Source organism: Lederbergia lenta NBRC 16444, from assembly GCF_001591545.1.
GTDB classification, from domain to species: domain Bacteria; phylum Bacillota; class Bacilli; order Bacillales; family Bacillaceae_C; genus Lederbergia; species Lederbergia lenta.
On sequence record NZ_BCVC01000012.1, the window covers coordinates 1 to 57,671 of the forward strand.

The window sequence follows — 57,671 nt, forward strand, 5'->3', positions numbered from 1 at the left end:
AATATGTATTAATGTGCAATATATAAAACCATTTCCTTCATTTTAAATTCTAATTGAAGATGTTTTTTGCTTTTAAAAGAATATTTACTTGAAAAGTTTATTCAAAGAATGTATACTAATGTAAGTAAGACCAACACATAATTGTGTATGTCTGGTGATGATTGCGAAGAGGTCACACCCGTTCCCATCTCGAACACGGCAGTTAAGCTCTTCAGCGCCGATGGTAGTTGGGGGTTCTCCCCCTGCAAGAGCAGGACATTGCCGGGCACATAAAATAACACGATAAGGTGATTCACCTAGTCGTGTTATTTTTTTATATTCTCCGAGCAAAAATAAAATATAGATTAATTTATTTTATTCCCTTTAGAGGTGAGATATTCGAGAATCAGATACGGTCCTTTTTCCTCTGTGATTGTTAGAAATGTTTCAATGAAAGGAAAATCCGTATTCGGCGTAGTTTTTAGTAATTCGAACCACCATTCTGTTTCATAGCGCGATATCATGCTTAAGTTATACAGAAGCAGGTAATGAATGATTAAGTCATGAAGATGGGTAAAGGATTGCAGTGATACAGGCAAACAGGGCTTTTGTTTAAAAAGATGATATCTAAAAGGTGGTTCGAGAGACACATTGCTATCAAAGCTAATTGTATTGTCGATCTTATCGAGCCAAGTAATAGGCCCTTGGTGTTTTGTTTCTAAATATTGCCGTAATCTACTTTTATCCATAAAATATGATTCATGCACTTTGTCAGGGATATGCCAAAGATTGGATTTACCTTTTTCAAGGAAAATCATGTTAGTACTATTTTTAATAAAAATGAAGGCATCATCTAGCTCAGCAATTAAGGAGAATAAATCTTGCATAATAAATTTTTCTCCTTCTAAATGTTTCACGTGAAACATTTGTTCTGAAAAGTGAGTGCACAGGCCAAACTTCTGTACTTTTACTTCATCATGGTAAAATTGGTAATGACGCTTTTTTCTTTTTCTAGCTGAAACACCGTGAGCAAGCACGGAAGTTGTACTTGGATAAAAAGGGTCGACAGTGAGCAAACATGCCTTAATCAAATGTACTAATCCATAAAAGAGCAATACTGGTTTAATGGACAAAGGAGAGATGTTTGCCTGTTTATAGAAATTTTTACCTTGTTCTAAGTAGTAAATAAAGGGATAAGAATTTTCATAGCTTTTTAATGATGGATCTTCCAATGTTAGTTTTTGATAACAATTATTCAAGTATTTTTGGGAAGTTTCTGCTGAATGAAAGTAAATAAACTGCTTCCATATTGGGTCTTTTCTATACAATTATTACCACCTCCAAGTTATTTGAAAAATGGAACTTAACTACATATCCTTGACAGTATTTTAACCAATTGATAACCTACTAATAATATTTTCGGGCAGGAGGAAGAATAAATGTGGGATTCTAAGTTTGTAAAAGAGGGCTTAACCTTTGATGATGTACTATTAATACCAGCTAAATCAGATGTTTTACCAAAAGAAGTGGATTTAAGTTTGGAGCTAACAAAAACGCTCAAGTTGAATATCCCTATCATTAGTGCAGGGATGGATACTGTAACAGAGTCTAAAATGGCTATTTCTATGGCTAGGCAGGGCGGGTTAGGCATTATCCACAAAAACATGAGTATAGAACAACAAGCCGAAAAGGTTGATAAGGTAAAACGCTCGGAGAGTGGTGTTATTACAGACCCATTCTTTTTAACTCCGGAGCATAAAGTTTATGACGCTGAACATCTAATGGGGAAATACCGCATTTCTGGTGTTCCAATTGTGAATAACATTGAGGATAAAATCCTTGTAGGTATTATTACGAATCGTGATATGCGTTTTATTCAAGATTACTCTCTATTAATTACAGATGTAATGACGAAAGAGAACTTGGTAACAGCATCAGTTGGAACGACGCTTGCTGAAGCAGAGAAAATCTTACAACAGCATCGAATTGAAAAGTTGCCATTAATTGATGAAAATGGCGTATTAAAAGGTTTAATTACGATCAAAGATATTGAGAAGGTAATTGAGTTTCCTCGGTCTGCAAAAGATCAACAAGGACGCTTACTTGTTGGAGCCGCAGTTGGAGTAACGGGAGATACGATGAAACGTGTCGAATTGTTAGTGAAATCTCAAGTAGACGTGATTGTTATTGATACCGCTCATGGTCACTCAGCAGGTGTATTAACGACTATAAGAGAAATTAGGGATCAATATCCGAATTTAAATATTATTGCTGGTAACGTAGCTACAGCGGAAGCTACACGAGCATTGATTGAAGCTGGTGCAGATGTAGTGAAGGTTGGTATTGGGCCAGGATCTATTTGTACAACTAGAGTGGTTGCTGGTGTCGGTGTCCCACAAATTACTGCTGTCTATGACTGTGCTACAGAAGCAAGAAAATTAGGGAAAGCCATCATTGCAGATGGCGGCATTAAATATTCTGGTGATATCGTAAAGGCGCTTGCAGCAGGTGGACATGCAGTGATGCTTGGTAGTCTGTTAGCTGGTACATCTGAAAGCCCAGGAGAAACTGAAATCTTTCAAGGACGCCGTTTTAAGGTGTATCGTGGAATGGGTTCTGAAGGTGCAATGGAAAAAGGCTCTAAGGATCGCTATTTCCAAGAGGATGCGAAGAAATTTGTGCCAGAAGGAATCGAAGGTCGTTTGCCATATAAAGGTCCTTTAGCAGATACACTTTATCAACTAATAGGTGGACTGCGTGCGGGTATGGGTTACTGTGGCGCCGCTGATTTACAATATTTCCGTGAAAATGCACAATTTATTAAGATGACAGGAGCTGGATTACGCGAAAGTCACCCTCATGATGTTCAAATTACGAAGGAAGCGCCGAACTACTCTCTTTCATAATGCGGGGAGATTGGCTGGGCAGGACCATGTACACATACGTTCATGGGTTTCTGCCTTTTTTTGTGCTTAATTATTACGTTTGTCACCTACTCAATCATTCATAACTATGATAAAATGCAAAAGTGTACATATAATGTTGGAGGGTTTACATGTGAAAAAATCACCAAAAGTGCTAGTTTCTTTATCTATAGCAATATTGATGCTATTAAGTTTGATTCAAATACCTGATCGTACCTATGCCAAGGATTCTTTAAATATAAATGCTGATGCAGCTATTGTAGTAGAAGCAAGTACGGGTAAAATTTTATATGCAAAAAATGAAGATACGGCGCTGGGTATTGCGTCAATGACGAAAATGATGACAGAGTATCTCATGTTCGAGGCTATTAAGGAAAAGAAAATTACATGGGACCAAGAACAGATAATAAGTGAGTATGTTCATCAAGTTTCTAAAGATACAGCATTATCGAATGTAGGGCTTGAAGTTGGAAAGCCATACACAATAAGGGAATTATACGAAGCATTAGCAATCTACTCCGCAAATGGGGCAACTATTGCCATTGCAGAGGCGATTGCTGGTTCAGAAACAAAGTTTGTGAAGATGATGAATGAAAAGGCAAAAGAACTAGGATTAGATAATTATAATTTTGTTAATTCAACTGGATTGAATAATCAAAGTTTAAATGGTCAGCATCCTGAAGGGACAGGACCAGAGGATGAGAGCGTCATGTCTGCCCGGTCAACGGCCAAACTTGCTGCTCAATTGATGAAAGACTATCCGGAAGTTCTGGAAACATCTAGTGTACCAACAATGAAATTTCGTGATTTGATTGGCGAAATGACTAACTGGAACAAAATGCTACCTGGACTAGATTATGAATATCCAGGTGTTGATGGATTAAAGACTGGTACCACCGATTTTGCTGGACGCAGCTTTACGGGAACAGCTATGCGAGATGGAATGCGGGTCATTACTGTTGTAATGAATGCGAAGGATTCAGATGGCAATAGCAGTGATAAAGGAAGATTTGGCGAAACAAAAAAATTGATGGATTATGCTTTTACTAATTTTTCAATGAAAGAAATATTTCCTAAGGGCTATGAAATAAAAGGACATAAATCCTTACCTGTGACAAAGGGTAAAGAAAAATCAGTCAAAATTCATACGGACGAACCGTTAAAAATGCTCATTAAAAATGGAGATGAAAAGTCATTTAAGCCTGTATTTACAATTGATAAAAAGAAAATGAACAAAGATGGAATGTTAACAGCTCCCCTAAAGAAGGGTGAACAAATAGGTACTCTTGGGGCAGTCCAAGAAGGAAATGAAGACTTTGGCTTCCTAGAGAAGGACTATACTCAAACAGTAAAAGTTGTAACAACTGAGAAAGTAGAAAAGGCAAATTGGTTTGTCCTCATGATGCGTGGTGTAGGCAGCTTTTTCTCTGATGTTTGGGGAAGTGTAACGGATATGGTCAAAGGCTGGTTCTAAAAGAACTATAAGTGTCGCTTTGGAATTTTGTTTAATGAGTCGTTTTTTGCCCAAAGATATTTTATACATATCTTTTGTGGCTGGATAAGGACTTGTAAATTTCTTATCCCTCCCTGTATTGACAGGGGGGGATTTTTATAGTTTACTAAATGGTATCGTATTATTCCGATAGTTTAAATAAGACAGAAAAAAAAGCATCATTTAACTTTAAAGGGGCGACTGGAAATGAGAACTGGAACAGATCGAGTAAAACGCGGCATGGCAGAAATGCAAAAAGGCGGCGTAATCATGGATGTTATTAACGCAGAGCAAGCAAAATTAGCAGAAGAGGCTGGAGCTGTAGCGGTCATGGCGCTAGAGCGTGTTCCTTCTGATATTCGAGCTGCAGGCGGTGTAGCAAGAATGGCTGATCCAACTATTGTAGAGGAAGTAATGGCAGCTGTTTCTATTCCAGTAATGGCGAAAGCCCGCATTGGTCATATTGTAGAAGCTCGTGTGTTAGAAGCAATGGGTGTTGATTATATAGATGAGAGTGAAGTATTAACTCCTGCTGATGAAGAGTTCCATTTAAATAAAAAAGAATACACAGTACCATTTGTTTGTGGTTGCCGTGATCTAGGAGAAGCAACTCGAAGAATCGGTGAAGGTGCTTCTATGCTTAGAACAAAAGGTGAGCCGGGAACTGGAAATATTGTTGAGGCTGTTAGACATATTAGAAAAGTAAATGCACAAGTACGCAAAGTTTCTTATATGAATGAAGATGAATTAATGACAGAAGCTAAACTACTTGGTGCACCATATGAACTTTTATTGGAAATTAAACGAACAGGTCGTTTGCCAGTTGTTAACTTTGCAGCGGGCGGTGTAGCGACGCCGGCTGACGCTGCGTTAATGATGCAACTAGGTGCTGATGGTGTGTTTGTTGGATCTGGTATTTTTAAATCAGAGAATCCTGAGAAATTTGCTCGTGCAATTGTAGAAGCGACTACGCATTATCAAGATTATGCAAAAATTGCAGAACTTTCAAAAGGACTGGGCACACCAATGAAGGGGCTTGAAATCTCTACACTAGCGCCAGAACAGCGGATGCAAGAGCGCGGGTGGTAAAGTGAAAGATTTACTCAAGGTTGGTATACTAGGGCTTCAAGGGGCAATACAAGAGCATGTACAAGCTGTTGAAGAATGCGGAGTACAGGCAGTTATCATAAAAAATGTAGAACAACTTGTTGATCTAGATGGGCTAATTCTTCCAGGTGGAGAAAGTACGACGATGCGAAGACTACTTGATCAGTATCACTTTGTGGAGCCAATTCAGGCATTTGCACAAAGTGGGAAGCCGATATTTGGAACGTGTGCGGGTTTAATATTGCTTGCTAAGAAAATAAATGGAACCGATGAAGTTCATTTAGGATTAATGGATGTCGTTGTAGAACGCAACTCATTTGGTCGCCAGCGCGATAGTTTTGAAGCTGATATAGCAATTGCTGGATTAACTAATTCAATGACTGCTGTGTTTATAAGAGCTCCTCATATTACTGAAGCTGGTGAAAATGTGGAAGTATTAGCAAAGTATGATGGTAGAATTGTTGCAGTAAAAGAAGGTTCATTACTTGCCTGCTCATTCCATCCAGAATTAACTGATGATCATAGTTTGACAAATTACTTTATTGAAATGATTAGAAAAACGCAAAGTGCCCGCCAGATGTGAAAAATGCAGTTGGGACATTTGGAACAATGTAGGATATACAGATAAAAAATTTGCAATTAGCTATACTATATAGTATAGTATGAGCAAATTTATAAGAGCTAACATGTTGAGAGGAAATAGTAACAGATATGCAGTCTTCAGAGAGTCGATGGCGGGTGTGAATCGACGGCGCTTCCTGTGAATCCATCCTTGAGTAAGATGCCGAAAGCCATAGGCCTGTAAGCATTTTCGGTTCAAAGCCGTTATCTTATTAAGAGGAAAGCACAATGCTTTCAATTTGGGTGGCAACGCGGGTAACTCTCGTCCCTTTTGGGGATGGGAGTTTTTGTTTTGTGTAAAATAATTTTAACAATATGTAAGGAGGATTATCATGCTTGATATAAAGCTTTTGCGTGGAAATTTTGAAGAAATAAAGAATAAGTTGCAACATCGTGGAGAAGATCTAACTGATCTGGATAAATTCGGTGAATTAGATCAACGGAGACGGGAAGCGATTGTAAAGGCGGAACAACTAAAAAGCAAGCGCAACGAGGTTTCACAGCAAATTGCTGAAATGAAAAAGAATAAAGAAAACGCCGATCAATTAATTGTGGAAATGCGTGCAGTAGGCGATGAAATTAAAGGGTTGGATAATGAAATTCGGAAAGTTGAAGAAGAGCTTGAACAATTGCTATTATCTATTCCAAATATTCCTCATGAAAGTGTACCTATCGGTGAAACAGAGGATGATAATGTGGAGATTAGAAATTGGGGAGAGGTTCGCCAATTTGACTTTGAACCAAAGCCACATTGGGATATAGCAAGTAATCTTGGAATTGTAGATTTTGAAAGAGCTGCTAAAGTAACTGGTAGTCGCTTTGTATTTTATAAAGGATTAGGTGCGCGCTTAGAACGGGCTCTGATTAGCTTTATGTTAGATCTCCATGTGGAGGAACATGGTTACGAAGAAATGATCCCACCATATATGGTAAATAGAACAAGCATGACTGGAACAGGCCAGTTGCCAAAATTTGAGGAAGATGCTTTCTTAATTGAAGAAGAAGATTACTTTTTGATACCGACTGCAGAAGTTCCTGTTACAAATTATCACCGTGATGAAATTTTAGATGCGGCACAACTTCCAATTAATTATGCGGCATACAGTGCCTGTTTCCGTTCTGAAGCGGGTTCTGCTGGGCGTGATACACGTGGATTGATACGTCAGCATCAATTTAATAAGGTTGAATTAGTGAAATTTGTTAAGCCAGAAGATTCCTATGCTCAATTAGAGATTCTAACAGGTCAGGCTGAAAAAGTATTGAAGCTACTTCAATTACCGTATCGCGTCATGAGTATGTGTACAGCTGATCTTGGCTTCACTGCAGCTAAAAAATATGATATTGAAGTATGGATCCCGAGCTATGGAACATATCGAGAAATATCTTCATGTTCAAACTTCGAAGATTATCAAGCGAGACGTGCTAATATTCGCTTCCGCCCAGAACCTAAGGCAAAACCACAACATCTTCATACTTTAAATGGCTCAGGTTTGGCTATTGGTAGAACGGTAGCTGCTATTTTGGAAAATTACCAACAAGAAGATGGTACAGTAGAAATTCCAGAAGTATTACGTCCATATATGAGAAATAAAGAGATAATTAATTAATTTAAAATGGCTCATAAAAAAATAATTTATGAGCCATTTTAAAGTGTTGACATCTATTTAAAATACTGCTATTATTATTTTTGTTGCCACGGAGGTATACCCAAGTCTGGCTGAAGGGATCGGTCTTGAAAACCGACAGGGGAGTCAAATCCCGCGGGGGTTCGAATCCCTCTACCTCCTCCATTAACATAGCGCATAAATATTGGAGAATAACAAACCCGCTGCATCTTTGCAGCGGGTTTTATTGTGTGCTTTACTTCATATTCCTCTATACTATTTTTTTACTATGTGAAAGTTATCAGTAATTAGCAGCCAGTTTTGTGGAAAAGAGAGACCAAGTTTCCAATAGCTGACCCCACGTAGGTTTAATTCTTTCACAAGATCAAATTTGGCCTGAATCGATCTAGCATCTTCGAACCATACTTCATGTTTTTTTCCATCGTTGTCCGTGTAATTGAAAAATGGCGCTTGAGATGTTTCGTCATATTGAATAGCGACTTGGTTGGTAACTGCAATTTGAATAGCTTGTTGAGGGCTGATAGCTTTTGCAGTTGTACCTTGAACGAATGGAAGCGTCCAGTCATATCCGTACAAATTTTGCCCCATCAAAATTTTGTTTGCAGGTATTTCAGATAATGCATATTCAAGTACATTACGGACAGGTCCGATTGGTGAGACTGCCATCGCTGGGCCGCCGCTATATCCCCATTCATATGTCATTATCACTGTATAATCGACGATTTCACCATGTGCTTTGTAATCATGACCTTCATACCATTCTCCTGTTTGTGTCGCACTGGTTTTTGGAGCTAATGCGGTAGAAATCATTAAGCCTTCAGCATGCAAACGATCGCGGGCAACCCGTAAAAATTGGTTATAAGCTTCACGATCAGTTGGAAGAATACGTTCCAAGTCAAAATGGACATCGCCAAAGCCAACTCGTTTTGCTTCGTTAATAATATTTGTCAAAAACGTATTCTGTACTTGGTTATCCGTAAGAAGAACATGAACGAGTTCTGTACTGAATTGCCCGCTTTCTTGATTAGCCACCACCATAACGAGTAAATTATTATTGGACTGGGCAATGGCGGGAAAATTATTCAGTGGGGGTGCGGAAAGTGAGCCATCTCGCTTGGCCAAGTATGCAAATGGAGATAGATAAGTTAAATAAGGAGCGGCTTTACGAGCACTTAATTCAAGGGCTTCTGAGACTGTTCCTCCAAAAGGTTCAACATAAGCATTAAATTCACGATCTGACTTTTGCCTAGGGGGAATATAGAGCCGCATACCAATCATGAGCGGTTGATTGATAGTTATACCATTTATACGGGCGAGCTCCTGATATGGAACACCGAATTTTATACCAATGGACCAGAAGCTATCCCCACTCTCCACCCAGTAAAAGCTACCTATTATGGGGATGACAAGAGCTTGCCCAACGACCAACTGATTGGGATTAGGCAGCTCATTAGCATCTGCAATCACATCTGGAGTGACGCTATAGCGGGCCGCAATGGAACTCAATGTCTGAGTGGGTTCGACAATATGAATTTGCATGTGATTCCTCCTTAACCAATGAATAGCTGACACTAGTGTATGAACCAAATTATTTGGTTAGACGCATCTAAGGAAAAAAAGATAAATTATTGATAATATAGTAAGATGAAATCCTAAATAAGGAGACTAATTATGACGCATCAAAACGATGAATATTATATGCGACTTGCTATAGATGAGGCTAAAAAAGCTGAGAAAATTAATGAAGTTCCAATCGGAGCTATTGTTGTTCTTAATGGTGAGGTTATTTCCAGCGCATATAATCTTCGAGAAACAGAGCAAAATGCTATAGCGCATGCAGAGCTTTTAGCCATAGATAGGGCGTGTAAAAAACTAGGTACGTGGAGACTTGAAGATGCAGAGCTGTATGTGACGCTAGAGCCATGTCCGATGTGTAGTGGAGCTATTCTTTTATCGAGAGTTAAAAAAGTGGTTTACGGAGCTCCAGATTCAAAGGGAGGCTGTGCAGGTACATTAATGAATTTACTTACGGATCATCGTTTCAATCATCAGAGTGAAGTGAAAACAGGAGTGCTTGAAAGGGAATGTGGAGATTTATTAAGTAATTTCTTTCGCCGTATACGTGAAGAAAAGAAACGAAGAAAATTGAAGGAGTCGGAAATTAGAACTACAAAGCGGATTGATGTTGACTTGTCGTAGTAAGAATCCTGAAATTTGTTCATTTCCGAACACAATTGATTTTCAGGACCTTGTAAGAAATTAATTTAACCTCATGAGTCCAACCATTGATTTATTTAATAAAAAGGAGTATAATCAGAGATACCGTGCTAGATGGGGAAATAGCGGAGCCTTGTAACCCGCAATCCGCTCCAGCGGGGTTGAATCCCTTCTAGAGGCTGATGTTCTGTAAGGTCTGCCTTAAGTAAGTGGTGTTGACACTCGGGTCTTGCGCAATGGGAATCCATGAACCATGTCAGGTCCGGAAGGAAGCAGCATTAAGTGGAACCTCTCATGTGCCGCAGGGTAGCCTGAGTCGAGCTAACTGCTTAAGTAACGCTTGTGGAGCACAGTCGAAGGAAGGTGCACGGTATTTAATTTATGATATAAACCCATCCAACTCGGATGGGTTTTTTGCATGAAGTACAATCCTCATTATTAAGTAAATAACAAGTATATGGGGATGATAGAGGATAGATAAAAAAAGGGATTTTGTAATAAAGCTTTATATTTTTTCGAAAGACAATTCCCCGGGAAATATTGTAGAAGAAAATTGTAGAAATATCCCGATAAATAGTGAATGAAGTAGAAATTACAATGAAATTGACGAGAGATGGAAATCCATATATAGTACGGCCAAATGGTGAATAGAACAATCTGTCTTATATGTATTGTTTCACCTTATAGAATAGCAGCTTCTGGGGTTCCTATTTATGTGTGAAAATCCGCAGAATAACTTGTTACATAAAAAGTCAGCTTCATTTTGAAATAATCGGCTTTAATAAGGTATAATGGAGGGAGTGAATAATATTTCGGGTAAAGAAAAATGGAGGAGGAGAATATGAGCTATCAAGCATTATATAGAGTATGGCGTCCACAATCATTTGCAGACGTTGTAGGTCAAGAACATGTAACAAGAACATTGCAAAATGCTCTCCTCCAGCAAAAGACATCCCATGCCTATTTATTTTCTGGACCGCGTGGAACAGGGAAAACGAGCGCAGCCAAAATTTTGGCCAAAGCGGTAAATTGCGAAAAGATGCCTATATCTGAACCTTGTAATGAATGTGCAGCATGTTTAGGCATTATGGATGGATCTAATCAAGATGTGATTGAATTTGACGCTGCTTCTAATAGTAGAGTAGAGGAAATGCGGGATGTGCTTGATAAGGTAAACTTCGCTCCCAACTCAGTACCTTACAAAGTATATATTATTGATGAAGTGCATATGCTCTCCATTAGTGCTTTTAACGCATTACTGAAAACTTTAGAAGAGCCGCCACAGCATGTCATTTTTATTTTAGCTACAACGGAGCCACATAAAATTCCTTTGACAATCATATCTCGTTGTCAGCGTTTTGATTTTAAACGAATTACAGCGCAAGATATTGTCGGGCGGATGACTCACATTGCCACAGAATCAGGTCTTCAATTTGATGAAAAGGCGCTTCATGTTATTGCCAGAGCCGCTGAAGGTGGAATGAGGGATGCACTGAGTCTACTTGATCAAGCTGTTTCATTTAGTGAAAATGGCGTAACAGTGGAAGACGCCTTAGCTGTCACTGGTTCAGTTGCGCAAAGTTACTTAAATCAATTGGGACAAGCGATGTATGAAAAGGATATCCCAAAAGCATTAGAGGCGCTTGAAGAGTTAATGCGTCAAGGTAAAGATCCGGCCCGTTTTGTTGAAGACTTGATTTTGTATTTTCGTGACATGCTTTTATACAAAACAGCTCCCAATCTAGAAGAGTCATTGGAACGTGCAATGCTTGATGAGGAATTTACAACACTATCAAAAGTGATTCTGCCTGAACAGATATACGAATACATTGATATACTGAACAAAACTCAGCAAGAAATGAGATTTTCTAATCATGCTCGAATTTATTTAGAAGTGTGTTTGGTAAAACTTTGCCAAATGGAGAATAAAGCAAGTGTTGCAAATGATTCAAGCGTACAGGAGTTGTTCGCTAAAATTGATATACTTGAAAAAGAAATATCTTCATTGAAGAAAAATAGACCAACTGGCGAAGAGGTAGCAAAAAGCCAGCCGTCTAAAAAACCAGCTCGTTCAACGATGAAATACCGTGCAAATACTAGAATGATTAAAGAGGTATTGAAGGAAGCAACCAGAGAAGATTTAAATACCATCAAAAGTCGCTGGGGAGATCTTCTTGACATGTTGAATAGTAGACAAATGCGTTCTCAGTCTGCTCTTTTAAATGATGCAGAGCCAGCAGCTGCTTCTCCGGATGCATTTGTGTTAAAATTCAAGTATGAAATTCATTGTCAAATGGCAGTGGAGAATCATAAGCTCATTGAAACAATATCAGAGTTTTTAAAGGAAATGTCGGGAAAGGAATATCGTTTTGTTGGTGTTCCCGAAGAGCAATGGTCTGAGATTAGGGAAGAATTTTTACAAACGCAAACAGAAAATGGAGATCATGGAGAAGAAGAGAATGAAGATCCACTAATTGCAGAAGCAATGAAACTAGTTGGTGCTGATTTGATTGAAATAAAAAATTAAATTTAAATGGAGGTACGGAAATTATGCGTGGAATGGGAAATATGCAAGGTATGATGAAACAGATGCAAAAGATGCAGAAGAAAATGGCGGAGGCTCAAGAAGAGCTTGGAGAGAAGCGAATCGAAGGAACAGCTGGCGGCGGTATGGTAACAGTTGTAGTATCAGGCCATAAAGAAATATTAGAAGTTAACATTAAAGAAGAAGTAGTTGATCCAGAAGATATTGAAATGCTTCAAGACCTTGTGCTGGCTGCTACAAATGATGCGTTGAAACAAGCAGAAGACCTAACAAGCCAAACGATGGGGCAATTCACTAAAGGAATCAACCTTCCTGGAATGTAGGAGGTTTTAAATATGCATTATCCAGAACCAATATCAAAGCTGATTGATAGCTTTATGAAATTGCCGGGAATCGGGCCAAAAACTGCTGCCCGCCTGGCTTTTTTCGTTCTTAATATGAAAGAAGATACGGTGCTTGAGTTTGCAAAGGCGCTCGTAAATGCAAAGCGTGACCTTGGATTTTGTTCTGTTTGCGGACATATTACAGATCAAGACCCCTGCTATATTTGTAAAGATGAGCGGCGGAATCGTACAGTGATTTGTGTTGTTCAAGAACCTAAAGATGTGATAGCAATGGAAAAGATGAAGGAATATAATGGGCTATACCATGTATTACATGGCTCCATTTCCCCAATGGAGGGAATTGGACCGGAGGATATTAATATTCCTGATTTATTAAAAAGACTACAGGATGATACTGTCCAAGAAGTAATTTTGGCAACAAATCCAAATATTGAAGGTGAAGCAACGGCGATGTACATCAGTAGGCTCTTGAAGCCATCTGGGATTACAGTTACTCGGATTGCTCACGGTTTGCCAGTTGGAGGAGACCTTGAATACGCGGATGAAGTCACCCTCTCTAAAGCAATGGAAGGTAGAAGAGAATTATAATTACGAAGGGGTGCATTGTTTGTTTCGTAAAAAGAAGCTTCGTAAAGAATATGATCAGAAATTAATAGATGTAATGGAAATGACAAGGGAAGATTGGCTTCGTCAAAGGCATTTAGAGAACTTAAGCTATGAACAAAGTGAAGATCTACGTTGTGGAACGTTACTTGCGCAGGCAAAGTATTTTTTTCTATTCCGTGAAGCAAAAATTAGAAAGATTTCTATGAAAAAATAATGTGAGTATCTAACTCTGTTCTTTTCGGACAAACCTTTCATACACTAGAATGAGAGGTCAAACAGTTACGGGAGGGATAGTGCTTGGAGCCAATAATAATTATTTTAGGGATATGTGGTTTGATTATGTTCTTTCTATTGGTGAGCATGCCAGGGAAAGCACTGAAATGGACTGGTCAAGCTATTATGAAAGTGATGATAGGTGCCATATTCTTATTTTTTTTGAATGCCGTTGGAAATCAATTTGGCATCTTCGTCCCAATTAATTTGATTACTTCTGTTGTTTCTGGTTTCCTAGGCTTGCCAGGAGTTGCCGCACTAACTGTGATTCAATTATGGATAATATAAACATCCGCTATCAAGAAGCGGATGTTTTTACTTTTTTAATTAATAAATGTGGAAGTGTATTTACAGGTGTATCTCCTTTATTAACTAAACTGCATCACTGCTAACTTAATAGAATATAATCAAGTATGGAAAAAGAGAATGTAAATTTAATTAAGGTCTGGAACCTTAAAAGTTATCTATAACCATGATAAATATATTGCAGACAAACACGGCGAAGGAATCATTAGCATATGATGATTGTGAACATGTATTTAGTTAATGTTAGCAATTGTGTATACAACTAAGAGGATTGGGTAAAATATTATGTATGGAGGTGGGGTTATGGAGAAATGCATCGTGTGCGATGAAGCGCAGAAATATGGTATTCATCTTTATACATCTTTTATTTGTACAGATTGCGAGAAAGCTATGATTAATACAGATCCAACCGATCCAACATACAAGTATTTTATCAATCAATTAAAAGTTGTTACAGAATCGAAAATCATGTCATAAACCAGGCCACTTAAGCAGCCTGGTTTTTATAATGCATACAGGTTAAACAAGAATGTTATACATAAATATGATATTATCGTTTCAATGGTTATTGATAGAGAGGGTTAAAATCATGGATCAAAATCAAATACCACTCTTTAATAAGTTAATGGAACATAAAATGAAAAAGACCATTTCATTTCATGTTCCTGGTCATAAAAGTGGAATATTACTTAATGGATTAGACGAGGCCTTTACCAACTTTATGGAATTTGACGTAACGGAGCTATCAGGGCTCGATGATTTGCATGAACCTGACGAAGCAATTTTCGAAGCCCAGCAACTTTTGTCTAATGTATATAGAACAAAAAAAAGTTATTTTCTCGTTAATGGCAGCACGGTAGGTAATCTAGCAATGATTTTGGCGTGTTGTAAGGAAGGAGATGCCGTTTTAGTTCAACGTAATTGTCATAAATCTATATTAAACGGTCTTATGATGGCCAATGTGAAGCCGATCTTTATTACCCCGGAAATACAAAGTGATTTATCGTTGACTTCAAAAGTAAACCCAACGTATGTAAAGCAAGCATTTGAACAGTATCCTAATATAAAGGCATGCATATTTACATATCCTGATTATTACGGAAAAACATACAATCTTAAAAGGATTATTGAAATAGCACATCTACATGATTCGGTTGTTTTAATAGATGAAGCTCATGGGCCGCACTTCCAGCTTGGAGGACCCTTCCCACCATCGGCTCTTACATTAGGTGCCGATATTGTTGTTCACTCCGCTCATAAAATGTTGCCTGCAATGACAATGGGGTCTTACTTACATGTTAACAGTGAACGCATAGTTCAAGAGAAAGTTGAATTCTATTTGTCAGCTTTACAATCGAGTAGTCCATCATACCCAATTATGGCCTCGCTTGATATTGCACGCGCCTATTTAGCCAATTTTTCAGAGGAAGATGTTATATATACGCTGGCAAAGAGAAAAAATTTCTTAAATGAACTCGTAAACAAACCTAAATTGTATGTTCATCCGCTTGAAGAGGGACAGGATCCACTAAAAATGCTGATCTCACATGAAGACTTAACTGGTTATGAATTGCAGACAGTTTTTGAGAATCAACATATTTATCCTGAGATGGCAGATCCTTTTCAAGTGCTTTTTACCTTACCTCTTTTAAAAAGGCATATGGAATTTCCGTATGAAGAAGCAGCTAAAAAAATAAATATGATGCATTGGGAGAAAACAAATAGTCTTCGTCCAATTAACAGCTCTCCTATAAATAAAGACAAAAAAATAAGCACATTATTTTTTTCATATAAGGAAATGTTAGATAAAACGACAGAGATAATAGCAATGAATAAAGCAGTCGGAAGAATAGCGGCTAAAATGGTCATTCCCTATCCGCCAGGCATACCATTATTATTACCAGGTGAAATAATTACTATTGAACATATAGAACAATTGAGAGAATTAATACGAACAAATACTCATTTTCAAGGTGGGGGAGAATTATTGAAAGTAGAGAAGGTGGAAGTCTTTATCTACTAAGCTTCAAGTAGCCAATGGTATACTAAAACTAGAAGTTTACACAATGGAGGATGCAGTATGCGAGGTTTATTTATTACGTTTGAGGGTCCTGAAGGTGCAGGGAAAACAACAATTATTCAAAAAGTGGCAAAGGAAATGGAAAATGGCGGAATCGACGTTGTGTTAACGAGAGAACCTGGTGGTATCCAAATTTCCGAACAAATAAGACAAGTTATTCTAGATCCAGCAAACACAGCAATGGATGCAAGAACAGAGGCTTTATTATATGCAGCTGCAAGGCGTCAACATTTAGTGGAGAAGGTAATTCCAGCTCTAAAAAAAGGAGCAATAGTACTTTGTGATCGATTTATTGATAGTTCACTTGCTTACCAAGGACATGCAAGAGGATTGGGAATGGATGAAGTACTTTCAATCAACCAATTTGCTATTCAGGAATTAATGCCTGATAAAACATTATACTTTGATATTGAACCAGAAATTGGTTTGAAGAGGATTGAAGCCCATACGGGACGTGAGGTTAATCGCTTAGATTTAGAAAAAGTCACCTTCCATCACAAGGTAAGAGAAGGCTATAAAATTCTATTAGAGAGATTTCCAGAAAGAATTACTTCCATTGATGCAAGCGCATCTCTGCATACGGTATATGAAGAGACAGTGGCTATAATAGAAAAATTGCTTGTTAAGAAGGCAAATTAGACTGGGTTAATTTAAATAAAATATTTTTTTATGAATATTTGATTTCCGATGTATCATATAGGGATTGCTGATATAATAAATATAAAAGTATACGATGAAACTAAATGGAGGGGTGATTGACAAATGAAATTAATTATGGCAGTTGTGCAGGATCAAGATAGTAATAGATTAATGAGCGCATTAGTTGATAATAATTTTAGAGCGACAAAGTTGGCTACCACTGGTGGATTTCTTAAATCAGGTAATACGACATTTATGATTGGTACCGAGGATGCAAGAGTAGCTAAAGCACTTCAAGTAATAAGAGAAAATTGTAAAACGCGTGAGCAACTAATGGCACCTGTATCGCCTATGGGTGGCAACGCCGATTCTTATATCCCTTATCCAGTAGAGGTAGCGGTGGGCGGCGCCACTGTTTTTGTTCTTCCAATTGAGCAATTTCATCAGTTTTAATAAAATATTTCAAAATACGCATACTGGAAATATATAGATTTCTAAATAAATTTTATATCAAGAAGGCAATCTATGGAGTCTATCTTGAAGGATTGCTCCTTAATTTATAAAGGTTAGCGAGTGAATGCATGTGTCCATATCTTGGAGCGAATTTGAGCAAGCTCAGCCATTTGCAGCTAAAATGATGAGAAGCAGTATAAACAAAAACCGCGTTGCTCATGCATATTTATTTGAAGGAGAGCGGGGGACAGGCAAGCGGGATGTAAGCACGCTAATGGCTGAGAGCCTTTTTTGTGAAAGGCCAGAAAACATCCTCCCTTGTGGCAGTTGTATTAACTGTAAACGAATTAAGAATGGTAATCATCCAGATGTCCATGTAGTTGAGCCAGATGGATTATCGATTAAAATAGATCAAATACGATCATTACGTACAGAATTTAGTAAATCTGGCGTAGAATCGAAGAAAAAGCTATATGTAATCATAGAAGCAGAAAAGATGACAATTTCAGCAGCTAATAGTTTGTTGAAATTTTTAGAAGAGCCGCATTCGGAAACTACAGCTATTTTAATAACTGAACAACCACAGCAAATATTACCAACGATATTATCTCGTTGCCAAATGATTTCTTTTAAATCATTACCTGCTGTCTACTTTAGTGAAAAGCTTCAAAAAGCAGGTGTTCACCCAGTAAAGGCACCACTTTTAGCATCTATAACAAATAATTTGCAGGAAGCATTAGAGCTAAATGACGATGATTGGTTTGCACAAGCCAGAAAAATAGTGTTAAAATTATATGAAGTCTTGAAAAAGAATCCGTTATACGCGTTAACCGCTCTTCAAGATGAATGGATTGTTCACTTTAAAGAAAAAGCTCAGATAGATATGGGATTAAATCTTTTATTACTCATATATAAAGACGTGCTCTATATACAAATGGGGAAAGATCAGCAACTTGTATATGCAGATCAAAGGAACATATTTGAAACGGATGCTTTACAGATCTCTTCAAGACGGCTGTCTGAACAAATGACGGCCATTTTAGAAGCTAAACGGAAATTAAACGCAAATATGAATCCTCAGCTGTTGATGGAACAGCTTGTGCTAAATTTGCAGGGGGGACCTTCTTTTGTATAATGTGATAGGTGTCCGGTTTAAAAAGGCCGGTAAAATATATTATTTTGACCCAGGAGAGTTTCCAATAAGTAAAAGTGATTACGTCATTGTGGAAACAGCTCGGGGTATCGAGTATGGGAAAGCTGTTACTGATAAGAAACAGGTAAATGAACATGACGTTGTATTGCCACTTAAAAAGGTAGTACGTTTGGCTGACCAGAAAGACCAAATGAATGTGGAAGAAAATAAGCAAGCAGCAGAACAGGCTTTTGAAGTCTGTTGCGATAAAGTACTAGAACATCAACTAGATATGAAATTAGTAGATGTGGAATATACGTTTGACCGAAACAAAGTAATATTTTACTTTACGGCTGACGGAAGGGTGGACTTCCGGGACCTTGTTAAGGACTTAGCTTCCATCTTTCGTACAAGAATTGAGCTCAGACAAATTGGAGTGAGAGATGAAGCAAAAATGCTTGGGGGAATCGGACCTTGTGGTCGGATGCTTTGTTGCTCTACATTCCTTGGAGATTTTGAGCCGGTTTCTATTAAGATGGCTAAAGATCAGAATCTTTCCTTGAATCCTACTAAAATTTCAGGTTTGTGCGGCCGCTTAATGTGCTGTTTAAAATACGAGAATGATGAATATGAAGAAGCCAAGGCAGAATTACCTGATTTAGGTGAGTCGATCAAAACGCCTGATGGTCCTGGAAAAGTTATTGGTTTAAATTTATTAGAGCGTGTAATTCAAGTGAATTTAACAGGGCAGGAACGCGTTTTAGACTATACTTTGGAAGAGATCTTGAGTGAAAGTGCAGTTCCGGCCAGAGAATAACGAGGTGTAAAAGTATGGATAAAAAGGAGTTCTTCGATTCTGTCAGCAGCATGGAGATGCAGATTGGCCATTTGTATCAACAGCTTGGGGAGATCAAGCAGTATCTTGCTGAGTTGATAGAGGAAAACCATGCCTTGAGACTGGAAAATACACATTTACGTAATCATATGGAACAAGAGCCAGAGCCGAAAAGTATGTCATCCGCTTCCGAAGGAAAACCGAAGGAAAGTGTATACGATAAAATGTCGGAGATTGGCGAAGGTTATGATAACCTTGCTCGCCTATACCAAGAGGGCTTCCATATTTGTAACGTCCATTTCGGCAGTCCTCGCCGTGATGAAGATTGTCTGTTTTGTCTTTCCTTTTTGAATAAGAAATAAATTGGTTTGACAGAATTTCCATATAGAGCAGAATTGGCCATAAAATATGAGGCAGCCTTCCTTTTTAAAAAAGGAAGGCTCTTTTAAAGAGAAAAATAAACTATAAACTTTTTATAAAAGTGGTTTCTATATGCGTAGTCTAAGCGGCAAGTTGCAGGGAGAGCCAAATCATAAGTCCCTAACCGAGTGCCTACGCTTTTCCTATGAGGTGAATAAATGGATATACTTTATGATGATGAAAGGCTGGATTATTTACTAGCTGAAAATTTACGAATTATACAAAGTCCGTCTGTCTTTGCTTTTTCGCTTGATGCAGTTTTACTTGCGCGTTTTGCATATTTGCCAATTCAAAAAGGCAATATCATTGATTTATGCAGTGGAAATGGAGTAGTTCCCCTGCTTATAAGTGGCCAAACGAAAGCGAATATTACTGGAGTGGAAATACAGAAACGGCTATACGATATGGCTGTTCGAAGTATTACTTATAATAATTTGGAAGAACGATTGAAAATGATCCATGGAGATATAAAAGAGATGCCCGATCTCCTTGGATTTGGAAAGTACGATGTTGTGACATGTAACCCTCCTTATTTTACATCACCTTCCCCTGAAGTGATAAATGCAAATGAGCATTTGGCAATAGCTCGTCATGAAATCCTATGTAACCTAGAAGATGTTATTCGTGTGAGCAGTCAGTTACTTCGACAGGGAGGAAAGGCGGCATTCGTTCATCGTCCCGAGAGACTACTGGATATATTAACATTGATGCGACAATATCAGTTAGAACCTAAACGTTTACGTTTTATTTATCCGAGAGATGGAAAAGAAGCTAATACAATTCTCGTAGAAGGGATTAAAAATGGGAATGCCGGATTAAAGGTTTTACCGCCACTATTTGTTTATAATCAGGATAATGAGTACACATTAGAAGTGAGAGAGATATTGTATGGGAAAGAAAAATAAGCACTTTTTTTACGTTTTAGAATGCAGTGATGGTTCCTTCTATGGTGGCTACACTATTGATCCCATTCGTAGACTTGCGCAGCATAATAATGGTAAAGGTGCAAAATATACTCGTATGAAGGCACCTGTAAAAATGATTTACACTGCCGAATATGATGATAAAACAGCAGCAATGAGAGCTGAATATGCCTTTAAGCAGTTGCCACGCTTAAAGAAAGAACAATTTTTAAGAGAAGCGGGGGAATGGGATGAGAATTCAAAGGAGCTTTGATGCTACAGAGAATAAAGGAATTCTCTATTTAGTGCCAACGCCGATCGGTAATCTGGAAGATATGACATTTCGTGCTATCCGTATCATGAAAGAAGCAAATATTATTGCTGCTGAGGATACGCGTAATACAAAGAGGTTATGTAATTACTTTGAGATTGATACACCACTAGTAAGCTATCATGAACATAATAAAGCAATAAGCGGTCAACAATTATTTACAAGGCTAGCACTGGGTGAACATGTGGCACTAGTTAGTGATGCAGGCATGCCTTGTATTTCTGATCCAGGATATGAACTAGTCGCGATGGCAATCGATTCGGGATATACGGTTGTACCATTACCAGGTGCAAATGCTGCATTGACTGCTCTCATTGCATCTGGAATAAATCCACAACCTTTCTTTTTCTTTGGATTTTTATCAAGAGGGAAAAAAGAGAGGAAAATGGAATTAGAAGTACTGAAAAGGCAAACTGATACGATCATTTTCTACGAGGCACCTCATCGATTAAAGGAAACTTTGAAAGCAATGCTAGCCATATTGGGGGATCGAAAAATTGTTCTTTGTCGTGAACTAACGAAAAAGTTCGAGGAATTTATGCGTGGGACAATAGAGGAAGCGTTACAGTGGACAGAACAATCAGAAATACGTGGAGAATTTTGTCTTATTGTAGAGGGAAGTAATATTGAATCCAAAGATGAGGAAGTATTATGGTGGAATGATTTACAAATAAAAGAACATGTTCAATATTATGTCGATGACAAAGAACTATCGTCTAAAGAAGCAATTAAACAGACTGCACTGGATCGTAAATTAGCTAAAAGAGAAGTTTATCAAGCATATCATATAGAGAATGAGTGAGGAAACCCGCCAGAAAGCTTGGCGGGTTTTTTATTGCTTTTTTATGTAACAAATGCTAAATTAAATAATATACTAATCCCGAGTAATTTTATATGAAAAAGGGGGTATTGGGGATGGCCCAAGATTTTAATTCTTTATTTGATGAATGGTCTAGTACTTATGATGAAACAGTAGCAGGAGATGATCCTGAATATATAGAGGTTTTTAGAAATTATAAAAATATATTGGAAGAAGTAGCAATGAAAGCCTCGGGGAATGTGATTGAATTTGGTGTTGGCACAGGAAACTTAACAAAAAGATTAATAAAATATGGAAATGCTGTATACGGTTTTGAACCATCAGATGGGATGAGAAAGATGGCTAAGGAAAAATTACCAAACATAGAGTTAATAAAAGGAGACTTTCTTACCTTTCCCATTCCACCCAAAACAATAGAATCGATTGTTAGTACGTATGCTTTTCATCATTTAACGGATATAGAAAAAGAAATAGCGATAAAACACTACAAGGATATACTCCATAGTGGTGGAAAAATAATTTTTGCGGATACAGTATTTACTAATGAAGAAGCGAAAACGGATATGATTAAAGAAGTAGAAAGGAAAGGTTTCCATCGATTGGCTAATGATTTAAAGACGGAGTATTATACAACCATTCCAGTGTTGCATAAGATATTCGAATCCAATAACTTTTCAAGTACATTTACAAAGAAAAATGATTTTGTATGGTTAATCGAAGCCACGAAAGAGGAGGAGACATAAATGTCTGAACCAAAAGCAATGAATGTAGAAAGTTTTAATTTAGACCATACCAAGGTAAAAGCACCTTACGTAAGGCTTGCTGGAATAAAGGAAGGTTTAAATGGGGATGTAATTCATAAATATGACCTTCGTTTTACGCAGCCAAACAAGGAACATATGGAGATGCCTGCAATTCATTCGTTAGAACATATGATGGCTGAGTTTAGTAGAAATCACTCAGATAAAATTGTGGATATTAGTCCAATGGGCTGTCAAACAGGCTATTATCTGTCATTGATCAATCATGATGATTATGCTGAAGTGTTAACTATTATAGAAAAAACATTAACAGATGTTATGTCAGCTACAGAAGTGCCAGCTTGTAATGAAGTCCAATGTGGATGGGCTGCTAGTCATAGTTTAGAAGGAGCGAAAGGACTTGCACAAAAAATGCTATCGCATCGTGATAAATGGACAGAAGTCTTTTCTTAAAAGTTAAAAGTAGAAAATATTATAAGCTATATTTCGAATAAGGTTATTCAATGTCTAGCTCAAGTGCTAAAGTTCAAAATCATAAGAAGATCTGCCAAGTAGATCAAGACTGATTTTTTAGCCATCTTGTCTTACGCTTCTCATGGCTTACCGTGTTTCCTTTATCTCTTATTCAAAAGGACCCTCGACTAAAATCGCCACTACCAGTGGTACTTCAAGGGACTCACATTATACGAATTTGGTTTGTACGTCACTAAACGACGTCTTGCGCAATTCTAATAAAAGAGGTATGAAAAATGAAATATGTAAAGAAAATTCAAGATCTAATTGGTCATACACCGCTACTTGAGATTACTGCATTTTCGCTTCCAGTAGGCGTGAGATTGTTCGCCAAGCTTGAGTACTTTAACCCGGGCGGCAGTATAAAGGATAGGCTTGGTATGTATCTGCTCAAGCAGGCGCTTGAAAGTGGCCAACTGAAAAAAGGTGGAACGATTATTGAGCCTACGGCCGGAAATACTGGCATCGGTCTAGCGCTTGCTGCCCTTGAATATGAAGTAAATGCTATTTTTGTAACCCCTAAGAAGTTTAGTAGAGAAAAGCAAACATTAATGCGAGCACTTGGGGCGAAGGTGATTAATACACCAACACAATTGGGAATGGAAGGTGCTATCCAAAAAGCAAAAGAATTGATAAAATGCATGCCAGATGCATTTTATCCAGGGCAATTCCAAAATAAAGATAACCCAGAGACATATTATGAAAGTCTAGGACCTGAATTATATGAATCCCTTGATGGGGAGATTGATATTTTCGTCGCTGGAGCGGGTTCTGGAGGTACCTTCATGGGGACATCACGCTTTCTAAAAGAGAAAAACAAGCAGGTGAAATGCGTAATTGTTGAACCTGAAGGATCAATTTTAAATGGCGGCGAACCAGGAAGTCATCGAACAGAAGGGATTGGTATGGAATTCATGCCAGCCTTTATGGATCTATCCTATATTGATAATATTTATACAATTCCTGATGAAAAGGCCTTTTATTATTTAAAGGAATTAGCGTTAAGACAGGGATTATTAGTAGGGAGTTCTTCGGGAGCCGCTATGGCGGCAAGTTTGGCAGAAGCCGAGAAAGCTGCACCAAATACAAATATAGTCACCATTTTTCCTGATAGCAGTGAACGTTATATTAGTAGTGATATATACGATGAGGTGAATGAATGATGAAGAAGAAAACAAGGCTAATTCATGGTGGTGTAAGTCGGGATCCACATACAGGAGCGGTTTCTATTCCTGTTCATCATGCTAGTACATTTAAACAAAATGGTGTTGGGAATTTTGAGTACGAATATGGCAGGACCGGAAATCCTACGAGAGAGGCGCTTGAGAAGCTGATTGCAGATATAGAAGGCGGGGCACGGGGTTTTGCGTTTGCATCAGGGATGGCGGCGATTACGGCTATCGTGCAGCTATTCTCTAAAGGTGATCATTTTATTTTTACAGATGATGTGTACGGTGGAACGTTTCGATTGATGACTAGAGTATTTAACAAGTTTGGTATCGAAGTGACATTTGTTGATACGACTGATTTAGATAAGGTAAAAAGTGCCATTCGTAAAAATACTAAAGCAATTTATGTAGAGACACCGACAAACCCTTTGCTGAAAATTACAGATCTTAAGATGATTAGCTCGATTGCAAAAGAACATCAATTAAAGTTAATCGTTGATAATACATTTAGTACACCATATTGGCAAGCACCGATTGCATTTGGGGCAGATATCGTATTGCACAGTGCTACAAAGTATTTAGGCGGCCATAGTGATGTGGTGTCAGGGCTTGTTGTAGTTGCGAATGAGGAGCTCGGTGAAGAGGTGCACTTCATTCAAAATTCTACAGGTGGGGTACTTGGCCCACAGGATAGCTGGTTGTTGATGAAAGGTATTAAAACGCTTGGAATCAGAATGGAAGAAATTGAATTGAATACTAAAGCAATTGCTGAATTTTTAGTCGATCATCCAGCTGTAGAAAAAGTTTTTTATCCAGGACTTGAATCCCATCCAGGTCATTCTGTTCATAAAAAACAAGCTGCTGGATTTGGAGGGATGATTTCCTTTACCGTAAAAAGTGAAGAAAAGGCATTATCGTTAGTAAATAAGGTGAAGTATTTTACTCTAGCTGAGAGCTTAGGAGCAGTGGAAAGCTTAATTTCTGTTCCACCTTTAATGACCCATGCATCAATTCCACGTGAGAGAAGGATAGAACTAGGAATAGAAGATGGCCTTGTCCGTGTCTCTGTAGGATTAGAGGATGTAGAAGATTTATTAGAAGATCTTGAACAAGCTTTAGAATAGCGAAAGCACTCATTCAAGTGGTTTTTGATTTTACCCCATAGTAACTATATAGTTAGTAGACAATAAGAAAAGACTTAGCGGTATGGAAACTGTATCCACAAGATATGGCGATTTCGTCAAGGTCTATGAAAATAACATACTATCCCGTGTATTAAAAAAGCAGATTTTGTATTGTAACTACAAAATCTGCTTTTTATATTAATTTTCTCTTGTATTAAATGCATCTTGGATTTCTTTTATTAGTTGGTCTGCACCTTCACGACTAAGTACTAGTTTACCACCAGCTAGTAATGCATTATCATCTGATACATCACCAGTAATATGGCAAGTCATGCTTGGTTTATATTTTTTTAAAATGATTTTATCATCATCTACGTAGATTTCTAGAGCGTCCTTTTCTTCTATACCTAATGTACGGCGAAGTTCTATAGGGATTACTACCCGACCTAACTCATCAACTTTACGTACAATTCCTGTAGATTTCATTTTATTTCCTCCTACAATTCAAAAAAGATAAATACTAGAATTATCGTCAAAATTCGACAATATTCACCACTTTTTTATCGTACCATTCTTTCCCATTAACGTCAATTATTAAAAGAAAAAAATTAAAACATAAAAAGAGGGGATTACTGGAATCTTATTATTTTAGGCGCTTGCCTATTATTAAATAGTAGCAGAAGCTTCTTTAAGGTCTCTAAAAAAAGGTTATATATAATTAAATATTTTGTATAATGAGGGAAAAAGCCAAGCTAACAGAGTGCTCAAGTTGCGAAATTAGCTAATTTCACGTATATTTTGAAGATATAAGAGGTTAAGATGCCAATGAGGATTTTTAGTAATGGAGGGCTAATGATGAAAGAGAAATTAAACACATTTTACCTAACGACGCCGATTTATTATCCTAGTGGAAATTTACATATAGGTCATGCGTATACGACTGTTGCGGGTGATGCGATGGCGCGTTATAAAAGGCTACGCGGCTTTGATGTTATGTATTTAACGGGTACAGATGAACATGGACAAAAAATTCAGAAAAAGGCTGAAGAGAATGGATTATCTCCACAGGCGTACGTAGATGATATCGTTAGTGGAATTCAAGAATTGTGGAGAAAGCTAGATATTTCATACGATGATTTCATTCGCACAACAGAAACTCGTCACAAACAAGTAGTTGAAAAAATATTTCACCGTCTTCTTGAACAAGGAGATATTTATCTTGATGAATATGAAGGTTGGTATTGTACACCTTGTGAATCCTTCTTTACAGAAATCCAATTGGAAAATGGAAATTGCCCAGACTGTGGCCGTCCGGTTGAAAAAGTGAAAGAAGAATCATATTTCTTTAAAATGAGTAAGTATGTGGACCGCCTTCTTCAATATTATGAAGAAAATCCAGAGTTCATCCAACCAGAATCAAGGAAAAATGAAATGATTAATAATTTTCTAAAGCCTGGGCTGGAAGATTTAGCTGTGTCAAGAACAACATTTGATTGGGGAATTAAAGTTCCTGGGAATCCAAAGCATGTAATTTATGTATGGATAGATGCTTTGACAAACTATATTACAGCACTAGGGTATGGATCGGACAACGATGCCAATTATGCAAAATATTGGCCAGCAGATGTTCATCTTGTTGGAAAGGAAATTGTTCGTTTCCATACTATTTATTGGCCGATTATGCTAATGGCGTTGGATTTACCACTACCTAAGAAAGTTTTTGCGCATGGCTGGTTGTTAATGAAGGATGGAAAGATGTCCAAATCGAAAGGTAATGTTGTAGATCCTGTTACTTTGATTGATCGCTATGGACTTGATGCACTTCGCTATTATTTATTACGGGAAGTACCATTTGGCTCAGATGGCGTTTTTACTCCTGAAGGGTTTGTAGAAAGAATTAATTTTGATCTAGCGAATGATCTCGGTAACCTGTTGAACAGAACAATTGCCATGATAAATAAATACTTTGATGGAAAAATTCCAACATACGAAGGTTCGGTTACAGACTATGATAATAATTTATTAGCAGTGAATGAGGAAACGGTAAAACAATATGAAGATGCCATGGAAAAAATGGAGTTTTCAGTAGCATTGACTTCTGTTTGGCAACTAGTCAGTAGAACTAATAAGTATATTGATGAAACACAACCATGGATTTTAGCTAAGGAAGAGTCTAAGCGTAAAGAGCTTGGAAGTGTTATGGTACACTTGGCTGACTCATTAAGACGGATTGCTATACTATTACAACCATTCTTAACACAAACACCAGGGAAAATATTTGAACAGCTAAACATAGAAGAAGAACAGTATAAATCTTGGGATAGTCTTGAGGCATTTGGCAATATTCCAAATGATACGATTGTAGTGAAAAAAGGTGAACCAATTTTTCCGCGTTTAGAAATGGAAGATGAAATAACGTATATAAAGGCTCAAATGCAAGGATCATCTCCAGTACAAGAAGAGAAGAAAGAGGAAGAAAAGCCTGAGTCAGTTCCGGAAATTTCTATTGATGACTTTATGAAAGTAGAACTAAGAGTGGCGGAAGTGATTCACTGTGAACCTGTAAAAAAGACGGATAAATTGTTAAAACTTCAATTAGATCTAGGTTATGAAAAAAGACAAGTTATTTCTGGGATTGCTAACTATTACAAACCAGACGATTTAATTGGGAGAAAAGTAATCGTTGTAGCAAATTTAAAGCCGGTGAAATTAAGAGGAGAATTATCCCAAGGAATGATTCTTGCTGGAGAGAAAAATGGAATGCTCGCTTTAGCAAATGTAGATCAATCACTTGAAAATGGAGCAATTGTAAAGTAGTTTTAATAGTACTGATTATTCAAAATACTTACAAGTATAGACAACATAGGGATTAACGGGGTTTATAGGCCATTTTAACGATTCTCTCTATGTTGTTTGATTGTAATATAAATGTTAGTTTACTGTGATAAAGTTGATAGAACTTTGGCGTATACTCTACTAAGAGAGGGATTTGACTATGCTCTTTGATACACACGTACATTTAAATGACGAACAATTTAATAATGACCTGGAAGAAGTAATAAACCGAGCTAAAGATGCTGGTGTCGAGTACATGGTTGTGGTGGGCTTTGATCGAAAGACGATCACACGGGCGATGCAACTCATTGAGAAATATGAATTTTTGTATGCGAGTATAGGTTGGCACCCAGTAGATGCCATTGATATGACAGAAGAAGATTTGATTTGGATTGAAGAAACTGCAGAACATCCGAAAGTTGTAGCTCTAGGTGAGATGGGTTTAGATTATCATTGGGATAAATCACCTAAGCATATCCAACAAGATGTGTTTCGGAAACAAATTAGACTTGCAAAGAAACTTAAAATGCCCATTGTCATACATAATAGGGATGCCACTCAAGATATCATTCAAATAATGAAACAAGAAAATGCACACGAAGTTGGCGGGATCATGCACTGTTTTAGCGGAAGTGCAGAAATTGCAAAGGAGTGTGTGGATTTAAACTTTTATATATCTCTAGGTGGTCCAGTTACATTTAAAAATGCAAAGAAACCTAAAGAAGTGGCTGTCCATATACCGATTAATCGTTTACTAATTGAAACTGATTGTCCGTATTTAGCACCACATCCATACAGGGGCAAACGAAATGAACCAGCCTTTGTAAAACTTGTTGCGGAAGAAATTGCAGAATTAAAGGGTCTTTCACTAGAGGAAGTAGCGCAGACAACGACAGCGAATGCAAAAAAAGTATTCGGCATTGAATGACAAAAAATATGCTAATGTGTGATAGTGGATGCCTTCTGGTAGTTGCTTTGCAGTAAATTCTACAAAACTTTACCTCTCCAAAGATTAATTTTGTCGTTAACTAATTCTTTTCTTTTTGGTAATCCATCTGCATAATGAGGCGTAACTTACCAAAAAGGGATAGGGGTTGACAAATGGCGAATAGTCTATATATAATCTCTCGGAGAAGAAGGAGGCGTGTTTTGTGAACACAAAACCCACGAAAAGGTTATTGTTTACCGCGATGAGCCGAAAGAAAATAGGAATTTTCGTTGCTAGTTTCATAGTGTTTATTGCCACGTTAAGCATCTTGACATATGAAGGAACTAAGGCTACGGTGGCACTCACGATTGATGGAGACAAAGTAGTTGTAAAAACACATGCTAAAACGATTGGTGAGATCTTAAAGGATCTTGATATAAATATAAAAGAAGATGACTTTTTATCTCATTCTCAGGACACATTGGTTAAAAATAAACTAAATGTAGTATGGGAGCCTGCTAAGTTAATCGCTTTTCACGATGGAGAAGATGAGAAGTATTTTTGGACGACAGCAAAAACTGTTCAAGAGTTTTTGAATGATAAGAACATCACAATGGAAAAACATGATCAAATGAACTTTCTACCTGAAGATGAAATTTCTGAAAATATGAAACTGAAAATAGAACGTTCTTTCCCTCTAGTATTAAAAAACGGAAATAAAGAGGAGAAAGTCTGGTCCACTTCGACTACTGTCGCTGATTTTTTAATACAACAAGATGTTACGCTTGGCAGCTTGGATCGCGTAGAACCAAGTCCAGACAAAAAAGTGAAGCCGAATGACGTCGTTAACGTTATTCGCGTAGAAAAGGTCACCGATGTAGTGGAAGAACCGATTGATTATGCGATTGTAACTAAAAAAGATTCAACTATAACCCAAGGCGCTGAAAAGGTAGTTCAAGAAGGCGAGGAAGGTTTGTTAAAAAAAGAATTTGAAATCACGAAAGAAAATGGAAAAGAAGTTGCTCGAAAACAAATTGCTGAAAATAAAGTAAAAGATAGTAAAGATAAGATTGTTGCCGTTGGAACAAAAGTAATTGTAGCGCAAGCCTCGCGCGGAGAATCTAAAACAACTCAAGTAGCGAGTAAGCCTAGTTCTGAAACAACTGCTGCATCTTCAAATGATGGAAAAGAGATGTATGTAAGTGCTACTGCTTATACAGCTCAATGTAATGGATGTTCTGGAATCACAGCTACAGGTATTAACTTAAATGCTAATCCTAATCTTAAGGTGATTGCTGTAGATCCTAATGTAATACCATTGGGTTCCAAGGTTTGGGTAGAAGGTTATGGCCATGCGGTAGCAGGTGATACAGGTGGAGCGATTAAAGGCAATAAAATTGATTTATTTGTTTCATCAAAGGAACAGGCCTATCGATATGGTAAGAAACAGGTAAAAATCAGGGTGTTAAACTAAATATAATGAATATGCAGGGGGAGGTAACTTCCTCTGCTTTTTGCATTTTCCTGTTTTAGGTTATAATAGACAGCAAAGGAATGGTGGTTAAGTGCACCGCATCGTATATCAGCGTCATTATGACCACATCGTGCGTATATTTGAATGGGGAAAACAGTAACTATTAAAACAGTCATAGAAAAGCTTCTCACTATATTAGACGTATAACAGGTGAAAAGAGTTTCAATTTTTGGAGGAAAAATGAAAATAAAAGAAATTATTGTGGTAGAAGGTAAAGACGATACAAGGGCTATTCAAAGAGCTGTGAATGCAGACACGATTGAAACAAATGGATCAGCTATTTCTCAGGAAACGATTGAAAAAATTAAACTCGCCCAACGAGTAAGAGGTGTGATTGTTTTCACAGATCCTGACTTTCCAGGAGAAAAAATCCGTAAATATATTGTTGAGCATGTTCCTGATTGCAAACATGCGTTTATTGATAAAAAGCATGCCCTTCCATCACATGGACGTGGATTAGGAGTGGAACATGCATCACCAAAGGTAATTCAAGAGGCATTGAGAGATGCTCAACAGATGGAGGCTTATGGGGAGGAATGGATTTCTAAAGATGAATTGATAGATGCTGGTTTAATTGGAGGACCGAAGGCAAAAGGTCGCAGGGAGCGAATGGGCGAAATATTAAAAATTGGATATACGAACGGAAAACAGCTTCATAAACGTATAATGATGTTTCAAATTTCTAAAGAGGAATTTACTAAAGCTTTAAAGATCGTTTTACAGGAGGAGCAAGACTAATGCAAAAAGATATTGCAACACCAATACGCACAAAGGAAATTTTAAAAAAGTATGGATTTTCTTTCAAAAAAAGCCTGGGGCAAAATTTCTTAATTGATCCCAATATTTTGCGCAATATTACTCATTTTGCACAATTGACGAACGAATCTGGAGCAATTGAGATCGGCCCGGGGATAGGCGCGTTAACAGAACATTTAGCAAGAACAAGTAAAAAGGTTGTAGCATTTGAAATAGACCAACGTTTATTTCCTATCTTAGAAGATACATTGTCTCCTTATAATAATATTAGCTTGATTCATCAAGATATATTAGATGCGGATTTGCAAAAAGTGATTACAGAAGAATTCAAAGATGTAAAAGATGTCATGGTTGTCGCGAATCTCCCGTATTACGTGACTACACCTATTATTCTGAAATTACTTGAGGCAAACCTCCCGTTGCGTGGAATTGTAGTTATGTTACAAAAGGAGGTAGCGGACAGGATAGCTGCTAAGCCGGGTACGAAGGAATATGGATCACTATCAATTGCGATTCAATATTATACAATTGCTGAAACGGTGATGATTGTTCCGAATACCGTTTTTATGCCACAACCAAATGTGGACTCTGCGGTCATTCGGTTAATGAAACGAACCGAACCGGCAGTTGTAGTTAAAGATGAAGGATTTTTCTTTGGAGTTGTTAGAATGTCTTTTGCTCAGCGACGAAAAACAATTTTAAACAATTTAACAAATGGTCTCCCTAATGGTAAGGAGAAAAAGGCAGATATTATCAAGGCGCTTGAAACAGTTGGTATTGATCCAAAGAGAAGAGGAGAAACACTTTCTATTCCTGAATTCGGTGCTCTAAGTGATGAATTATGGGATGCTTTTCATTCAATTTGACACATCAACTTAACTAGTAGCATAGCCTGTGACAGAGGAAGGTATTTATCCTGATGTTCATTGGAGTTGGTGACTGTGATCGAAACGAATATGATTGTTGGCCGTCTTTCCTATCAATGTGATATTTTATTCAGAGTCATCGATGTGAAGGAGATAGACGGCCGAGAAATGGCCATTCTATCGGGAAAAGATTATCGGCTTGTAGCAGATGCCCCGATGGAAGACTTAATTCTCATTTCTGAAAGTGACCGTTTGAAGAAGACAACAGAAGTACGCTCACTTGAAGAACAATCATTTGAACTATTTAGGCAAGACATTGATCTTATTCATCTTGCGCAAGAATATAAAGAGACATCTAGGTATAGAAGAGAGCATGATTATTTTCAAATGCCCGGACGTGTCCTACATCTTGATGGAGATCCATTTTATCTGAAGAAATGCCTAGATTTATATGAAAAGCTTGGGGTAACTGTAAATGGTGTTCATTGTGATGAAAAAGAGATGCATTTGCGTATTGCATCTTTAATTGAACAGTATCGTCCAGATATACTTGTTATTACTGGTCATGATGCTTATTCGAAAGCAAAGGGAAAGAAAATTGATTTAAATGCATATCGTCACTCTAAATATTTTGTTGAAACAGTAAAAGAAGCAAGAAGGAAAGTACCAAATTTAGATCAACTCGTCATATTTGCTGGTGCATGCCAATCCCACTTTGAGTCCCTCATTTTTGCCGGGGCTAACTTTGCAAGTTCTCCTCTACGTGTAAATATACATGCGCTTGACCCAGTTTATATCGTAGCTAAAATAAGTTTTACCCCTTTTATGGATAGGATAAATGTGTGGGATGTGCTGCGCAACACTCTCACAGGAGAAAAGGGCCTGGGAGGCATAGAAACTAAAGGTGTTCTTCGTACGGGTATGCCCTTCGAACCATCCACACTTGAAGAATAGAAGGAATTAAAAGCATTGGGAAGCAAAACCAGTGCTTTTAATTTGAATAAAAATATGAAATCTCCAATTCTCAAAAATAAGATACATAAAAATCTGCGAATGGAATATAATAAACATGTTGTAAAATTAGTGAAATTGTTGATAAAAAAACATTGACAACTGGATGGTTTCATTGGTAAAATTAATGATTTATTTGACATTTTCAAAGCACTGTGTTACAATAAAAACAGTGAGGTGGAGCGATATGCCAAAAACATTAGCAAGCATTAAAAAATCCCTTGATTCCAACTTGGGTAGGAGATTAATGTTAAAAGCCAATGGAGGCCGCAGAAAAACGATTGAACGTTCTGGGGTTTTGGCAGAAACTTATCCATCGGTTTTTGTCATCGAATTAGATCAAGAGGAAAATGCTTTTGAGCGTGTTTCCTATAGCTATGCAGATGTACTAACGGAAACGGTTGAATTAACTTTCTACGAAGATACAGCAGGTAATTTAGTACTAGGACAACAGTAAACATTCATTTGTTTACTGTTGTTTTTTATTTCCTGCTGTAATTATAGAGTAATTGCTCAAAATAAGAGGGCGGGTATTAAAGGGGGAATTTATTTTGGGTAGAAGAAGAGGCGTAATGTCAGACCAGTTGAAAGAAGAATTGGCAAAAGAGCTAGGCTTTCATGATGTTGTCCAAAAGGAAGGTTGGGGCGGCATTAGAGCAAGAGATGCAGGCAATATGGTTAAGCGTGCTATTGAAATGGCGGAAAGACAGCTAGCCGAAAAGAACAATGAATGACAAAGTGCTCTCAACCTAAAAATAATGAACATACACTTACCCGTAAAAAAGTCGAAGCTACTCTCTGCTTCGGCTTTTTTTATTGTAAATGGAGATAATAGTTAGCATATATAGCGACTAAATTAATGAATAATACAACATATGTCTATATTGGTTAACTAAGAATACAGATGCTTTACTATAATATGTTTCGGTAGTGGATGATTTCATGGTAAAATGAAAAAAATGAAGAGACGGAAGACAAGCAGGTGAAAACAATGAAACTTTTAATGAAGGCTCCAGCTAAAATTAATTTATCTTTAGACGTTCTTAAAAAACGCGAAGATGGTTATCACGAAGTGGAGATGGTGATGACGACAATTGATTTAGCAGACCGAATTGAACTAGCTGCAATGAATGAAGATAAGATAAAGATTATATCTCATAACCGTTTTGTTCCTGATGATCAACGGAATCTTGCCTATCAAGCAGCAAAGCTTTTGAAAGACAGATATGCAGTCAAAGAAGGTGTTACCATCTCCATTGACAAAATAATTCCAGTAGCTGCCGGATTAGCCGGAGGAAGCAGTGATGCAGCTGCTACATTAAGAGGGTTAAACACTTTATGGGACCTAAGGTTAACTGTAGAGGAATTAGCGCATATTGGTTCAGAAATTGGGTCTGATGTAGCCTTTTGTGTTCATGGAGGTACAGCATTAGCAAAAGGACGCGGGGAAAAAATTACCAAACTACCTGCTCCGCCCAATTGTTGGGTAATTTTAGCGAAGCCCTCTATTGGCGTCTCCACAGCAGATATATATAAAAATCTAGACATACCGAGCATTCAGCACCCTGATATGAATGCGATGGTACAAGCTGTGAAGGACCAAAGCTATGATGAAATCTGTTCTCATATGGGCAACGCACTTGAAGCTGTCACATTAAAACTTCATCCCGAAGTACTCCACATTAAAGAGCAGATGGAACGTTTTGGAGCAGATGCAGTGATGATGAGTGGAAGTGGCCCCACTGTATTTGGTTTAGTGCAGCACGATTCACGGCTGCAACGAATTTACAATGGCCTACGCGGATTTTGTGCCCAAGTTTTTGCAGTGCGCATGCTTGGGGATGATTAACAAAAAATATCTACAGTTGTATAGTAGATGAGGCAAGATTTAAAGGGAGTCGATCCTAATCCCCGTTTGTATAAAAGTGTAGAGCGTACTAGTTATTATAGAAAAAGATTTTCCTTTGTTATTGAATAAAATGGAGTAAATCTTGCTAATAACCGTACGTTAATGTATATTTACATTAATAATGTTCGTATTTTGGTTTATGCAGGAGGTTATATCATGAAATTCCGCCGTAGCGAGCGTCTTGTGGACATGACACATTACTTAATGAATCATCCTAGAAAGCTTGTTTCTCTCACTTATTTTTCTCAAAAATACTTATCAGCTAAGTCATCTATTAGTGAGGATTTGGTAATCATAAAAGAAACATTTGAAAATCAGGGGATTGGCACATTACAGACACTACCAGGTGCAGCTGGGGGAGTTAAATATATTCCTAAGGTAAAAAAAGAACAAGCTGAGGAATTTGCAAATCAACTTTGCGCTTCTATTGCGGATTCGGAGCGTTTACTACCCGGCGGCTATTTATTTATGACAGATTTGCTTGGCGATTCTCAAGTATTGAATGAAGTCGGTAAGCATTTGGCGTCTGCCTTCTCAGATCGTGATATAGATGTGATTATGACTGTAGCAACAAAAGGGATACCAATAGCACAGGCGGTAGCCCATCATTTAAATGTTCCTTTTGTTGTCGTACGTCGCGATAGTTTGGTAACGGAAGGGTCTACTGTTAGTATAAATTATGTTTCAGGCTCATCTAAACGGCTTCAAACAATGTCCCTTTCGAAAAGAAGCTTAAAAGAAGGAGCCAAGGTGCTAATTGTCGACGACTTTATGAAGGCGGGTGGGACAGTAAACGGTATGGTTAATCTTTTAGCTGAGTTTAATGCTTCTGTAGCCGGGATTGCTGTTCTAGTTGAATCGGAATTTCAGGAAGAACGCTTAGTTGAAGATTATGTATCACTAATTAAGTTGTCAGATGTTGATGTAAAAGGGAAAAAGATTAACGTAGTAAAAGGAAACTTTTTTTTCGGGAAAACGGAATTTTTATAAGGGAGTGAGTTATATGAGATCAGTATCCACAAATAAAGCACCAGCAGCTATTGGCCCATATTCACAAGGAATTATTGTTAATAATATGTTTTACAGCTCAGGGCAAATTCCGTTAACAACAGAAGGAAATGTTGTTTCAGACGATGTTTTCGAGCAAGCGCATCAAGTTTTTCGTAACCTTCAAGCTGTATTAGAAGAAGCGAATGCTTCATTTGATACTGTAGTAAAAGCAACTGTATTTATAAAAAATATGGATGATTTTGCACTTATTAATGAGGTATATGCTGAATATTTCCCTGTGCATAAGCCAGCACGTTCTTGTGTGGAAGTAGCACGTTTACCTAAAGATGTTCTTCTAGAGATAGAAGTTATTGCACTTGTTCGCTAAAAAGTGATTTATAAAGTATAAGAAAGGACTATTAACCGTACTGTTTATAGTCCTTTTAAGCTTTCAAAAAACATTGCATGATTTATATACAGAAAATTATAGAAGACAAAAAAACATTTAAAGTAAATTTTTAAAAAAATTACAATTAAAAGAAGGAGATAAGTAATTTGTGTTGAATACATACTTATGCTTATATCTAGGTGCAGAAGGTGGTGAACACAATGGAAGTAACAGATGTGAGATTACGCCGTGTCAACACAGAAGGTAGAATGAGAGCGATTGCATCCATTACGCTGGATAACGAATTTGTTGTTCACGACATTCGCGTGATTGACGGAAATAATGGTTTGTTTGTAGCAATGCCAAGCAAGCGTACTCCAGATGGAGAGTTTCGTGATATTGCTCATCCGATCAATTCAAACACTCGTAGCAAAATCCAAGATGTTGTATTGGCAGAATACCATCGTATGGGAGAAATTGAAGAGCCAGAGCTTGAAGAAGCGGGCGCTTCCTAATTATACAACTGCAAGAAGAACCTAACCGTTGAGTTAGGTTCTTTTTATTTTTTTGAAAGTATAAGAGAAGTTCGTCCGACTAAAACGGCCACGTCCTATGGAGCCGTCGATGCACACACATCCTGTTGGTACAGTTTGTACGTCGATGTCCAAGGCGTCTTCGCTTTTCTTATTTTCGACAAATTTCATGGTAACTTTATGCTTATCTCATGGTTTTCTTGAAAAAACATGCTAATTAAGATATATTCATAATGGAAAATAGATATTGGAGGACCGTTTATGACAAAAAGATTCGCTGTAATATTGGCTGCGGGGCAAGGTACTAGAATGAAGTCTAAGCTATACAAAGTGCTTCATCCGGTTTGTGGGAAGCCAATGGTCGAGCATGTGGTCGACAATATTTCAAAACTTAATGTTGAACAAACAGTTACAGTAGTCGGACATGGGGCAGAAACTGTTAAGATACATCTAGAAGGAAAGAGTGACTTTGTCCTCCAAGAGGAGCAGTTAGGAACGGCTCACGCGGTTAAACAAGCGAAGGAAACATTGGACGGGAAAAAGGGAACAACTCTCGTTATTTGCGGAGATACACCACTTATTAAGGCAGAGACGATGGAATCTTTACTGGAGTATCACGAAGCGCAGAATGCTAAAGCTACAGTTTTGACTGCTTTTACAGATCAGCCGGATGGATACGGACGAATTATTCGCAATTCGGAAGGTATAGTAGAAAGAATTGTGGAACATAAAGATGCAAATGAAACAGAAAGAAATGTGAAAGAAATTAATACAGGGACATACTGTTTTGATAATGAAGTGTTATTTCATGTTCTTGACCAAGTATCAAATGAAAATACTCAAGGAGAGTATTATCTTCCTGATGTAATTGAAATATTAAAAGCTACAAATCAGCATGTTACAGCATATCAAACCCCTGACTTTGAAGAAACTTTAGGAGTGAATGATCGAGTTGCTCTAGCAGAAGCTGAGAAAATTTTAACAAAAAGAATAAATGAGCAACATATGCGCAATGGGGTAACATTTAAGGATCCAGCAAATACATACATTGATGCAGATGTTGTAATAGGGTCTGATACAATTATTCTCCCTGGAACATTTATTCAAGGAAAGACAGTGATTGGGGAAAATTGCGTCATAGGACCTCATAGTGAATTGAACAATGCCTATGTTGCTGATCACACGGAAATTCGCCAGTCTGTTGTACATGATAGTTCAATTGGAAAGAATGTTCATATTGGACCGTTTGCTCATATTCGTCCAGAATCTAAGATTCATGACGATGTAAAGGTTGGAAATTTTGTTGAAGTGAAAAAATCAGAAATTGGTGTAAGCAGTAAAGTCTCCCATTTAAGTTATATAGGTGATGCGGAAATTGGGTCAGAAGTAAATGTTGGATGCGGGTCAATAACTGTGAACTATGATGGAAAAAACAAATATTTAACGAAAATTGAAGACAATGTATTTGTAGGATGCAATTCAAATCTTGTTGCACCAGTTACAATTGGCAAAGGTGCGTTTGTTGCAGCGGGTTCAACGATTACAAAGGATGTTCCTGGAGAAGCCCTTTCAATTGGACGTGCTAAGCAAGTGAATAAAGAGAATTATGTCAAGAAACTAAATTTGAATAATTAATATGATGGAGGTTCAACATGTCAAATCAATATCTTGACCCAAGTTTAAAAATATTTTCATTAAGTTCAAACCGTGCTTTGGCGCAAGAAATTGCAAATGTAATAGGTCTAGAACTTGGTAAGTGCTCGGTAAATCAATTTAGTGACGGAGAAATTCAAATCAATATAGAAGAAAGTATCCGTGGATGTGATGTATATGTGGTTCAATCAACAAATGAGCCTGTCAATCACCATTTGATGGAATTACTCATTATGATTGACGCATTAAAACGAGCGTCAGCAAAAACAATTAATCTTGTTATGCCTTACTACGGTTATGCACGTCAAGATCGTAAAGCAAGAGCGCGTGAACCAATTACAGCTAAACTCGTTGCGAACTTAATTGAAACCGCTGGTGCAACTCGTATGATCAACTTAGACCTCCATGCTCCCCAGATTCAAGGTTTCTTTGACATCCCTAATGACCACTTAATGGGTGTACCCATTTTAGGAGATTATTATAAAGAGAAAAACTTTAATAAAGAAGATATCGTTATCGTCTCTCCTGATCATGGCGGTGTTACAAGAGCAAGAAGACTTGCGGATCGCTTAAAGGCACCTATCGCTATAATCGACAAACGTCGCCCGCGTCCGAATGTGGCTGAAGTGATGAATATTGTTGGTAATGTAGAAGGTAAAATTGCCATTTTGATTGACGATATCATAGATACAGCAGGAACGATTACTTTGGCAGCAAGCGCACTGAAGGAAAATGGAGCAAAAGAAGTCTATGCTTGTTGTACGCACCCGGTATTGTCGGGACCGGCAATTGAGCGAATTGAGAACTCTGAAATTAAAGAACTCATTGTAACAAATTCTATTGCTCTTCCAGAAGAAAAGAAAATTAGCAAAATTAAAGAACTTTCAGTAGCTGCTTTACTAGGTGAAGCGATTATTCGTGTGCATGAGAACCAATCAGTAAGTACGTTATTTGATTAAACCATATAGACAAAAGCTATAAGCATATAAAACGTTGGCGATAAGATAACGGCTAGATATGACAGTTTCTGTGGTATCGCCGTTGTTATTCGCATCATTTGAATCTCCTGCAACAATGCCAACATGATTTGAAAGTCAATAGTGCAGCAATTTCATAAAAATAGATGTTTATTCATTATTGTGATAGGGTAAAGATAGGGATAATCATATTTTTTTATATAACAGGAGAGTGAGTGGTAGAGATGAGTACAGTTTTAAAAGCGCAAACACGTACAAATGAACAACATTCGCAATTAAATGAACTACGCAAACAAGGGAATGTCCCCGCTATAGTTTACGGATATAATGTAGAAAATACGCCAATTTCTGTAGAAAGCAAAAGCTTCTTAAAAGTAATGCGTGAAGTAGGAAGAAACGGTGTTATTTCACTGGATCTAGAAGGAAAAAAATTAAATGTTATTTTACATGAGTATCAAGAGGATTCACTTCGTAGAGAAGTTACACATGCAGATTTTCTTGCTGTTGACATGATGGTGGAAATCGATGCGAACGTGCTTATCGAATTATCTAATGATGCTCCTGGTGTGAAATCTGGTGGAGTGTTACAACATATCCTTCACGAGCTTTCAATTACAGCAAAACCCGATGATATACCTGAAGAAATTAAAGTCGATATTTCAGGCTTAGAAATTGGGGACAGTATAACGGTCGGCGATATTCGTGGAAACTATTCCGTTGTCATCAACCATGAAGATGAGGAATCAATTGCTTCAGTACAACCACCTAGAGAAGAAGAAGAAGCGACAGAAGAAGCTTCCGAATCGACAGAAGATCAAGCTGACGAAAAATAAAGTTCTCATTTCAAATCGAGCGCAGCCCCAGTGTGGCTGCGCTTTGTTCTTGTTGCATTAAAAGAACGATAGCAGCTGAGAATAGAACAGATCTTGCATAAAATGGGAACGGTTTTGAATAATTTGTTTGTGTGGTTTATACTTTTCTGTATAATAAAAGGTAACTCGGTTGGAAGAGTACATGTATACTGGAGTGTATTTAATGAAATTAATTGTAGGGTTAGGGAATCCAGGTTCAGCATATAGTAAAACAAGGCATAATATTGGCTTTGAAGTGATCGAGGAGTTGGCTCAGCGATCCGGTATGCCGGTGAATCAAAATAAATTTAATGGTGTTTTTTCTCTTGTCCACCAAGGTGGGGAAAAGATGATTTTATTAAAACCATTAACATATATGAATTTATCTGGAAAGAGCATACGTCCAATCATGGAGTACTATGATATTGATATAGAGAATTTACTCGTTATTTATGATGATTTAGATTTACCCGTTGGTAAAATTAGACTTCGGCAAAAAGGTAGTGCAGGCGGGCATAATGGTATAAAATCAACCATTGCACATCTTGGAACACAAAACTTTAATAGAATTAGAATCGGGATTGATCGACCACCACTCGGGATGAAGGTTCCTGACTATGTGTTAGGTAAGTTTGGAAAAGATGAGTGGCAAGAAATGCAACCGGTTATACAAACATGTGCAGATGCATGCGAAAAGTGGATAAATACCCCTTTTATCGAAGTGATGAATCAGTTTAATGCAAAAGGATGAATAACTCTTGGCGATGGCGACCATAATATAAAGGACATGTTTGTATTAGGAGGAAGTCGATGCTTATTCATTATCAATGTCGCCATTGTGCGGCAAAGATGGGTACGATTGAGAGTGATTCATTAAAAATAGAACAACTTGGGATCCACATGTTAACGAATGAAGAAAGACAAGAAATGGTTGCTTATAGTTCGAATGGAGATATTCATATTCAAGCAATTTGTGAAGACTGTCATGAGACACTTCTTAAAAACCCTGATTTGCATCAATATGATTATCTAATTCACTAAAAGCTTTGGATTGGAAATCCAAAGCATTTTTCTATTTTTATATATAAGGAAAATTTTAGCGAGAATTATTAAATCGCTTTTTACTAAAAAACTGGTGTTTATTCACTAAAGTATCGTTACTTATAGCGGTTTTGTTTTTGTATATTTTGAAAAGAGGAGATAGACATGCACGGTTTGCAAAAGATATTGCTACAACAAAGCGAAATAAAGTCAATTATATCTGGAGCGGAAGAAAATCTAGCAGAACAGTTAATTGCAGGATTATCAGGCTCTACGAGGGCTATTTTTATTGCTGCAGCAGTAGAACAGACGGGGAAATCAATTGTTATTGTAACTCATAATCTTTTACAGGCACAGAAGTTACATGAAGATTTGACACAATTTATAGATGAATCTCAGTTGTTCTTATATCCAACAAATGAATTAATTGCAGCAGAATTAAGTACCGCGAGCCCCGAATTACGTGCCCAACGAATTGAAACCCTTAATTACATGGCGTCAGGACGACGCGGTGTTTTTGTCGTTCCTATGGCAGGTTTAAGAAAGATGATGCCATCTCCAACTGAATGGAAACAATATCAGCTCCATTTTGAAGTAGGAAAAGATCTAGATATGGAAAAGGATATGCTTACACTTGTGCAAATGGGTTATAGCAGATCTGATATGGTAAGCGCACCAGGTGAATTTAGTGTTCGTGGGGGAATTGTAGATATATATCCACTTACAGAAACAGATCCTATTAGAATTGAATTATTTGATACAGAAATAGATTCTATTCGCGCCTTCTCTATTGATGATCAACGTTCTAAAGAAAAAAGAGACAAGGTTGTTATCGGACCAGCGACGGAGACTCCAATAGATACAAGTAAATTTCCTGAAATTTCAACGAAGCTAGAAGCAGATCTCGCACGTTCATTAAAAAAGTTAAAAAGTGAAAAAGCCAAAGAACGAATGGCAGAAAACATTGGTCAAGATTTGGAGCAATTTCGGAATGGACAAAAGCCAGAGAATTTTTTCAAATATTTATCTTATGCTTATCAACCCGCTTCAAGTTTACTAGACTATGTGTCTAGTGATGCCTTACTTATTTTTGATGAAATGAGTCGTATTCAAGAAATGAATGAAAGACTGGAAAAAGAGGAAGCTGAATGGTACACGGCGCTGCTAGAACAAGGAACAATTGTCCATGATGTTGCTGTGTCTCATAAATTTGCACAGTTGATTTCTAGTCATAAGTTTCCGCGTATTTATTTATCCTTGTTCCTAAGGCATATCCCAAATACAAGCCCACAGAACATTGCGAATGTTTCGTGTAAGATTATGCAGAATTTTCATGGTCAAATGCATTTATTAAAAACAGAAGTAGAACGTTGGCGTAAAAATGACTACTCTATTATTTTTCTAGCACCAGATATGCAAAGAGCAAAGAAAATGCAAACAGTTTTACTTGATTATGATATCGAAGCGGCTTTGGTCAAAGATACGAAGGTACTGTCGGGAATTCAAATAGCAGAAGGATCATTACAAACTGGTTTTGAACTTCCAACTTCGAAAATGGTTGTGATTACGGAACAGGAAATTTTTAATAAGAAGACACGCAAATCTAAACAGCGGCAAAAGCTTTCTAATGCAGAAAGAATAAAAAGTTACTCCGAATTAAAAATTGGTGATCATGTTGTTCATGTGAACCATGGTATAGGTAAGTACTTGGGGATTGAGACACTTCTTATTAACGGTATCCATAAAGATTATCTACACATAAAGTACCAGGCTGATGATAAATTATACGTTCCTGTAGAACAAATCGATCTTGTACAAAAATACGTAGGATCGGAAGGAAAGGATCCTAAAGTATACAAACTTGGTGGCAGTGATTGGAAACGAGTGAAGAAAAAGGTAGAATCTTCTGTTAAAGATATAGCGGATGATCTTATTAAGCTCTATGCCGAAAGAGAAGCGGCTAAAGGGTACGCATTTTCTCCTGACGGTGATATGCAACGTGAGTTTGAGACTTCCTTCCCATATCAAGAAACAGACGATCAACTTAGGTCTGCATTAGAAATTAAACGGGATATGGAACGAGAGCGTCCGATGGATCGACTTTTATGCGGAGATGTAGGGTACGGGAAAACAGAAGTGGCGATTCGGGCTGCTTTTAAAGCAATCGTTGATGGGAAGCAGGTCGCAATCCTAGTACCTACAACTATTTTGGCACAACAACATTTTGAAACCATTAAAGAGAGATTTCAAGACCATCCTATTAATATTGGATTATTAAGTAGGTTTCGTTCAAAGAAACAGCAAACAGAAACAATTAAGGGCTTGAAGAATGGGACAATAGATATTGTTATAGGTACCCATAGATTATTATCAAAAGATCTTCACTTTGCGGATCTTGGTTTGCTCATTGTTGATGAGGAACAACGATTTGGCGTTACTCATAAAGAAAAAATAAAGAAATTAAAGGCGAATATTGATGTATTGACACTAACAGCCACTCCAATTCCTCGGACACTTCATATGTCCATGCTTGGGGTTCGCGATTTATCGGTTATTGAGACGCCACCAGAAAATCGTTTTCCAGTTCAAACTTATGTGATGGAATACAATGGAATGCTTGCGAAAGAAGCAATTGAACGTGAACTTGCAAGAGATGGTCAAGTATACTTTCTATATAATCGTGTAGAAGATATAGAGAGAAAGGCAGAGGAGATTTCCTTACTCGTGCCAGATGCAAGAGTTGCATTTGCTCATGGGCAAATGCCTGAGGCGGAGCTTGAGTCGGTTATATTAAGCTTTCTAGATGGAGAATTTGATGTGTTAGTGACAACAACTATTATTGAAACAGGTGTCGATATCCCCAATGTAAATACATTGATCATTCATGATGCTGATAGAATGGGCCTCTCACAGCTATATCAATTGAGAGGTCGGGTTGGACGCTCGAATCGAGTTGCATATGCGTATTTTACTTATAGAAGGAATAAAGTATTGACAGAAGTAGCAGAGAAAAGACTTCAAGCGATTAAGGAATTTACTGAATTAGGTTCTGGTTTTAAAATTGCTATGCGTGACTTATCTATCAGAGGAGCAGGGAACTTGTTAGGTGCCCAGCAGCATGGATTTATTGAATCAGTTGGTTTTGATCTGTATTCGCAAATGTTAAAAGAGGCAATTGATGCACGTAAAGATGGTGGTCAGGTAAAATCGGCTCCTGCCTTTGAGGTCGAACTTGAGCTTGATGCATATATACCTGATACCTATATAAGCGATGGCCAACAAAAAATTGAAATGTATAAGCGGTTTAGAAATATCGATTCACTTGATGAATTGGAAGAATTGCGTGAGGAGATGGTTGATCGCTTCGGCGATTATCCGAAGCAAGTAGAATATTTACTGACGGTTGCAGAAATGAAAGTATACGCCCGAAAGGTAAAGCTCGAATCCATTAAACAATCTAAGACGGATATAGTACTCTTTATGTCACCTGAAGGAACAGCTGAAATAGATGGAAAAAAAGTGTTTGATATATGTAGTCGACATGGACGAAATGTTGGATTAGGTATGGATGGAGACAGGTTAAAAATTAGTATTAAGGTAAATCGAATGAATACAGATGAATGGTTGAAAGTTTCTAAGGAATTGATGAAGGGATTGGAAGAAGCAAAAAAATAATTCCATAAAAGTTGCCCAATTTAGTTGAGTAATCATTACTATCAGATAAGGTGAATAAAGGATAATTTGAAAATACTAGCCAATAAATGAACTTATTATGTATAGAACTTTCCATATGAAAGATACTAAATTCAATAGCTGATAGTAATGAACTGGATAGATCGGAAGCTAGCTAAACAATAAAGCTGTGAGTTTCCGAAAAATCACCTGATGAAAGAGAGGCAACTAAGATGAAAGCAACTGGAATTGTTCGTCGTATTGATGATCTAGGAAGGGTGGTCATCCCAAAGGAAATTCGTAGAACACTTCGAATTAGAGAGGGAGATCCATTGGAAATCTTCGTTGATCGTGATGGCGAAGTCATATTAAAAAAATACTCTCCAATAAACGAACTGGGCGATTTCTCTAGAGAATATGCAGAGGCTTTATACGATAGTTTAGGAAGTACTGTTCTGATTTGTGATAGGGATGAGATTATTGCGGTAGCAGGCAGTTCTAAAAAGGACTATATGAATAAAAGCAATGGCGAAGTGATTGAAAAGGCGATTATGGAACGCGCAGGTCATTTAGAACAGAGCGCAGGAAAAGTCTCCTTAGTAGATGGGTATGAAGAGGATCTCCATTCCTATTGTATAGCTCCAGTCATTGCAAGTGGGGATCCTATTGGTGCAGTAGTGATCTTTTCAAAAGACCAAAGTCTCGGAGAAGTAGAACAAAAATCTGTGGAAACTGCTGCAAACTTTCTAGCAAGACAAATGGAAACGTAATAAGAAATCGGTAAGACGTCTAGTTGGTGTGCCATGTAGCTAGACAATAGGAACAAAGAAAAAGCGTATATCATTGTGACTCACTTCGTGTGGGGTTAAAAGGACTAAGCGTCGTGCTTGGTCCTTTTAATATGCTATAATACACTCAATTATTACTACAATTCCGATTAGAAGGGCGAGGGGAGTTTGCTTTATAAGGGATCGAATGAATTTATCAAAAGTGCGCTCATCCTATCAGCTGCTGGCTTTGCTGTTAAAATAATGAGCGCTGCCTACCGTGTACCTTTTCAAAATATAGTAGGTGATATTGGGTTTTATATATATCAGCAAATATATCCGATTTATGGGATTGCTGCTATCTTGGCAACGTCTGGTTTTCCTGTCGTTATATCCAAATTAGTTGCAGAACATAAACATGGTAACCAAAAGCAACTTATTTATCAACTACAGGCAGCCTTTTTTACGTTGCTTTTTATAGGAATTAGCTTATTCGTAGTTTTTTACTTTGGGGCTAATATGATTGCTGACTGGATGGGGGATTTACTTCTAGCTCCTCTCATTAAAACAATATCTTTCATCTTTTTATTTCTCCCCTTTTTATCAATGTGGAGAGGCTATTTTCAAGGTGAAGGAGATATGAAACCAACAGCGGTAAGTCAAGTGGTCGAACAACTGGCTAGAGTAATGGCTATTCTACTATTAGCTTCGATTCTCGTCTCAAAGGGTTACTCTTTATATACTGCTGGACGTGGAGCCCTCGCTGGTTCATTAATAGGAGCTAGTATAGGTGTAAGTTTATTAACCTATTTTGCAGCACGCAAGAAGCTAATAAAAACATTTTTCATAAAAGGCCTGTCATTAAATCAAATGTACAAAACGGCACACACTGTGTTTCTTCATGGGACAGCGATCTGTGTAAGTGGGATGGTACTTGTCCTATTTCAATTGATAGACTCTTTAAGTTTATATTCAATCCTTACAAAAACAGGTGTCGCTGTGGATTATGCTAAAAGCTTAAAAGGTGTCTTTGACCGAGGGCAACCACTTATTCAATTGGGAGCTGTAACTGCAGCTTCGTTCTCCTTGGTGCTAGTTCCGCTTGTAACTACTGCTTGGAATCGAAAAGAAACAGTATTTGTACGTGAAAAAACGCAAAGTGCAGTTAAATTAACCATTATTATTGGGGCAGGAGCAGCGGTGGGACTGGCAAATATAATTCAACCGACTAATGTGATGTTATTTAAAACGGCTACAGGTTCGACTGCTCTGTCTATTTTAGCTATGTCCATTTTTTTTAGCTCGCTAATATTGGTCTGTGCAGGTGTGTTACAGGGGGTGGGGCATGTCTTCGCGCCAATGAAATATATTCTTCTTGGCTTCATATTTAAATTTGTATGCAATTATCTGTTGATACCAATAATCGGTATCAAGGGAGCAGCTTTAGCAACAATTATTGGGCTGGCACTCATTGCGTTTCTTCTAGTAAAAAAATTACACGAGAAGGTTACCATTCTACCGGTTATCATATCAACTCTTCCGATACTCCTTTTATCCGTCGGAATAATGACAGTTAGCCTGCAATTTTGGCAACTCATATTATCATTTACAGGATATTCAGGCAGAATGTATAACGCGATTGTTGCAATCTCTAGTGTAATGATAGGATCGCTTGTATATGTAACTTTTATATTACGCCGAGGATTATTAACGGAAGAAGAAATGAGTATTTTACCATTTGGATCTAAATTAGGTCGACTGATGAAAACGAGGAGGAGAAAATTATAATGGGGGAAATATTAGTGATAGGGCTTGGTGCAGGAGATATCGACCAGCTGCCCTTAGGTGTTTATAAACAATTGAAGCATGCCAGTCATCTATATTTAAGAACTAAAGAGCACCCTGTAGTAGAGGGATTTTCAGAAGAAAATATTTCGTATGTTTCCTTTGACGCCATATATGAAAAGCATGATAATTTCCCTGCGGTTTATGAGGAAATAACAGAAACTTTATTAGCGAAGGCTGTTGAGGAAAATATTATTTATGCCGTACCTGGACACCCAATGATTGCGGAGAAAACAGTTCAACTACTGCTTGAGCGAGGAGAAGGGAGAAGTATTCCTGTAAGGATAGGTGGTGGGCAAAGTTTCCTTGATAGTTTGTTTGCAGCGGTCAAAGTAGATCCTGTCGAAGGCTTTCAATTATTAGACGGTACATCTCTACATAAAAATGATATTATGGTCCACCAACATATTATTATTGCTCAAGTGTACGATGCTTTTGTCGCATCTGAAGTAAAACTAACCTTGATGGAAAAGTATCCTGATGAGTACGAGGTCCAGATTGTTACAGAGGCAGGAAGTGAATCGGAGACGCTTAAGGCCATTCCGCTTTATGAATTAGACCGTCATGCTGAGCTTAACAATCTAACGAGTGTTTATGTCCCGCCGATCCCTTCAGAGGAAATGGCTTTTAAGGAATTCGCGACGTTACGAACGATTATTGCTGATTTAAGAGGTCCGAATGGATGTCCTTGGGATAAAAAGCAAACACATTTATCTTTGAAAAAATACTTAATTGAAGAAGCATACGAGTTATTAGAGGCAATTGATCGAGATGATATTGATAATATGATCGAAGAACTTGGGGATGTAATGCTACAAGTCATGCTACATGCACAAATAGGCGAAGACGAAGGTATGTTTGCGATAGAAGATGTGATGGAGAGTATATCTGCAAAAATGGTGCGGCGTCACCCACATGTTTTTGGTGATGCTATTGCTCATACTACCGAGGAAGTAAACGCTAACTGGGAAAAGATCAAAGCGACAGAGAAAAAAACGAGGATTGTGCCGCAATCTCTACTGAAAGATGTTGCGAAAGGATTGCCAGCCTTATTAAAGTCATATGATTATCAAAAAGTGGCAGCGAAGGTAGGCTTCGATTGGGATAACCCAGAAGAAGCTTGGGAAAAAGTCAAAGAAGAAATGCAGGAATTTGAGGTAGAAATGGCGAAAGGGAATAAACGGGAGCAACTTGATGAATTAGGAGATTTACTATTTGCTATCGTAAATGTCGCTAGATTATCGGATATTTATCCGGAAGAGGCATTGCAAGCTGCTAATGAGAAGTTTTATCGTCGATTTTCATATGTAGAATCGCAAGTACTAGAAAGTGGGCTGACTTTTGAAGATTTTAACTTAGAAAGTCTAGACCAATTTTGGAAAGAAGCAAAGAGACAAGGACTATAGGAGAGTGAATATGAATGGAAACAATGCGATTGGATAAATTTTTAAAAATCTCTCGTTTAATAAAGAGGCGAACATTAGCAAAAGAAGTAGCTGATAAAGGTAGAATTAATGTGAATAATCTTCAAGCGAAGGCTAGCTCAAATGTGAAGGTTGGCGATGAGCTAACGATTCAGTTTGGACAGAAGCTTGTGACGGTGAAAGTGGAAAAGCTGCAGGAATCAACGAAAAAAGATGATGCTGCAAATATGTTTACAGTCTTGAAAGAAGAAAAGCTAGGTGAGGAAAAATAATAGTAAGATCACAGTTCATTCTGTGATTTTTTTTATTATAACAAGTATCTTGAATAGGGCTTGTTCTATTTGGTTCCATCATTTCATAAGTATGTAGTAAAATCAGTACGAAAATGAGGGATGGATATGAGCCAATTTTATGAGCCAGCAGCTACAGGAAAAACAGTGCCAGTGGAACACGATATAACGATGCGGGGACGAAGGTTGATTGACATCACAGGTGTGAAACAGGTAGAAAGTTTTGACAATGAGGAGTTTTTACTTGAAACAACTATGGGTTTCTTGGCAATTCGAGGACAAAATTTACAAATGAAAAACCTTGATGTGGATAAAGGGATTGTATCGATTAAAGGTAAAGTATATGACCTAGTCTATTTAGATGATCAACATGGGGAGAAAGCCAAAGGATTCTTTGGTAAATTATTTCGATGACGCTTTCAGTCCAACTTTATACCATGCTTGCCATGATTACCATGGGAAGCCTTTTTGGGGCAGCACTTGATACGTATCAAAGATTTTTGAAACGGGACAAGCGGAAAAGAGTCATTGTGTTCATAAATGATATATTATTTTGGATGCTTCAGGGTCTAATTATTTTTTACGTTTTATTTCTAGTAAATTATGGGGAAATTAGGTTTTATCTTGTGCTTTCCTTATTATGTGGATTTTCAGCTTATCAAGCTTTTTTGAAGAAGTATTATTTGGCAATTCTTGAATACCTGATCCTATTTATTCAATCAGCCGCCATTTTATTCTATAAATTAATATATATGATCATTTATCAACCAATTAAGTGGATTGTAATATTTATCTTTAGCTTACTAATATTAACAGCAAAACTTCTTTTGGGACTTGTAAAGACAGTCGTAAAAATGTTATTATGGATGTTAAAGATTATCCTTTATCCAATTTACTTATTGGGCAAAGGAATTTGGACGATACTTCCACAGTCGGTTCAAAAAATAGTCAGGCAATTAAAAAGCTGGTTTATAAGCTATTTCATATTTTTAAAAGATAAATTTAGTGATGTAATTTCTTTTTTTCAAGCAATCTTTAGCAAATTAAAATAAGGAGGCGTCAGGATGGGGGCTAAAAAGAGAATGCCAATCGCTTCATTAGAAACAAACTTTATGAAGCAACAGGAAGTTTCGATGAGAAGAGCAGCGAAAAGAAAGAAACTACTGATCCGCAGATTATCTGTATTTCTCGTCCTGGCGCTTGCTTTATCTTATTTGACGATATCTAGCTATATTTCTAGAACCTCACTTCTTGAGGCGAAAAAGGAAGAAAAAGTAAGGCTTGAGGCAACACTTGCCAAGCTAGAAAAAAAGCAAACGATGCTTGAAAATGAAGTCATTAAACTAAACGATGATGAGTATATAGCAAAGTTGGCAAGAAGTGAATATTTTCTTTCTGATAAGGGAGAAATAATCTTTAATATCCCTGAACAAAAGAAAAAGGAAGAGGAAGATGAAGTGCCATATTGACACTTTTTTTCTAAGTCCTATATAATATAGAATAAGTGGTATTTTTTATACTTTAAGGAGGATAAATTTTTTTATGTCGATCGAAGTAGGCAGCAAGTTACAAGGTAAAATTACAGGCATTACTCATTTTGGAGCGTTTGTCGAATTGCCCGGCGGTTCAACAGGACTTGTTCACATTAGTGAAGTAGCCGACAATTATGTAAAAGACATCAACGAACACTTAAAAGTTGGTGAAGAAGTTCTCGTAAAGGTTTTGAACGTCGAAAGTGACGGTAAAATTGGATTATCAATCCGTAAGGCTAAAGATCAGCCACCGGCGCAATCTCATTCAAGCCAGCGCCCGCGTCAAAACAGAAATAACGATTTTCGTCCGAAAGAAAACTTTGAGCAAAAAATGAGCAGGTTTTTGAAAGATAGCGAAGACCGTTTATCGACATTGAAGCGTAGTACTGAATCTAAGCGCGGTGGACGTGGTGCAAGGCGAGGTTAACTTGCTGTCTGTTTTATAAAAAAGCAGTAAATCCGTATTTTTGGATTTACTGCTTTTTTTAATGTGATTTCTATTGACAATTTTTGCGAAGGTCTGTATTATAGACATTGTGCCTTTTATAAGGAACAACATGGCGGCGTAGCTCAGCTGGCTAGAGCGTACGGTTCATACCCGTGAGGTCGTGGGTTCGATCCCCTCTGCCGCTATAATAAAAGCGCAAGGAATTTACTATTCGGTAAATTCCTTGCGTTTTTTTTGCCTTGCTGCTAGTGATAAATCTATATTTGTAAAAAGAAATAACTACATGATTCCAAATACAAAACAATAAATAGTGATTTCTTTGTACAAATATAAAGACTTCATGTTCATTCTGCTTGAACTTTTCCTATTTTGCCCGAAATAGTCGAATATTTCTTTATATTCTCTCCATCAAACTGACAAATTTTTAATTTAAACCCATTTATAATGAGAAGCATTATCCATAGTGGGGAGTGTTTAAAAAATGGAAAGAGGAGAAAGGATACTAACGGAGTCGGCAGGCAATGTAGATTTGGAGAAAACCAAATGGGATATAGAGAATGGATTTAAGAAGTTGCAACAAAAAATAGAGTATTTATTCCTACAAAAAGGGATCGCTCTATTTTTAGTAGCCGTGTTGTTAGGACGAGCTTTAATATTGTCGCATCTTACTCCGTTTGCATTACCATTCTTTACGGCGGTTTACATATTAAGAAGGGAAAAGGCGCCACTTGTTCTATTTGGCCTTCTAATCGGTTCCATGACTTTATCAATGGAAAAAGCAGCTTTCACCTTTGCATTATGTAGTTTGTTTCTCATCTTTTATCAAATGATCAAAAAGTTAGTTAAACATCCGCTTAAAGTACTCCCTTATTTTGTTTTTTTTATAACCATCTTCACGAAATGCATTTTTACCTACATTCAAAATGGACAAATACTTACAAGCTATGACGGATTAATGGCAGGGGTGGAGGCCGGTCTTTCATTTGTTCTCGTATTTATCTTTATGCAAAGCATTCCTTATTTAACTGCTTACAATAAAAAGAAGGTATTGAAAACAGAAGAAGTGATTTGTCTTATTATTATGCTCGCATCGGTTATGACAGGGACGATTGGATGGACATTTTATGATTTATCTATTGAACATATTCTTTCACGTTATCTCGTTATTCTATTTGCATTTACTGCTGGGGCTACAGTAGGGTCGACTGTTGGTGTAGTAACGGGCTTGATTTTTAGTTTAGCTAGTATCTCCAGTTTATTTCAAATGAGCCTGCTAGCTTTTTCTGGATTACTAGGAGGTTTATTGAAAGAAGGAAAGCGAGTAGGAACGGCAATTGGGCTTTTAGTCGCTACACTACTTATCGGGATGTACGGAGAAGCAAATGCATCGTTAATCGAAACAATGTATGAATCCCTTGCTGCTGCTTTCTTATTACTTATTACGCCTATTAGTTTTACAGAGAAGCTAGCTAGGCATATACCAGGTACCCCGGAGTACGCTCAAGATCAACAGCGTTATGCTCGAAAGATTCGTGATATTACAGTCCGTCGGGTTGAACAGTTCTCCTCTGTTTTCCATGCATTATCTAATAGTTTTTCAGAGCCGGAAAAATGGAGTGATTCAGAGGATGAACAACAAGAATTTGATCTGTTTTTAAGCAATGTAACCGAGAAAACATGTCAAACATGCTTTAAAAAAGACCAATGCTGGGGGAATCGCTTTGATAAAACATATGAATTAATGAATGATGTTATGCATGATATGGATGAAAATACAGGTACTATTCAGCCTGCTATAAATCGAGAGTTGGAAAAGCATTGTAATAAAGCGAAAAAAGTGAGAGAGGCCATTCATCAGGAACTGACTGTTCATCAAGTGAATGTACACCTTAAAAAGCAAGTGCAAGAAAGTAGAAGACTTGTAGCAGAACAATTACTAGGTGTTTCGGAAGTTATGGGTGATTTTGCGAAGGAAATTAAAAAAGAGCAGGAGAATCATCATCACCAGGAAGAAATGATGCTGGATGCATTACAAGAGTTTGGTATAGATGTCGATCAAATAGAAATATATAGCCTAGAAGCAGGAAATATTGATTTAGACATTACCATTCCAAACTACAAGGGTATGGATGAATGTGAAAAAATAATTGCGCCATTACTATCAGATATTTTGAATGAAACAATTATTGTTCAAAGTGAAGAGTACGCAGACACTTCACTAGGTACATGCTATATAACACTTCGATCGGCAAAGGCATTTGTTGTTGAAACAGGAGTAGCTCATGCAGCGAAAGGTGGTGGATTTCTCTCGGGCGATAGCTATTCGACGATGGAGCTTGGTCCTGGTAAGTTCGCTATTGCAATCAGTGATGGAATGGGCAATGGAGAAAGAGCGCATCATGAGAGTAGTGAAACATTAAAGCTGATGCAAAAAATACTACAATCAGGGATAGAAGAAAAAGTAGCAATTAAATCCGTGAACTCTGTTTTATCTCTTAGGACAACGGATGAGATATTTTCTACTCTCGACTTAGCGATGATTGATCTACAAAATGCCCAAGTTAAATTTTTGAAGATTGGCTCTACACCAAGTTTCATTAAAAGGGATACTAAGGTGATAAAAGTCGAAGCAGGAAATCTGCCTATGGGAATTTTACAAGAGTTTGATGTCGATGTTGTATCTGAGCAGCTACGCGCAGGCGATCTGTTAATTATGATGAGTGATGGGATATTCGAAGGACCCAAACACGTAGAGAATTATGAATTATGGATGAAACGAAAATTGAGAGAAATGGAAACTAGTGACCCACAAGCGATTGCGGATTTAATTATGGAGGAAGTAATTCGTACAAGATCAGGAGTGATAGCTGATGATATGACAATCGCAGTTGTAAAAATCATTCACAATACACCTAAATGGGCGGCTATACCAATGCATAATAGAAAAATGAAGATTTCCTCTTAAGCATTCAACCATTAATCAAAGTATAAAAAGCCCTTTATCAGGCGAGGATGGATAGCATGATTGTTATTGGTTATAGAGTTTAAAGTCAGCTGTTCTACTACGAAGATGGAGGGAAGGAAATGACTAAAGGTAGTCTTAAACAAATATTATTAATTACAGATGGATGTTCCAATCAAGGGGAAGATCCTGTTGCGGTGGCTGCGTTAGCTAATGAAAGTGGAATAACTGTAAATGTAATTGGTGTCATTGAAAATGATTCAATTGAAAAAAAGGGGATGAAGGAAATTGATGAGATTGCTGCATCTGGAGGAGGGATTAGCCAAATAGTATATGCTGAACAACTATCTCAAACTGTCCAAATGGTTACTCGAAAAGCAATGACACAAACGTTACAAGGAGTTGTGAATCGGGAGTTAAGACAAATTTTGGGTAGTAATACTAATTTGGAAGAACTTTCCCCTGATAAGCGAGGAGAGGTAATGGAAGTAGTAGATGAGTTGGGGGAAACTTCTGATCTACAAGTGCTGATTATGATTGATACTAGCGCTAGCATGGCAACGAAGCTTGAAACGGTAAAAGAAGCGTTGTTAGACTTATCGCTTAGTCTAAATGCACGGATGGGAAATAACCAATTTTCTGTGCTTGTATTTCCTGGGAAAAGAAAAGAGGCGGAAAGGCTATTAAATTGGACACCGAATTTAGAGCTATTAACGAGCGTGTTTCCTAAGCTTGCTACAGGAGGAATTACTCCTACAGGGCCGGCATTACGGGAGGGAATGTCCTATTTTAAAAAGAAGCGCTCCTTGAGGAGGCTGCTATCAGATGATGAATACATGGAAGGATCAATTTAAATTCCCACCTAATACGGAAATAGTAGGTAAATGGCATAATAATGACTATCGACTTATGAAGCAACTTGGCGAAGGGGCGAATGGAGTTGTTTATTTAGCGACTGGCACTCATGGCTATTCAGCTTTGAAGATGAGCCCTGATAGTTTCTCCATCACATCAGAGGTGAATGTTCTGAAAGCATTCGCAAAGGCCCAAGGAACTTCTCTTGGGCCTTCTTTGTATGATGTGGATGATTGGGAAACAAAAGGTAATAAGATACATTTCTATGCAATGGAATACATTCAAGGACCTGATCTGCTTTCATTTATTAAAAGAAAAGGACATTCATGGTCTGGGGTAATGATTGTTCAACTGCTGGACGTATTGGAAAGATTACACAACCAAGGTTGGGTTTTTGGAGATTTGAAACCGGAAAATTTAATTGTAACAGGCTCTCCTCCAAAAATACGCTGTATTGACGTTGGGGGGACGACATTAAAAGGAAGAGCAATAAAAGAGTTCACCGAGTTTTTTGATCGTGGCTATTGGGGGCTTGGCTCAAGGAAGGCAGAGTCTTCCTATGACATATTTTCGACAGCGATGTTATTGATTAATCTATTTTATCAGGATCGCTTTACTAAAAAGAACCATCCATATAAACAACTAATGGGAGTCATTCGGTCCAATAAAGAGCTAGTGAAGTATGAAATACCTTTAAAAAGGGCGATAAAAGGGGAGTATAATAATGCCAAAGAAATGAAAGATGAATTATTGGCTATTCTGTCGATGCGTCCATCTAATCTTGCCAGAACCAATCAAATTCAACGTAAAAAAAAGCAAGGCAACTTTTTGGAGACGGCAGCACTTTTAATTTTTACTGCCTTTTTATATGCTTTTTATATATTCACGTATATCCTGTAGGACTTGAGGCTACAAGGAAACACGAAGAAATGGTAATATAAGAACAGATGACGGTGCTATCCAAGTATCGATAGGAGAAGGATTAGCCATGTTAGATTTTGAAAGAAAAACAGAATTATTTGTGGAAAAACATGTATTATTTAAAAAAGATGACTTTATTATTGTAGCTGTATCAGGGGGACCTGACTCTATGGCTATGCTTGACTTTCTTGTGAAAAGGCAGGATCAGTATGGAGTTACACTAGTAGTTGCACATGTAGACCATATGCTTAGAGGAGAAGAGTCACTTCGTGATCTGGAATACGTGAAGAATTATTGCGCTTCTACAGGTCTGATATTTAAAGCTGAGTCTATAGATATTAAAAGTAAAATGAAAAAAGACAAAACAGGTTTACAAGAAACTGCAAGAGTATACCGTTATCAATTTTTGGAACAAGTAATGGAAGAGTTTCAAGCCAATAAGTTAGTGGTTGGTCAGCATGGGGATGATCAAATTGAAACAATTCTTATGCGTCTAACGCGAGGAAGCAGAGAAATATCGCGAGCGGGCATTCAAGTGAAAAGGAAGTTTGGAAATGGAGAATTGATTCGCCCATTACTTGGAGTCTCGAAAAGTGAGATAGAAGAGTACTGTAAGGTAAAGGCTCTTCATCCGCGGCGAGATGAAAGTAATGATAAACCTACATATACTAGGAACCGATTCAGATTGGATATACTCCCGTTTTTAAAAGAAGAAAACAGCCGAGTTCATGAACAATTCCAACGTTTTAGCGAAGAAATAACAGAAGATGAAAAATACCTACGTTTCTTAGCAAAAGAGCAAATGGAAAAAATGTGTCAAGAGTTTGACGGTGTTGAAATTCGTCTTAATATCAGCTTATTCAAGCAAGTGCCTTTGCCTTTACAAAGGAGAGGGATTCATCTAATATTAAATTATCTTTATCAGCAATATGCTCCTGATTTATCTGCGCTGCATATAGATTTGATACAGCAGCTGATAAAGAGCAAAAAACCATCGGGTAGAATAGATCTTCCAAATGGTTTAAAAGTAATAAGATCTTATGAGCAATGTAATTTTACTTTTACTGAATTGGAACAAGCTTCAGGATTCTATTACGTGTTAGAAGAGGACAATGATCTTCTGCTTCCTAATCAATTGACTATCCGAATGGAAAAAAATACGGATAATAACTTGAAGGATCAGGATAACGTTCTTATCTTCGATCCAAATACTATTCAGTTTCCAATCATCGTTAGAACAAGGCGGCCCGGTGATCGCATGAAAATTAAAGGAATGAACGGGTCAAAGAAGGTCAAAAACATTTTTATGGAAATGAAAATACCTTTGCAGGATAGAAGGAATTGGCCTATTATCACGGACAATTCTGGTCAAATTCTTTGGATCCCCGGTCTGAAAAAATCCTGTTATAATACTTCTCCAAACAAAGAACATATTTATTACAGCATACACTACAGCAAGTAAACA

General features: G+C 37.5%; 58 protein-coding genes, 2 tRNA genes, 1 rRNA gene, 1 other RNA gene and 1 other annotated feature. Of the genes, 59 read left to right on the plus strand and 3 right to left on the minus strand.

Features of this window, described 5'->3' with window-relative positions; genetic code table 11:
- Positions 1 to 150: 150 nt before the first annotated feature.
- Positions 151 to 267: ribosomal RNA gene (gene rrf, locus BLE01S_RS18770) — 5S ribosomal RNA — on the plus strand.
- A gap of 77 nt (positions 268 to 344) precedes the next feature.
- On the opposite strand, the gene BLE01S_RS18775 is transcribed toward rrf, so the two are convergent.
- On the minus strand, positions 345 to 1,307 hold the full coding sequence (locus BLE01S_RS18775) for a YaaC family protein (protein ID WP_066146073.1): 963 nt from the start codon (positions 1,305 to 1,307) through the stop codon (positions 345 to 347).
- A gap of 111 nt (positions 1,308 to 1,418) precedes the next feature.
- Between BLE01S_RS18775 and guaB the strand changes: the two genes are divergently transcribed.
- The 6 genes from guaB to BLE01S_RS18805 all read left to right on the plus strand — a co-directional run bounded on the left by guaB (position 1,419) and on the right by BLE01S_RS18805 (position 7,913).
- The gene (guaB, locus tag BLE01S_RS18780) at positions 1,419 to 2,885 is read left to right on the plus strand and encodes an IMP dehydrogenase (RefSeq protein WP_066146077.1); all 1,467 of its coding nucleotides are present in this window, start codon (positions 1,419 to 1,421) and stop codon (positions 2,883 to 2,885) included.
- Between the two features lie 133 nt (positions 2,886 to 3,018).
- The gene (locus BLE01S_RS18785; protein WP_082788826.1) at positions 3,019 to 4,377 is read left to right on the plus strand and encodes a D-alanyl-D-alanine carboxypeptidase family protein; all 1,359 of its coding nucleotides are present in this window, start codon (positions 3,019 to 3,021) and stop codon (positions 4,375 to 4,377) included.
- A 225-nt stretch (positions 4,378 to 4,602) separates the two neighbouring features.
- Positions 4,603 to 5,484 (plus strand): pyridoxal 5'-phosphate synthase lyase subunit PdxS, encoded by an 882-nt coding sequence (gene pdxS, locus BLE01S_RS18790; protein ID WP_066146084.1) that lies wholly within the window; start codon positions 4,603 to 4,605, stop codon positions 5,482 to 5,484.
- A 1-nt stretch (position 5,485) separates the two neighbouring features.
- Positions 5,486 to 6,085, plus strand: a complete 600-nt coding sequence (pdxT, locus tag BLE01S_RS18795; protein WP_066146087.1) for a pyridoxal 5'-phosphate synthase glutaminase subunit PdxT — start codon at positions 5,486 to 5,488, stop codon at positions 6,083 to 6,085.
- 97 nt (positions 6,086 to 6,182) lie between these two features.
- Positions 6,183 to 6,396, plus strand: a binding site (T-box leader).
- A 59-nt stretch (positions 6,397 to 6,455) separates the two neighbouring features.
- Positions 6,456 to 7,730, plus strand: a complete 1,275-nt coding sequence (gene serS / locus BLE01S_RS18800) for a serine--tRNA ligase (RefSeq protein WP_066146090.1) — start codon at positions 6,456 to 6,458, stop codon at positions 7,728 to 7,730.
- Positions 7,731 to 7,820: 90 nt separating this feature from the next.
- Positions 7,821 to 7,913, plus strand: a tRNA-Ser gene (locus tag BLE01S_RS18805).
- Between the two features lie 90 nt (positions 7,914 to 8,003).
- Here the strand turns inward: BLE01S_RS18805 and BLE01S_RS18810 are convergent.
- Entirely contained in the window at positions 8,004 to 9,287 is a 1,284-nt protein-coding gene (locus BLE01S_RS18810) for a glycosyl hydrolase family 18 protein (RefSeq protein WP_066146093.1), read from the minus strand.
- Positions 9,288 to 9,419: 132 nt separating this feature from the next.
- On the opposite strand from BLE01S_RS18810, the gene tadA reads away from it, so the two are divergent.
- The 21 genes from tadA (at position 9,420) to BLE01S_RS18915 (ending at position 25,218) form a co-directional block, all read left to right on the plus strand.
- Complete coding sequence (gene tadA / locus BLE01S_RS18815; RefSeq protein WP_066146096.1) at positions 9,420 to 9,947, plus strand: tRNA adenosine(34) deaminase TadA; 528 nt, start codon at positions 9,420 to 9,422, stop codon at positions 9,945 to 9,947.
- A gap of 123 nt (positions 9,948 to 10,070) precedes the next feature.
- Positions 10,071 to 10,336: signal recognition particle sRNA large type (gene ffs, locus BLE01S_RS18820), an RNA gene on the plus strand.
- A 470-nt stretch (positions 10,337 to 10,806) separates the two neighbouring features.
- Complete coding sequence (gene dnaX, locus BLE01S_RS18825) at positions 10,807 to 12,492, plus strand: DNA polymerase III subunit gamma/tau (RefSeq protein WP_066146099.1); 1,686 nt, start codon at positions 10,807 to 10,809, stop codon at positions 12,490 to 12,492.
- A gap of 23 nt (positions 12,493 to 12,515) precedes the next feature.
- Positions 12,516 to 12,833 (plus strand): YbaB/EbfC family nucleoid-associated protein, encoded by a 318-nt coding sequence (locus BLE01S_RS18830; RefSeq protein WP_066146102.1) that lies wholly within the window; start codon positions 12,516 to 12,518, stop codon positions 12,831 to 12,833.
- 12 nt (positions 12,834 to 12,845) lie between these two features.
- Positions 12,846 to 13,442 (plus strand): recombination mediator RecR, encoded by a 597-nt coding sequence (gene recR / locus BLE01S_RS18835; protein ID WP_066146105.1) that lies wholly within the window; start codon positions 12,846 to 12,848, stop codon positions 13,440 to 13,442.
- A gap of 19 nt (positions 13,443 to 13,461) precedes the next feature.
- Positions 13,462 to 13,674 (plus strand): YaaL family protein, encoded by a 213-nt coding sequence (locus BLE01S_RS21220; protein ID WP_066146108.1) that lies wholly within the window; start codon positions 13,462 to 13,464, stop codon positions 13,672 to 13,674.
- A gap of 83 nt (positions 13,675 to 13,757) precedes the next feature.
- Positions 13,758 to 14,021, plus strand: a complete 264-nt coding sequence (locus BLE01S_RS18845) for a pro-sigmaK processing inhibitor BofA family protein (protein WP_066146111.1) — start codon at positions 13,758 to 13,760, stop codon at positions 14,019 to 14,021.
- A gap of 321 nt (positions 14,022 to 14,342) precedes the next feature.
- Positions 14,343 to 14,516, plus strand: a complete 174-nt coding sequence (locus BLE01S_RS18850) for a sigma factor G inhibitor Gin (RefSeq protein ID WP_082788828.1) — start codon at positions 14,343 to 14,345, stop codon at positions 14,514 to 14,516.
- A gap of 112 nt (positions 14,517 to 14,628) precedes the next feature.
- Entirely contained in the window at positions 14,629 to 16,062 is a 1,434-nt protein-coding gene (locus tag BLE01S_RS18855) for an aminotransferase class I/II-fold pyridoxal phosphate-dependent enzyme (RefSeq protein ID WP_066146117.1), read from the plus strand.
- Between the two features lie 57 nt (positions 16,063 to 16,119).
- Positions 16,120 to 16,758 carry a dTMP kinase gene (gene tmk, locus BLE01S_RS18860; RefSeq protein ID WP_066146120.1) on the plus strand — a complete coding sequence of 213 codons (639 nt, stop codon included), beginning with the start codon at positions 16,120 to 16,122 and terminating at the stop codon, positions 16,756 to 16,758.
- A 123-nt stretch (positions 16,759 to 16,881) separates the two neighbouring features.
- A complete protein-coding gene (gene darA / locus BLE01S_RS18865) occupies positions 16,882 to 17,211 on the plus strand; it encodes a cyclic di-AMP receptor DarA (protein ID WP_066146124.1) in 330 nt (109 codons plus the stop codon).
- Positions 17,212 to 17,341: 130 nt separating this feature from the next.
- Positions 17,342 to 18,346, plus strand: a complete 1,005-nt coding sequence (gene holB, locus BLE01S_RS18870; protein WP_218011617.1) for a DNA polymerase III subunit delta' — start codon at positions 17,342 to 17,344, stop codon at positions 18,344 to 18,346.
- On the plus strand, positions 18,339 to 19,160 hold the full coding sequence (locus tag BLE01S_RS18875; RefSeq protein ID WP_066146129.1) for a PSP1 domain-containing protein: 822 nt from the start codon (positions 18,339 to 18,341) through the stop codon (positions 19,158 to 19,160). Before holB ends, BLE01S_RS18875 begins: the two co-directional genes overlap by 8 nt.
- Before the next feature lie 14 nt (positions 19,161 to 19,174).
- Complete coding sequence (yabA, locus tag BLE01S_RS18880) at positions 19,175 to 19,540, plus strand: DNA replication initiation control protein YabA (RefSeq protein ID WP_066146132.1); 366 nt, start codon at positions 19,175 to 19,177, stop codon at positions 19,538 to 19,540.
- A gap of 216 nt (positions 19,541 to 19,756) precedes the next feature.
- The gene (locus BLE01S_RS18885; RefSeq protein WP_174521750.1) at positions 19,757 to 20,503 is read left to right on the plus strand and encodes a tRNA1(Val) (adenine(37)-N6)-methyltransferase; all 747 of its coding nucleotides are present in this window, start codon (positions 19,757 to 19,759) and stop codon (positions 20,501 to 20,503) included.
- Positions 20,487 to 20,774: a GIY-YIG nuclease family protein gene (locus tag BLE01S_RS18890; RefSeq protein ID WP_066146135.1), complete on the plus strand. Its 288-nt coding sequence runs from the start codon at positions 20,487 to 20,489 to the stop codon at positions 20,772 to 20,774. The genes BLE01S_RS18885 and BLE01S_RS18890 overlap by 17 nt, the downstream gene beginning before the upstream one ends.
- A complete protein-coding gene (rsmI, locus tag BLE01S_RS18895; RefSeq protein ID WP_066146139.1) occupies positions 20,752 to 21,633 on the plus strand; it encodes a 16S rRNA (cytidine(1402)-2'-O)-methyltransferase in 882 nt (293 codons plus the stop codon). The genes BLE01S_RS18890 and rsmI overlap by 23 nt, the downstream gene beginning before the upstream one ends.
- A 113-nt stretch (positions 21,634 to 21,746) precedes the next feature.
- Positions 21,747 to 22,394, plus strand: coding sequence for a class I SAM-dependent methyltransferase (locus tag BLE01S_RS18900; RefSeq protein WP_066146142.1), 648 nt, complete (start codon positions 21,747 to 21,749; stop codon positions 22,392 to 22,394).
- On the plus strand, positions 22,395 to 22,865 hold the full coding sequence (locus BLE01S_RS18905) for an S-ribosylhomocysteine lyase (protein WP_066146145.1): 471 nt from the start codon (positions 22,395 to 22,397) through the stop codon (positions 22,863 to 22,865). It abuts the gene before it with no gap.
- Between the two features lie 296 nt (positions 22,866 to 23,161).
- Positions 23,162 to 24,088 (plus strand): PLP-dependent cysteine synthase family protein, encoded by a 927-nt coding sequence (locus BLE01S_RS18910; protein WP_066146148.1) that lies wholly within the window; start codon positions 23,162 to 23,164, stop codon positions 24,086 to 24,088.
- Positions 24,088 to 25,218 (plus strand): bifunctional cystathionine gamma-lyase/homocysteine desulfhydrase, encoded by a 1,131-nt coding sequence (locus BLE01S_RS18915; RefSeq protein ID WP_066146277.1) that lies wholly within the window; start codon positions 24,088 to 24,090, stop codon positions 25,216 to 25,218. The genes BLE01S_RS18910 and BLE01S_RS18915 overlap by 1 nt, the downstream gene beginning before the upstream one ends.
- Before the next feature lie 198 nt (positions 25,219 to 25,416).
- Here the strand turns inward: BLE01S_RS18915 and abrB are convergent, their stop codons facing one another.
- Positions 25,417 to 25,704: a transition state genes transcriptional regulator AbrB gene (gene abrB / locus BLE01S_RS18920; RefSeq protein WP_066146150.1), complete on the minus strand. Its 288-nt coding sequence runs from the start codon at positions 25,702 to 25,704 to the stop codon at positions 25,417 to 25,419.
- 369 nt (positions 25,705 to 26,073) lie between these two features.
- On the opposite strand from abrB, the gene metG reads away from it, so the two are divergent.
- The 31 genes from metG to tilS all read left to right on the plus strand — a co-directional run bounded on the left by metG (position 26,074) and on the right by tilS (position 57,668).
- Positions 26,074 to 28,035, plus strand: coding sequence for a methionine--tRNA ligase (gene metG / locus BLE01S_RS18925; protein ID WP_066146154.1), 1,962 nt, complete (start codon positions 26,074 to 26,076; stop codon positions 28,033 to 28,035).
- 178 nt (positions 28,036 to 28,213) lie between these two features.
- The gene (locus BLE01S_RS18930; RefSeq protein WP_066146159.1) at positions 28,214 to 28,981 is read left to right on the plus strand and encodes a TatD family hydrolase; all 768 of its coding nucleotides are present in this window, start codon (positions 28,214 to 28,216) and stop codon (positions 28,979 to 28,981) included.
- A 223-nt stretch (positions 28,982 to 29,204) separates the two neighbouring features.
- A complete protein-coding gene (locus tag BLE01S_RS18935; RefSeq protein WP_231955873.1) occupies positions 29,205 to 30,455 on the plus strand; it encodes a resuscitation-promoting factor in 1,251 nt (416 codons plus the stop codon).
- A 240-nt stretch (positions 30,456 to 30,695) separates the two neighbouring features.
- Positions 30,696 to 31,253, plus strand: coding sequence for a ribonuclease M5 (rnmV, locus tag BLE01S_RS18940; protein ID WP_066146164.1), 558 nt, complete (start codon positions 30,696 to 30,698; stop codon positions 31,251 to 31,253).
- Positions 31,253 to 32,137, plus strand: a complete 885-nt coding sequence (gene rsmA, locus BLE01S_RS18945; RefSeq protein ID WP_066146167.1) for a 16S rRNA (adenine(1518)-N(6)/adenine(1519)-N(6))-dimethyltransferase RsmA — start codon at positions 31,253 to 31,255, stop codon at positions 32,135 to 32,137. The genes rnmV and rsmA overlap by 1 nt, the downstream gene beginning before the upstream one ends.
- Before the next feature lie 90 nt (positions 32,138 to 32,227).
- The gene (gene yabG, locus BLE01S_RS18950) at positions 32,228 to 33,091 is read left to right on the plus strand and encodes a sporulation peptidase YabG (protein ID WP_066146287.1); all 864 of its coding nucleotides are present in this window, start codon (positions 32,228 to 32,230) and stop codon (positions 33,089 to 33,091) included.
- Positions 33,092 to 33,335: 244 nt separating this feature from the next.
- Positions 33,336 to 33,605: a biofilm formation stimulator Veg gene (gene veg / locus BLE01S_RS18955; RefSeq protein WP_066146173.1), complete on the plus strand. Its 270-nt coding sequence runs from the start codon at positions 33,336 to 33,338 to the stop codon at positions 33,603 to 33,605.
- A gap of 94 nt (positions 33,606 to 33,699) precedes the next feature.
- Positions 33,700 to 33,882 (plus strand): small, acid-soluble spore protein, alpha/beta type, encoded by a 183-nt coding sequence (locus BLE01S_RS18960; protein ID WP_066146177.1) that lies wholly within the window; start codon positions 33,700 to 33,702, stop codon positions 33,880 to 33,882.
- Positions 33,883 to 34,139: 257 nt separating this feature from the next.
- Positions 34,140 to 34,997: a 4-(cytidine 5'-diphospho)-2-C-methyl-D-erythritol kinase gene (gene ispE / locus BLE01S_RS18965; RefSeq protein WP_066146179.1), complete on the plus strand. Its 858-nt coding sequence runs from the start codon at positions 34,140 to 34,142 to the stop codon at positions 34,995 to 34,997.
- 216 nt (positions 34,998 to 35,213) lie between these two features.
- Positions 35,214 to 36,047, plus strand: a complete 834-nt coding sequence (gene purR, locus BLE01S_RS18970) for a pur operon repressor (protein WP_066146182.1) — start codon at positions 35,214 to 35,216, stop codon at positions 36,045 to 36,047.
- 13 nt (positions 36,048 to 36,060) lie between these two features.
- Positions 36,061 to 36,435, plus strand: a complete 375-nt coding sequence (locus tag BLE01S_RS18975) for a RidA family protein (protein WP_066146185.1) — start codon at positions 36,061 to 36,063, stop codon at positions 36,433 to 36,435.
- Between the two features lie 221 nt (positions 36,436 to 36,656).
- Complete coding sequence (gene spoVG / locus BLE01S_RS18980; protein WP_066146188.1) at positions 36,657 to 36,950, plus strand: septation regulator SpoVG; 294 nt, start codon at positions 36,657 to 36,659, stop codon at positions 36,948 to 36,950.
- A 279-nt stretch (positions 36,951 to 37,229) separates the two neighbouring features.
- Positions 37,230 to 38,603 carry a bifunctional UDP-N-acetylglucosamine diphosphorylase/glucosamine-1-phosphate N-acetyltransferase GlmU gene (gene glmU, locus BLE01S_RS18985; RefSeq protein ID WP_066146192.1) on the plus strand — a complete coding sequence of 458 codons (1,374 nt, stop codon included), beginning with the start codon at positions 37,230 to 37,232 and terminating at the stop codon, positions 38,601 to 38,603.
- Between the two features lie 17 nt (positions 38,604 to 38,620).
- On the plus strand, positions 38,621 to 39,580 hold the full coding sequence (locus BLE01S_RS18990; protein WP_066146195.1) for a ribose-phosphate diphosphokinase: 960 nt from the start codon (positions 38,621 to 38,623) through the stop codon (positions 39,578 to 39,580).
- A gap of 242 nt (positions 39,581 to 39,822) precedes the next feature.
- Entirely contained in the window at positions 39,823 to 40,431 is a 609-nt protein-coding gene (locus BLE01S_RS18995) for a 50S ribosomal protein L25/general stress protein Ctc (protein ID WP_066146290.1), read from the plus strand.
- A 202-nt stretch (positions 40,432 to 40,633) separates the two neighbouring features.
- Positions 40,634 to 41,200 (plus strand): aminoacyl-tRNA hydrolase, encoded by a 567-nt coding sequence (gene pth, locus BLE01S_RS19000; RefSeq protein WP_066146198.1) that lies wholly within the window; start codon positions 40,634 to 40,636, stop codon positions 41,198 to 41,200.
- Between the two features lie 59 nt (positions 41,201 to 41,259).
- Positions 41,260 to 41,490: an anti-sigma-F factor Fin gene (fin, locus tag BLE01S_RS19005; RefSeq protein WP_066146201.1), complete on the plus strand. Its 231-nt coding sequence runs from the start codon at positions 41,260 to 41,262 to the stop codon at positions 41,488 to 41,490.
- Between the two features lie 165 nt (positions 41,491 to 41,655).
- A complete protein-coding gene (gene mfd, locus BLE01S_RS19010; protein ID WP_066146205.1) occupies positions 41,656 to 45,165 on the plus strand; it encodes a transcription-repair coupling factor in 3,510 nt (1,169 codons plus the stop codon).
- Positions 45,166 to 45,395: 230 nt separating this feature from the next.
- Positions 45,396 to 45,932 carry a stage V sporulation protein T gene (gene spoVT / locus BLE01S_RS19015; RefSeq protein WP_066146208.1) on the plus strand — a complete coding sequence of 179 codons (537 nt, stop codon included), beginning with the start codon at positions 45,396 to 45,398 and terminating at the stop codon, positions 45,930 to 45,932.
- A 186-nt stretch (positions 45,933 to 46,118) separates the two neighbouring features.
- On the plus strand, positions 46,119 to 47,717 hold the full coding sequence (locus tag BLE01S_RS19020; RefSeq protein ID WP_066146211.1) for a putative polysaccharide biosynthesis protein: 1,599 nt from the start codon (positions 46,119 to 46,121) through the stop codon (positions 47,715 to 47,717).
- Complete coding sequence (gene yabN / locus BLE01S_RS19025) at positions 47,717 to 49,180, plus strand: bifunctional methyltransferase/pyrophosphohydrolase YabN (protein ID WP_066146215.1); 1,464 nt, start codon at positions 47,717 to 47,719, stop codon at positions 49,178 to 49,180. Before BLE01S_RS19020 ends, yabN begins: the two co-directional genes overlap by 1 nt.
- 23 nt (positions 49,181 to 49,203) lie before the next feature.
- Positions 49,204 to 49,470, plus strand: a complete 267-nt coding sequence (locus BLE01S_RS19030) for an RNA-binding S4 domain-containing protein (RefSeq protein WP_066146293.1) — start codon at positions 49,204 to 49,206, stop codon at positions 49,468 to 49,470.
- A gap of 126 nt (positions 49,471 to 49,596) precedes the next feature.
- Complete coding sequence (yabP, locus tag BLE01S_RS19035; RefSeq protein ID WP_066146218.1) at positions 49,597 to 49,902, plus strand: sporulation protein YabP; 306 nt, start codon at positions 49,597 to 49,599, stop codon at positions 49,900 to 49,902.
- Positions 49,899 to 50,540, plus strand: coding sequence for a spore cortex biosynthesis protein YabQ (gene yabQ, locus BLE01S_RS19040; RefSeq protein ID WP_066146221.1), 642 nt, complete (start codon positions 49,899 to 49,901; stop codon positions 50,538 to 50,540). The genes yabP and yabQ overlap by 4 nt, the downstream gene beginning before the upstream one ends.
- Positions 50,541 to 50,552: 12 nt before the next feature.
- Positions 50,553 to 50,957, plus strand: a complete 405-nt coding sequence (locus BLE01S_RS19045) for an FtsB family cell division protein (RefSeq protein WP_066146224.1) — start codon at positions 50,553 to 50,555, stop codon at positions 50,955 to 50,957.
- Between the two features lie 73 nt (positions 50,958 to 51,030).
- Positions 51,031 to 51,447 carry a S1 domain-containing RNA-binding protein gene (locus BLE01S_RS19050; protein WP_066146226.1) on the plus strand — a complete coding sequence of 139 codons (417 nt, stop codon included), beginning with the start codon at positions 51,031 to 51,033 and terminating at the stop codon, positions 51,445 to 51,447.
- A gap of 132 nt (positions 51,448 to 51,579) precedes the next feature.
- Positions 51,580 to 51,653, plus strand: a tRNA-Met gene (locus BLE01S_RS19055).
- Positions 51,654 to 51,949: 296 nt separating this feature from the next.
- Positions 51,950 to 54,433, plus strand: coding sequence for a stage II sporulation protein E (gene spoIIE, locus BLE01S_RS19060; protein ID WP_066146229.1), 2,484 nt, complete (start codon positions 51,950 to 51,952; stop codon positions 54,431 to 54,433).
- 119 nt (positions 54,434 to 54,552) lie between these two features.
- Positions 54,553 to 55,284: a vWA domain-containing protein gene (locus tag BLE01S_RS19065; RefSeq protein WP_066146232.1), complete on the plus strand. Its 732-nt coding sequence runs from the start codon at positions 54,553 to 54,555 to the stop codon at positions 55,282 to 55,284.
- On the plus strand, positions 55,256 to 56,185 hold the full coding sequence (gene prkT, locus BLE01S_RS19070) for a serine/threonine protein kinase PrkT (RefSeq protein ID WP_066146235.1): 930 nt from the start codon (positions 55,256 to 55,258) through the stop codon (positions 56,183 to 56,185). Before BLE01S_RS19065 ends, prkT begins: the two co-directional genes overlap by 29 nt.
- Before the next feature lie 88 nt (positions 56,186 to 56,273).
- Positions 56,274 to 57,668, plus strand: coding sequence for a tRNA lysidine(34) synthetase TilS (gene tilS / locus BLE01S_RS19075; RefSeq protein WP_066146238.1), 1,395 nt, complete (start codon positions 56,274 to 56,276; stop codon positions 57,666 to 57,668).
- Positions 57,669 to 57,671: the final 3 nt, after the last annotated feature.

Excerpts from the sequence above, each read along its gene's own strand:
- BLE01S_RS18900 (WP_066146142.1), top strand. The coding sequence starts at position 21,747 with ATGGCCCAAGATTTTAATTCTTTATTTGATGAATGGTCTAGTACTTAT.
- purR (WP_066146182.1), top strand. The coding sequence starts at position 35,214 with ATGAAATTCCGCCGTAGCGAGCGTCTTGTGGACATGACACATTACTTA.
- BLE01S_RS19045 (WP_066146224.1), top strand. The coding sequence starts at position 50,553 with ATGGGGGCTAAAAAGAGAATGCCAATCGCTTCATTAGAAACAAACTTT.
- glmU (WP_066146192.1), top strand. The coding sequence starts at position 37,230 with ATGACAAAAAGATTCGCTGTAATATTGGCTGCGGGGCAAGGTACTAGA.
- ispE (WP_066146179.1), top strand. The coding sequence starts at position 34,140 with ATGAAACTTTTAATGAAGGCTCCAGCTAAAATTAATTTATCTTTAGAC.
- pth (WP_066146198.1), top strand. The coding sequence starts at position 40,634 with ATGAAATTAATTGTAGGGTTAGGGAATCCAGGTTCAGCATATAGTAAA.
- serS (WP_066146090.1), top strand. The coding sequence starts at position 6,456 with ATGCTTGATATAAAGCTTTTGCGTGGAAATTTTGAAGAAATAAAGAAT.
- yabQ (WP_066146221.1), top strand. The coding sequence starts at position 49,899 with ATGACGCTTTCAGTCCAACTTTATACCATGCTTGCCATGATTACCATG.
- rsmI (WP_066146139.1), top strand. The coding sequence starts at position 20,752 with ATGAGAATTCAAAGGAGCTTTGATGCTACAGAGAATAAAGGAATTCTC.
- BLE01S_RS18930 (WP_066146159.1), top strand. The coding sequence starts at position 28,214 with ATGCTCTTTGATACACACGTACATTTAAATGACGAACAATTTAATAAT.
- BLE01S_RS18905 (WP_066146145.1), top strand. The coding sequence starts at position 22,395 with ATGTCTGAACCAAAAGCAATGAATGTAGAAAGTTTTAATTTAGACCAT.
- BLE01S_RS18830 (WP_066146102.1), top strand. The coding sequence starts at position 12,516 with ATGCGTGGAATGGGAAATATGCAAGGTATGATGAAACAGATGCAAAAG.
- tmk (WP_066146120.1), top strand. The coding sequence starts at position 16,120 with ATGCGAGGTTTATTTATTACGTTTGAGGGTCCTGAAGGTGCAGGGAAA.
- prkT (WP_066146235.1), top strand. The coding sequence starts at position 55,256 with ATGATGAATACATGGAAGGATCAATTTAAATTCCCACCTAATACGGAA.
- dnaX (WP_066146099.1), top strand. The coding sequence starts at position 10,807 with ATGAGCTATCAAGCATTATATAGAGTATGGCGTCCACAATCATTTGCA.
- BLE01S_RS18850 (WP_082788828.1), top strand. The coding sequence starts at position 14,343 with ATGGAGAAATGCATCGTGTGCGATGAAGCGCAGAAATATGGTATTCAT.
- BLE01S_RS18990 (WP_066146195.1), top strand. The coding sequence starts at position 38,621 with ATGTCAAATCAATATCTTGACCCAAGTTTAAAAATATTTTCATTAAGT.
- BLE01S_RS18885 (WP_174521750.1), top strand. The coding sequence starts at position 19,757 with ATGGATATACTTTATGATGATGAAAGGCTGGATTATTTACTAGCTGAA.
- BLE01S_RS18810 (WP_066146093.1), bottom strand. The coding sequence starts at position 9,287 with ATGCAAATTCATATTGTCGAACCCACTCAGACATTGAGTTCCATTGCG.
- mfd (WP_066146205.1), top strand. The coding sequence starts at position 41,656 with ATGCACGGTTTGCAAAAGATATTGCTACAACAAAGCGAAATAAAGTCA.
- rsmA (WP_066146167.1), top strand. The coding sequence starts at position 31,253 with ATGCAAAAAGATATTGCAACACCAATACGCACAAAGGAAATTTTAAAA.
- BLE01S_RS18995 (WP_066146290.1), top strand. The coding sequence starts at position 39,823 with ATGAGTACAGTTTTAAAAGCGCAAACACGTACAAATGAACAACATTCG.
- abrB (WP_066146150.1), bottom strand. The coding sequence starts at position 25,704 with ATGAAATCTACAGGAATTGTACGTAAAGTTGATGAGTTAGGTCGGGTA.
- rnmV (WP_066146164.1), top strand. The coding sequence starts at position 30,696 with ATGAAAATAAAAGAAATTATTGTGGTAGAAGGTAAAGACGATACAAGG.
- BLE01S_RS19050 (WP_066146226.1), top strand. The coding sequence starts at position 51,031 with ATGTCGATCGAAGTAGGCAGCAAGTTACAAGGTAAAATTACAGGCATT.
- spoIIE (WP_066146229.1), top strand. The coding sequence starts at position 51,950 with ATGGAAAGAGGAGAAAGGATACTAACGGAGTCGGCAGGCAATGTAGAT.
- tilS (WP_066146238.1), top strand. The coding sequence starts at position 56,274 with ATGTTAGATTTTGAAAGAAAAACAGAATTATTTGTGGAAAAACATGTA.
- yabG (WP_066146287.1), top strand. The coding sequence starts at position 32,228 with ATGATTGTTGGCCGTCTTTCCTATCAATGTGATATTTTATTCAGAGTC.
- BLE01S_RS19065 (WP_066146232.1), top strand. The coding sequence starts at position 54,553 with ATGACTAAAGGTAGTCTTAAACAAATATTATTAATTACAGATGGATGT.
- yabP (WP_066146218.1), top strand. The coding sequence starts at position 49,597 with ATGAGCCAATTTTATGAGCCAGCAGCTACAGGAAAAACAGTGCCAGTG.
- yabN (WP_066146215.1), top strand. The coding sequence starts at position 47,717 with ATGGGGGAAATATTAGTGATAGGGCTTGGTGCAGGAGATATCGACCAG.
- BLE01S_RS18785 (WP_082788826.1), top strand. The coding sequence starts at position 3,019 with ATGTTGGAGGGTTTACATGTGAAAAAATCACCAAAAGTGCTAGTTTCT.
- BLE01S_RS19030 (WP_066146293.1), top strand. The coding sequence starts at position 49,204 with ATGCGATTGGATAAATTTTTAAAAATCTCTCGTTTAATAAAGAGGCGA.
- spoVT (WP_066146208.1), top strand. The coding sequence starts at position 45,396 with ATGAAAGCAACTGGAATTGTTCGTCGTATTGATGATCTAGGAAGGGTG.
- pdxS (WP_066146084.1), top strand. The coding sequence starts at position 4,603 with ATGAGAACTGGAACAGATCGAGTAAAACGCGGCATGGCAGAAATGCAA.
- guaB (WP_066146077.1), top strand. The coding sequence starts at position 1,419 with ATGTGGGATTCTAAGTTTGTAAAAGAGGGCTTAACCTTTGATGATGTA.
- BLE01S_RS18855 (WP_066146117.1), top strand. The coding sequence starts at position 14,629 with ATGGATCAAAATCAAATACCACTCTTTAATAAGTTAATGGAACATAAA.
- BLE01S_RS18910 (WP_066146148.1), top strand. The coding sequence starts at position 23,162 with ATGAAATATGTAAAGAAAATTCAAGATCTAATTGGTCATACACCGCTA.
- tadA (WP_066146096.1), top strand. The coding sequence starts at position 9,420 with ATGACGCATCAAAACGATGAATATTATATGCGACTTGCTATAGATGAG.
- veg (WP_066146173.1), top strand. The coding sequence starts at position 33,336 with ATGCCAAAAACATTAGCAAGCATTAAAAAATCCCTTGATTCCAACTTG.
- metG (WP_066146154.1), top strand. The coding sequence starts at position 26,074 with ATGAAAGAGAAATTAAACACATTTTACCTAACGACGCCGATTTATTAT.
- BLE01S_RS18975 (WP_066146185.1), top strand. The coding sequence starts at position 36,061 with ATGAGATCAGTATCCACAAATAAAGCACCAGCAGCTATTGGCCCATAT.
- fin (WP_066146201.1), top strand. The coding sequence starts at position 41,260 with ATGCTTATTCATTATCAATGTCGCCATTGTGCGGCAAAGATGGGTACG.
- yabA (WP_066146132.1), top strand. The coding sequence starts at position 19,175 with ATGGATAAAAAGGAGTTCTTCGATTCTGTCAGCAGCATGGAGATGCAG.
- darA (WP_066146124.1), top strand. The coding sequence starts at position 16,882 with ATGAAATTAATTATGGCAGTTGTGCAGGATCAAGATAGTAATAGATTA.
- BLE01S_RS18915 (WP_066146277.1), top strand. The coding sequence starts at position 24,088 with ATGAAGAAGAAAACAAGGCTAATTCATGGTGGTGTAAGTCGGGATCCA.
- spoVG (WP_066146188.1), top strand. The coding sequence starts at position 36,657 with ATGGAAGTAACAGATGTGAGATTACGCCGTGTCAACACAGAAGGTAGA.
- BLE01S_RS18890 (WP_066146135.1), top strand. The coding sequence starts at position 20,487 with ATGGGAAAGAAAAATAAGCACTTTTTTTACGTTTTAGAATGCAGTGAT.
- recR (WP_066146105.1), top strand. The coding sequence starts at position 12,846 with ATGCATTATCCAGAACCAATATCAAAGCTGATTGATAGCTTTATGAAA.